Raw genomic sequence first — 56660 nt, 5'->3', positions numbered from 1 at the left:
CATCAGCGAAGGCTCGCGTCGGGCTTGGCCTGCGGCGCGGTTTAATGAAGGACCTGCAAGCGGCGCCGATGGGCGCCTTCGACTTTCTGGAAGTCGCGCCGGAGAACTGGATCGGCATTGGCGGTGCCCATGGCCATGCGCTGCGGGCCCTGGCCGAGCGCTATCCGTTGTCCTGTCACGGCTTGTCCCTGTCCCTGGGCGGGCCGGCGCCGCTGGACGTCAGTTTTCTGCAAGAGGTTCGGGTTTTTCTCGATCACTACAAGGTGCCGCTGTACAGCGAACACCTGAGCTACTGCAGCGATGACGGCCACCTTTACGACCTGCTGCCGTTGCCGTTTACCGAAGAAGCGGTGCATCACCTGGCCGCTCGGATTCGTCAGGCCCAGGACATCCTCGGTCGGCGCCTGGCGGTGGAAAACGTCTCCTACTACGCCGCGCCCCAGCAGGACATGGATGAGGTGACCTTCACCAACGCGGTGCTGCGCGAAGCCGATTGCGACCTGTTGCTGGACGTCAACAATGTGTACGTCAACTCGATCAATCACGATTTCGATCCCCAGGCTTTCCTCGCCTGTATCGACTCTGACCGCGTGGTGGCGATGCATGTGGCCGGGCACTTCGATGAGTCCGACACCTTGAAAATCGACACCCACGGCGCGTCGGTCAAACCGGCGGTCTGGTCGCTGCTGGCCCAGGCTTACAGCCGGTTCGGCGCGCAGCCAACCTTGCTGGAACGGGATTTCAACTTCCCGGCGTTCTCGGAACTGGTAGCCGAGTTGCAGACTATCCGCCGCCTGCAAGCCGTGGAGGTGAACCGTGGCTAAGCATTCGTTGCATCAACAGCAGGCGACGATGGGCCTTTACCTGCGCGATCCCGAGCATTGCCCGCCGCCGGCCGGGATGGACGTGGCGCGGGCCGGAGTTTACCTGGACCTGGTGTTCTCGAACCTGTCATCGTTGCTCGGCGGGACCTTTCCGGTGCTGATCAAGGTGCTTGGGGACGAGCATTGGCGTTTGCTGGTGCGAACCTTCCTGCGGGACTACCGCGCGCGCACGCCGAAATTCGGCGAAATCGCCCAAGAGTTTGTCGAATTCCTCGCCTCTGCGCCTAAAGCCTTGGGCGAAGGGCCGTGGCCGCCGTTCATGGTCGAACTGGCGCATTACGAGTGGATCGAGATGGCGCTGCAACAGTCCGAAGCCGAGCCTTTGCCGGCCAGCGATGCCGGATTGCTGCTGGATCGGTCGCTGCAGGTTTCGCCGCTGGCCTGGCCCTTGGCCTATGCCTGGCCTGTCCAGTTGGTCGGGCCCGATTTTCGACCTGAAGCGCCACCGGTGCAGCCGACGCTGCTGCTGGTGCGGCGGACCGAGGACTGGAGCGTGAAGTTTTCCGAACTGAGCCCGTTGGCGTGGCGGTTGTTGCAGCGGATCGGCGAGTTTCCCGAACTCGATGGCCGTGTGCAGCTGGAAGGGTTGGCGGCGGAGGCGGGGGCTACCGGGTCGCCTGCGTTCATCGACAGCGGGCTGGCATTGTTGCGACAGATGCATGGGGAAGGGGTGGTGGGCGTCGTCGCTTAAGGGCACATTTGCCGAAACCCCACCAATCAACTGTAGGAGCTAGCTTGCTAGCGATGGTCGTCAACGATAACGCTGTAGGCCTGACACCCCGTGGTGTTCTCGGGTTCATCGCGAGCAAGCTCGCTCCTACATTAGGATTTTTCAACGCCCCGTTTTACTACCCGGCAACCTGAGCTCCGCGCACAACCCCCCGCCTTCACGATGACTCAGCGTCAACGCCCCCCCGAGCGCCAACGCCAATTGCTGGGCAATCGCCAAGCCCAACCCGGTGCCGCCGGTGCTGCGGTTGCGTGAGTTTTCAACGCGGTAGAACGGCTCCATCACGTGGGCCAGCTCCTCTTCGGCAATCCCGGGGCCACGGTCCATCACCTTGACCGACAAACTGCCGTCTGCCTTCGACTCCACCCACAACTCGGCGGCGCCGGCGAACTTCAGGGCGTTATCCGTCAGGTTCACCAGCACCCGGCGCAGGGCATGGGGGCGGGTGTCGATCACCGCGTCGCTTTTGCCGCTCAGCTGCACATCCTTGCCCATGTCCTGATAGTCGAACACCAGGCTGTCGAGGAACGAATCCAGATCGGTGCGGCGACTCTCCTCGGTGGAGCCGTGCACGCTGCGAGCGTATGCCACGCCTTCGCGCACCAGATGTTCCATCTCGCCGAGGTCGTTCCACAGTTTGTCTTTTTCGCTGGAATCGTCCATGAATTCAGCGCGTAATTTCATCCGGGTGATCGGGGTTTGCAGGTCGTGGGAGATCGCCGCCAGCAGTTGCATGCGCTCCTTGAGGTAGGCGGCGATGCGCGCCTGCATGGCATTGAACGCCTTGGCGGCATGGGCGACTTCGGTCGGACCCTTCTCGTCCAGGTGCACCGCGTGGGTGTTGGGGTCCAGGGTCTCCACCGCCTGGGCGAGGCGGGTGAGGGGTCGGATGGCGATTCTCACGGCCAGCCAGGTACAGGCGATCATCAGCGCCAGTTGGCCCAGCAACACCATGGGCAGCCACGGCGACAACGGCAGCATCGCCGGTCGCACATCGATGGTCACCGGGCTGCCGTCAGCCAGCTTCAGGTGGACCTGGAAGTGTTTTATCTGCCCGGGAATGTCGGTAACGGTCATCGGGTAATCCTTGCCGATGGCGTCTTTGATCGAGGTCACCGCGATCGGGGTGTCGCTCATGGGCATGCCCGGTGAGCCTTCGTCCAGCAGATAGCGGTAATTGCGCCGTTCCAGTTGTTTCAGCCAGCTGGCACGTTCTTCGGCCGGCAAGCGGTCGAGGATGGCGATGGAGGTCGATACGTCGGTTTCCAGGTTGCCCAGCATGGTGTTTTTCGCGCTTTCGTAACGTTCGTAATACTGCGCGCCAAAGGACAAGGCCTGCGCCAGGATCAGGCCGATCAGAAAAATCAGCGACAACCGCGAGGCAAGGGTGCGGGGCCAACGTATCGCGAGGTTCATGACGGCGCACCCAGCACTTCCACCGGCAGGGAAAACACATAGCCTTCACTGCGCACGGTCTTGATATAGGCCGGCTCGCGGGCGTCGTCCAGCAAGCGTTGACGCAAGCGGCTGACCAGCAAGTCGATGGAACGGTCGAACAGGTCGGCGTCGCGGCCCTGGGTCAGGTTCAGCAACTGGTCGCGATTGAGCACCCGCTGCGGATGATCGAGGAACACCCGCAGCAGCCGGTATTCGGCGCCACTGAGCGCCACCATGGTGCCGTCGTCATCGAGCAGGTGCCGGGCGGATGTATCAAGGCGCCAGCGCCCGAAGCCCAGCAAACGCCCGCTTTCGGTGACCACCAGATTCGGCGGCAGCATCCGCGTGCGACGCAGTACGGCGTTGATGCGTGCGAGCAGTTCACGGGCGGCGAACGGCTTGACCAGGTAATCGTCGGCGCCCATTTCCAGGCCGATGATGCGGTCGGTTTCATCGTTGCGCGCGGTCAGCATCAGGACCGGGGTGGCCTTGTGTTTGCCGGCGCGTAATTCGCGGCAGAGCATCAGGCCATCGTCGCCGGGCATCATGATGTCGAGCACGATCAGGTCCACGGGCGTGGATTCGAGGAAGGCGCGCATTTGCCGACCATCCGCCACGACCGTGGTGCGCAGGCCGTTCTTTTTCAGGTAGTTGCCTACCAGCTCTCGAATCTCGCGGTCATCGTCCACGATGAGGATGTGATCGACGTGTTCCATGGGGCCAGGCGCCTCTATAAACGGGGGATGTCGCGCAGTCTATCGAGCCTTGGCACGCTTGCCCGCAGCCCTTTGTATTGCAGTGTATCTGGTGTAGCGACGGATACATGCAGACGCAAAAACACTGTTTTTCAGCGGTTTTGTATCGCTGTGTATCAGGAGCCGGCTCAGATACGTACCGATTTACCCGCGCCTGTTTTCGACACAGACGAGATACCTCGCGGGCTTCTAATGGATTCCATCGGGGCAAGCCAGGACGCCCCGGCCCAATCAACGATTGACCCATCGAAGCCTTGAGGAAACCACCATGAACACCAAAGCCGTCGTCGCCGCCTGCCTGTTCGCCGCACTGAATATCTGCACCCTGTCGGCCCGCGCCGAAGCGCAGGTCAGCCCTGAAACCTACACCTACGGCACGCACCTGGACATCAAGAAAGTGATCTCGATGAAACAGGACGCCACGCCTTCCTGCGGGATTGTAAATGCCCAGCTGACCTACCTGGACTCCGGGAATAAAACCCAGGTCCTGGACTACCGCAAGTTTGCTGACGGCTGCAACGACGATAACTGAGTCCTTCGCTGGCCGATTGCCGATCCCCTTTGAAACAGGAAGAACATCATGAACAACGTATCGCGCTTTTTGACCGCCGTTGCTTTCTCCCTCGCCGGTGCCGCCGCCCACGCCAATGCCGCTGTGGAGCAAAGCAGCTGTGGCAGCAGCACCTGCTTCCAGCTGACGCCGGTGGCGAAGCAGGGTGCCGATGCCTTGCTGGCACAGGATGGTTCCGGCCGTACGCCGCAAGGTCAGCAGCTGGAAAACCAGACTGCCTGAAGCCACACAGTTCCTCCTTGTAGGAGCTGGCTTGCCAGCGAAGACGGCGGCACATTCAACATAGATGTGACCTGACAGATCGCTTTCGCTGGCAAGCCAGCTCCTACAGGGGGCGGCTTGTGCGGCGAAGACGGCGGCACATTCAACGTGAATGTGACTGACAGAATGCCTTCGCTGGCAAGCCAGCTCCTACAGGGGGATGTGTGAATCGCCACCCTCGTTTATTCAAGGTGATCCCCATGTTACTCATCGCGTTCCTGGGCGGCATATTGACCGTCCTCAGTCCCTGCATCCTGCCGGTCGTGCCGTTCCTGTTCGCCGGGGTCGACCGTACGCGGTCCTCGATCCTGCTCACCCTCGGCGGCATGGTCCTGACTTTCGCCCTGATCTCCAGCCTGGCGGTGGTCAGCAGCGAGTGGGTGGTTCAGGCCAGCAGCACCGGTCGACAGGTCGCCCTGATCGTGATGGTGCTGTTTGCCCTGTCGCTGATTTCCGCCCGTGTCGGCGGCTGGCTGGCGCGTCCGTTCGTGCTGCTCGGCAACCGCATCGACCCTGGTACCCGCAAGATGTCCGGCCCGCTGGGCTCGGTCATGATCGGCGTCGCCACCGGCCTGCTGTGGGCGCCGTGCGCCGGGCCCATCCTCGGTGTCATCCTCACCGGCGCCATGCTGCAAGGCGCCAATGCCCAGACCAGTCTGTTGCTGTTGGCGTACGGCCTGGGCAGCGCGTTATCCCTGGGCACTCTGATCTTCGCCGGTCGCGGCCTGGTCAATCGGTTGAAAGGGTCGATCCCGGTCACCGGCTGGCTGCGTCGTGGTGCCGGAGTTGCGGTGCTGGCTGCTGCAGCGGTCATCTCCACCGGGGCCGACAAGACATTGCTGGCCAGCACTTCGTCTGAAGGCCTCGGCAACCTCGAGAAAGGCGTACTGGAGACCGTGCCGAAAGTGGTCGATTACTTCGTCAGCAAGGTCAAGGCCGACTCGTTGATGGATAACGCCCAAGGTGCCATGCCATCCCTCTCCGGCGCGGTCGAATGGCTCAACTCGCCAGCGCTGACCAACGAATCCCTTAAAGGTAAAGTGGTACTGGTGGATTTCTGGACCTACGACTGCATCAACTGCCAGCACACCCTGCCGTACGTGAAAGACTGGGCCAAGAAGTACGAGAAGGATGGCCTGGTGGTGATCGGCGTCCACACCCCCGAATATGGCTTCGAACGCATCATCGCCAACGTCAAGGATCAGGTGAAGAAGCTCGGCATCACCTACCCGGTGGCGATTGATAACAACTACGCGATCTGGCGCAACTTCGACAACCAGTACTGGCCCGCTCACTACCTGATCGATGCCAAGGGCCAGGTGCGTTTCACCCACTTCGGTGAAGGCCGCTACGAGACCCAGGAGAAGATGATCCAGCAGTTGCTGGAAGAGGCCAAGGCCGACGCCAAAGCCCCGGCGGCAGCGTAAATCCAAAAGCGTGACGCAGAGCGTCACTGGAGGCGTTACCACGCAGAGCGTGGGAACGATCATGGAGGAGGGTGCTGATCATTCCCACGCTCTGCGTGGGAATGCAGCTCGGGACGCTCCGTGTCCCTTGGATCAATGGCCCACAGGCTGCGCGCCGTGGGCCATTGGTTTTTTCTCCTGACTGCGTCGCCACGCCGCCGGGGGCGCCCCGAACTCACGACGAAACGCCCGACTGAACGCCGTATCGGTCTGGTAACCCACTTCCTCGGCAATCCGCATCAATGAGCTGTTACTGCTGCGTAACAGGTTGGCCGCCAGCAACATCCGCCACTGCGTCAGGTACTGCATCGGCGAAACCCCGACCAATAGTTGAAAGCGTTCCGCCAACACCGATCTTGAGCTGCCGGCGGTGCGCGCCAGTTCTTCCAGCGTCCAGGCGTGACAGGGCTTATTGTGCAGCGCGTTCAGCGCGGCGCCGACGATCCGGTCGTTGACGCCCGCCAGCCAACCGGTGCGGCCTTCGCCCTGTTCGTGCATGTACAGGCGCAACACCTCGATGAATAACACCTCAGCCAACTTGGCCAGGACACCTTCGCCGCCAGCGCGCGGCGAGCGAGCTTCAGCCAGCGCATAACGCACCGAAGACTCCAGCCAGATCCCGGCATTCGAACCGCGTACGTTGACCCTCACTATCGGCGGCAACCCCGTCAGCAACATGCCTGCCAGTCGTGTGTCGCACGCCAGATAGCCGCACACCAGACGTGTGACCGCGCCACCGCCGCCATAACTCAGCTGCCGGGGGCGGCGCGCCAGCACCACATCCAGTCGGGAGCCGGTGGCGGGCGCAAGTCCCGGCCTGGAACTCATGCGATGGGCGTCTCCCTGGGGGAACACCACCACGTCGCCAGCCGTTAGCAGAAGGGGCGGATCGGCACCCAGCTCGACGTAACATTCGCCTTCGGTGATCAAGTGGAAGATCACCACCCGTTCGGCGCCGGGCTCGAGGAAGGGCGCTGCGGTGTCGGCGCTGGGCGACTGGTAGCACCAGGGTGCAGTGAACCTGGCATTGATGAAGATCGCGCCGACCAGGCGGACGACGCGCAGGGTCTGGGACAGGGCGTCCATGAGGTTTTTCCCCTGTGCTCGAGTGCCGCTTTTCAAGGGTGAGTCTGATTGTGAGCCTGTCGCGGCACAACGTGAATTCTCCGGACGATCGGACAGGGTTGGCCGACGATCGGGCAGGACGCCGACGGTCCCCGGCGCGATAGTTGGCACACAGGGTTAGTCGACCCTGTCACCAATAACAAGAATGAGAGGTTGCCATGCCGAAGTTCGTCATAGAACGCGAAATCCCAGGCGCTGGAGCACTGTCGGAACGGGATCTGAAAGCCATCTCGCAAAAGTCGCGCAAAGTCTTGCGCGATCTGCCAGAAGTGCAATGGCTGCAGAGCTACGTCACCGGCGACAAGATCTACTGCGTGTACATCGCGCCGAATGAAGAGCTCATCCGGGAGCATGCCAGACAGGGCGGTTTCCCCGCCAACAGCGTATCCCAGGTCATGAACATCATCGATCCCACGACGGCAGAGTAATCGAACGCCCGTTGCTGGTCCGTTGTTCCAACCCGCCAGAGACAGACTTCATGAGTACACCCATTGATCTTACTGCCCTGAAAAACCGTCAGATGGCCTCCTGGGCCAGCGGCGACTATGCCGTGATCGGCACCACGTTGCAGATCGTCGGCGAGGAACTGGCCGAAGCCTGCGACCTGCTCTGCGACGAACGCGTGCTCGACGTGGCCGCCGGCAATGGCAATGCGACGCTGGCCGCCGCACGCCGTGGTTGCCATGTCACCTCCACCGACTACGTGGCTGCGCTGCTCGAGCGCGGCGAAGACCGGTCAAGGGCAGAGCGCCTGGATGTGACGTTCCAGGTGGCCGATGCCGAGGCATTGCCTTTCGAGGACGCCAGCTTTGATGTCGTATTGTCGACCTTCGGTGTGATGTTTACGCCGGACCAGCCCAAGGCCGCCGCGGAACTGGCACGGGTCTGTCGACCTGGCGGCCGGATCGGCCTGGCCAACTGGACGCCGGAAGGCTTCGTCGGCCAGATGTTCAAGACCCTGGGCCGGCATATGCCACCACCGCCAGGGGCGCAACCGCCTTCGAACTGGGGCACCGAGGCCTGGCTGCACTCGCACTTCGATGAGCGCGACTTTTTGCTGCAGGTAACGCGCAAACACTTTAACTTCCGTTACCGCTCGGCCGCGCATTTCATCGACACGTTCCGCACCTGGTACGGCCCGGTCCACAAGGCGTTCGCGGCACTGCCCCCCGAAGGCGCCCAAGCCTTTGAAAAAGACCTGACTGAGCTGATCAACGGTTTGAACCGGGCGGGGGACAAGTCGATGGTGGTGCCGAGCGAGTATCTCGAGGTGGTGATCACCCGGCGTTGAACCCGGTTAACACGGACAAATGTAGGAGCTGGCTTGTCGGGACGCCGCACCGCAGCGAAGACGGCGGCACATCCAACATTGATGTGACTGACATATCGCCTTCGCTGGCAAGCCAGCTCCTACACGGGGCCGTGTGCATCGCAGCTATTCATCCAGCCGCTCGGTGTACACCACCCAAACACTGCACGGCATTTTGTACAGCAGGTGCTCCACCGTGCTGCCGATCAGCCGGCCCAGCCCGCGATGGCCGACCCGCCCCATGACTATCACATCGGTGTCATAAGCCTCGGCATAGCGGATCAGGACCTTGCCCGGACTGCCCATGATCATATGCCGCTGTTCCGGCGCGATACCGTTGCGCTCGGCCAGTTCGTGGAAGGCGTCTTCCTGGTAGTCATACAGGGTCTTGGCCTTGCCCGAGGAGAAAAACGCCGACCCGTTGTCAAAGCCGAACTCGTCCGCGCTGATCGAGGACAGATCGTAGGCATACACCACGTCGAGCTCGGCGTTGCAGGCGCTGGCCAGTTTCGCCGCTTCATGCAGGATCCGGTCGTTGAAGGTCTTGTAGTGATCGTCGCGATGGAACGGATCGACCGCGGCGACGATCTTGCGGGGCAAGGCGTGCACCGCGTGGCTGACGAAGTGTAAAGGCACCGGACACTCACGCAGCAAATGCACATCGAGCGGGGTGAACATCAGCCGCGACCACAGCGATTCATGCTCCAGCGCCTTGATCAGCACGTCCATCGGCTGCTCCTTGAGGTGCAGCAGGATTTCCTCCAGCGGGCGTTCGACCCAGGCCACCTCGGTGGTGACCTGCACCCCGATCTTGCGCAAGGGGCGGGCCTGTTCTTCCAGCCACTGCCGATGGCGATCGACGTAGCCCAGGCGCATCTGCTCCAAAGCCTTTTCGTTGACCAGACTGGCCGTCGCCAGCCCCTCCAGATAATCGAAAGCGACGATGTGCAACGCCGCATCTTCGGCCTTGGCCAGCGCCGCCGCCCGGTCGAAGGCGGGGCTGTGTTCCATCAGGGGCGAGGCGACCAGCATGAATCGTGATTGCTCAGACATGACAAACCTCCCGTGGGTTGACGAGCAGGTGGCGGCACCGCTGTAACGACCAGGGGGTGCGACCTTGGCGCCCGATGTGCAGTCATTTCATAGCCATTCAATCCCCCTAAGTATTGACCATGATCAACCTTCCGTCCGTCAACCCGGCGCAGGCTGCGGTTCGTGCTGAACTCAGGCGCACGCGCAAAGAGGTAGACGATGAAGGTGGCAATGACATCCGAAGCCGTCAAATACAACGCAACCCCTTGTAGGAGCTGGCTTGCCAGCGAATGCGGTGTGACAGCCGACATCGATGCTAGGATGGACTGGCCTCTTCGCTGGCAAGCCAGCTCCTACATGGGGGACGTGCTTGTTATGCAAGCTTGGCACCGCGGGCTTTCAGCAGCTCGCGCAACACGGAGCGATGGCAATGCGCCTCCTCCTCGCAATAACACCCGACAGCCAGCGAAGTCTGATGGGAGAGGGCGGCCAACAGATCCAGCAATTGGCTCGGCGCCGGATGGTTCATTTCAGCCTTGAACTTGCGCCGAAACGCCTCCCACGCCTTTTCATCCTCGGCGGCCTTGGCTTGCGCAACCAATTCGGCGCTGGGCGACAGCAGCGGCTGCCACACATCATAGAAATCCCGGCTGGCAAACTCGGCCTTCGGCACGCCCCGGGGCGGGCGGCGTACCGTGCCGATGCGCAGGCCTTCATCGGGTTGGCGCGGGGAGCCGAGCCGGACGATATGAATGGGCATGGCGACCTACTTGTGCCGCGACGTTTCAAACCACTCCATCGCCGTGCGCCAGATGCAGATCCCCAGGAAGTAAGCCGACATCAGCAGCCAGAGCCCCATCACCAGCGGGTTGATCACCGGGTGATTGACCACCAGCGACAAGCTGCACAACAGCCAGATGGCCGTCACCGCGATATTGATCGGCATGAACTTGCGCACGCGGAACGGGTGCAGGAATTTCATCCGGGTCACGGTCAGCAGGGCCAGGCCGACGACAGCGAGCAGGGTGATCCACGGTGATGGCGCGATGATGTACAGGCACAGAGCTACCACGTTCCAGGCGGCGGGGAAGCCCTGGAAGTAGTTGTCCTTGCTTTTCATGTTGACGTTGCAGAAGCAGAACAGCGAAGAGACCAGAATCAGCGACACGGTCAACAGCAGCGTGTAGTCAGGCAACGGGATGTAGCGATAGATGAACAGCGCCGGGATAAACACATACGTCAGGTAGTCGATCACCAGGTCGAGGACCGAGCCGTCGAAGCTCGGCAGTACCGACTGGACATTGACCTTGCGCGCCAGCGCGCCGTCCAGCCCGTCGACGATCAGCGCGACGCCCAGCCACAGCAGGCAGTTGGTGGGCTGGTTTTCCAGCAGGGCGAGGGTCGCGAGGAAGGCAGTGACCACGCCAGTGGCGGTGAAACCATGGGCGCCCCAAGCTTTGAGCCTGGCGATGTGTAGAGTCGAAATCACGGGGGCGTTCTCCAGAAAGTGAAGCAAGCCGGTCATCACCCTCACTATCGGGGGTGGCGGCAAACCTGGTCGGGTTGCAAGTATCGACCGGGAATCCGGGAATAAGGTTCACCACTCATGAATCTTAGCTGCGCCACACTAAAATACCCCGGATAAATCGGCCGGCCTGTGGACCCGCACGTCAGGTCGCTCTGCCAGGGTAGGCAGCGTGCACGGCAGGGGGGTCACGTCAGCCAAACGGTGGTGGCGCATTTGACTGCGAGGACTATCGTTGCCTGACTGGATCACTCCGACCAAAGAGGATGCCGTCATGAACACCAGCGATCTGCTCGAACAACTTCTGCGCGGCGCCGGCCAGGGCGCCATGCCGCAACAGGGCGGCCGTGGTGCTTCGGCCCAGGGCGGGCTTGGCGACCTCGGCGGGTTGCTCGGCGGCCTGTTGGGCGGTGGCGCCGGTTCCAGCGCCGGCGGCGGTGGGCTGGGTGGCTTGCTCGGTGGCTTGCTGGGCGGCGGCTCAGCCTTGGGCGGTTCGACCCGGAGCCGGTCAGGCGGTGGCACCAACTACGCCGCATTGGCGTCGCTGGGGATGATGGCATTTCAAGCGTATCAAGCCTGGCAACGCAGCCAGGCTGCGGCACCGCAACAGGCTCCGCGCACTGTAGACCTGCTGTCTGGCCCGGAAGTAGAAGACCACAGTAACGCGATCCTTCGGGCAATGATTGCGGCGGCCAAGGCCGATGGCCGTATCGATGAATCGGAAAAGCAGATGATCAGCACCGAGATCGGTCGTCACACCGATGATCCGCAGTTGCAGCAATGGCTGGATGATGAAGTCGCCCGGCCGCTGGACGCCGCCGATGTGGCGCAGTCGGCCACCGATCCCGGCATGGCGGCGGAAATGTACCTGGCCAGTGTGATGCTGGTGGATGATCAGAAGGACGCCGAGCGCAGTTATCTGGATGAACTGGCTGCGGCGCTGGGTATTGATCCGGATTTGCAGGTGCATCTGGAGCAGCAGGCGAAGGGTGGCGGTGCCTGAGTGCACTCTTGAAAACCAGACCGCGTTATCGTTCTTCGCGAGCAGGCTCGCTCCCACAGTTGACTGCGTTAGCCGATACGACTCGGTCAACCGTGGGAGCGAGCCCGCTCGCGAAGAACGATGACGCGGTCTCACTGCTGCCCCCCTACAGAGCTGCGGAGGGTTTAGGCACCAGAAACGTAACCCCATAACGCTCGGCCACTTCAAAAATCCGCGCCAGATCCTCCGGCACCTTGAGCTGATCCATCGCCGCGAAAAACTGCCCGCCCCGCGGGTCGGACACTACGCCGATGATTTTCGCCGTGCTGCTGAGGTTCCTGTACGCATGGACGGTTCCGGCAGGGATATGCACATAGCCACCGCTCGACACCGTGTTGGATTGGCCATCGACCGTCACTTCCACTTGCCCGTCGATGACGTAGAAAGCTTCATCCCAGGGGTGAAAGTGCGGCGGCGGCCCTCCGCCTCGCACGCCTTGCTGGATATGCACCTCGAAAGGTTTGGAAAGATCCCCGCCGGCGAGGATGGTGATCGCCTCACCCACGACGTTCACTGGCCTGGGGGTTTTATCCGATTCAATGACATGAACCGTGCGCATGATTGCTCTCCGGGGAGTGTCCCCACACCGGTTCATTATATTCACTTCGGTGCAAGCCAAGTGCCGTATCGGCGGCCGTCTGTCCGGGCTCTTTGAACGCCAATGGAATTTTTCCGCGCTGCGGTCGCTCTGCTGATGTAGAGACGTATTGATCCAGCGTCCTGCCACTGGCCTCAGACCGAGAGATGCATCCATGACTGCCCTGACACGACTTGAATCCAGGCCTGCCCACGAACACTCGATTTCCGGCGCCGACAGCATTAAACAGATCTACCAGCAGCTGCTGCTGAGCGACGATGCGCACCATAGGCATGCACTCGCGCACACATTTCTGCAGACCCAGCTGCAGCGCGCGGCGGACTTGCCGGACGAGCTGCCGCAGGACCTGTCGGCACTGCAAGACTATGTCGAACAACACAGTATCGCAGTCGCTCGGCAATACGCCGACTACCTGCAACAGCGCAAGGAAGGCGGGCCCCGGCAGTACTTCAGCAACAAGGCGCACGCGCTGTTTTTCCTGCAGGCCGTTGCCCCGACCAAACTGGTGGACGGCGCCTGGCTGTACGGCCTGCTGCGGCATTGGCGCGACCCCCGTTTCGAGGGTCTGATCTGCACGTATCTGGAGGAACTGGGCGAGGGCAATCCCGCACAGAATCATGTGGTGATCTACCGCAAACTGCTGGCAGAGCATGGCTTGCAGGACTGCGCAGCGATTCCCGATGAGCGTTATCTGCAAGGTGCCGTGCAACTGGCGCTGGGTGAGAGCGGCGACGAGTGCCTGCCGGAAGTCATCGGCTACAACCTGGGGTACGAACAACTGCCCCTGCATTTGCTGATCAGTGCCTACGAACTCAGCGAGCTGGGCATCGATCCGTATTATTTCACCCTGCACGTGACCATCGACAACGCCAGCACCGGCCACGCGCAAAAGGCCGTGCAGTCGGTGTTGCAGCTATTGCCGTTGGAGGCTGATCGCGAGGCGTTCCTGCGCAGGGTTGCGCTGGGTTATCGGCTCAATGATCTGGGGCAGGGCAGTCGCGCGATCATCGAGTCGTTCGACCTGTACGCTGAAGTGCTGGACATGCTCGAGCGCAAGCGTCCGTTCGGCCAACACATGCATTCCGACTACTGCCGCTTCGAAGGCAAGACCGTCAATCAATGGTTGTCGACACCCGAGCAGTTGCCAGGCTTCCTCGCTGCCATGGAAAACAAGGGCTGGATCAAGCGCCACCAGGATCCGCAAGCCAGCCGGTTCTGGCAATTGATCGATGGCGACGGTGCGGCGATGTTCGGGGTGTTCAGCCCTTATGAAAAGCAATTGCTGCATGACTGGATCGCCGGCGACTGGGTGCCTGAACGTGCAACCGCGACGAGCCGGGGTAGCGCCAGCGGCGCGGTCGAAACTACGGTGCCGGCCAACGACCCGGATATCCAGGGCCTGCAAAACGCGTTGGCTGGCGTTGGCGTACACGATCAGATGCAGGTGCTGATCCCGTGGCTGTCGGCCCACCGACATTCTCATCCTGCCGGTCTGTTCGCCACCCGACGCTTCATCGAACTCAAATCCAGCCTTCGATAGGGAGCCTGTGATGAATCAGGAAGAACGACTGGGCACTGCCGATCTGGCATTGCTGCAGCTGGGTCGCCGCTTGCAGGCGGACGGCTATCGCTTCATCACGCCGACGCCGCTGACCCATCAGCGGGTCAATGACCGCGCATTCGGACAAAGCGCCCGGACCCTGCGCGAGGTGTTCGGCTGGTCGCGGTCGTTCGAACCCGGCCTGTTGTCGACGGACGAGCAGCGGCAGTTGCAACAGGCGGGCGTGCTCGAGGAGAGCAACGGCCGGCTGAAAAGCCACGTGCGCTGGTCGAGCCTGGATGATCTGCTGTTCGTGCATTCGGGGTTCCCCACCGATGCCGCCGACGCGGTGTTCTTCGGCCCCGACACCTACCGTTTCGCCCAGTTGATACATGCCCATCTGCAACAGAACTTCGCCCCGATCAGGCGCGCCGTGGACATCGGCTGCGGCGCGGGGGTCGGGGCGATCGTGATTGCCCGCGCGCGACGCGAAGCCGAAGTGCTGGCGGTCGACATCAACCCGGCGGCGCTGCGTCTGACGGCGGTCAACGCCGCACTCGCCGAAGTGGCCAACGTCAGCATTGAAGCCAGCGACGTGCTGCAGGATGTCGACGGCAACTTCGACTTGATCGTCGCCAATCCGCCCTACATGGCCGATCCCGCCGAGCGTGCCTACCGCCACGGCGGGGGGGCGCTTGGTGAACAGTTGTCGCTGCGAATCGTCGAGCAGGCCCTGTATCGACTGGCCCCCGGCGGCTCGCTGGTGCTGTACACCGGCGTGGCGATGATCGATGGTTGCGACCCGTTCCTGGACGCACTGACCCCGCGCCTGGAGTCGCCGCTGCTCGCCTGGACCTACCGCGAACTCGACCCCGATGTGTTCGGCGAAGAGTTGTTGAACCCCGGCTATCAGCGCGTGGAGCGGATTGCCGTGGTGGCGTTGGTCGTCACGCGCATCGGCCCCGGCATCGGGGGAATCGTTAGCTCGCCTGCAGGTGCGCCATGAACAAGAACCTCGACGATTACAACCGCATGCGCGACTTCTCGGCCACTTCTGAACCGGCCGCCAAACCCTCGCGCAAAAAAAAAGTGCGGGACCATGCGCTACAGTTCTGCATCCAGAAGCATGACGCCTCGCGCCTGCATTACGACTTTCGCCTGGAACTCGACGGCGCCCTGAAAAGCTGGGCGGTGCCCAAGGGGCCGTCACTGGATCCCAAGGTCAAGCGCCTGGCCGTCCACGTCGAAGACCACCCGCTGGACTACGCCACGTTCGAGGGCAGCATCCCGCAAGGGCATTACGGCGCCGGTGACGTGATCGTCTGGGACCGTGGCGTATGGATTCCCCAGGAGGATCCGGCCAAGGCCTACGCCAAGGGCAAGCTCAAGTTCGAACTGCAAGGGGAGAAGCTCGGTGGTCTGTGGAACCTGGTGCGCACGCACATGCCGGGCAAGCAGGAACAGTGGTTTCTGATCAAGCACCAGGACGGCGCGGCGAAACCCGAGAGTGAATACGACGTGGTCGTCGCCGAGCCCGATAGCGTGCTCAGTGATCGGACCATCCTGCCTAAAAAGTCAAAGGCTGCGGCCAAACCCAAGCCGGTGAAAAAACCGGCCGCGGCGGCGCCCAAGGCAAAGGCGACGCCTTTGACCGGCGCCCGCAAAGCCGAGCTGCCGGAGCAGCTCAAGCCGGAACTGGCCACCCTGGTCGAGAAGGCCCCGGGCGGCGAGTGGAGCTACGAAATCAAGTTCGACGGCTATCGGATCATGGCCCGCATCGACCACGGCGAGGTCCAACTGTTTACGCGCAATGGCCATGACTGGACCCACAAGCTGCCAAAACAAGCCGAAGCGCTGGCAGCGCTGGGTCTCGAGTCAGCCTGGCTCGACGGCGAAATGGTGGTGGCCGACGACCAGGGCGTGCCGGACTTCCAGGCGTTGCAGAATGCGTTCGATTCGGGCCGCAGCGGCGCCATCCTGTATTACCTGTTCGATATCCCCTACCTCAACGGCGTGGACCTGCGCGAAGTGCCTGTCGAGGAACGGCGGGCGGCGCTGTCGACGGTACTCAAAGCCAACGAAGACCCGCTGCTGAGGTTCTCCGACGCGTTTGGAGAAGAGCCGGAAGCCTTGCTCAACAGCGCCTGCCAAATGCGCATGGAAGGGCTGATCGGCAAGCGCCTGGGGTCGCCCTATGTGTCCCGCCGCAGCAGCGACTGGATCAAGCTCAAGTGCAAGCATCGCCAGGAGTTCGTGGTGGTTGGCTTCACCGATCCCAAAGGTTCGCGCAATGCGTTCGGTGCCTTGCTGTTGGGGCTGCATGACCGGGACAGCGGCGAATTGCGCTACGCAGGCAAGGTCGGCACCGGGTTTAACGAGACCACGCTCAAACATATCCACGAGCAACTCAAACCCTTGCAGACGAAGAAACCGTCGGTGGTCAATCCGCCGAGCGGCTTCGATGCCAAAGGCGTGCATTGGCTCAAGCCGACGCTGCTGGCGGAAGTGGCCTTCGCCGAAATGACCAAGGAAGGCTCGGTGCGCCATGCGGTGTTCCATGGCCTGCGCGATGACAAACCTGCCGAAGACATTACCGAGGAGCGTGCGAAAGCCGTGAAGACTTCAACCTCGAAACCCGCTGCTGCGAAAGCTGCTCCTGCAAAAAATGCGGCTGCAAAAACCACTGCCGACACAGCTGCTGCGGAAAAACCCACTCCTGAAAAAGCTGCCTCTGCAAAACCTGCCGCAGCGAAAACTGCCTCTGCGAAAACTGCCGCAGAAAAAAAAAGCACCGCTGAAAAGCCAGCCACCAAACAGAAAACCGCCGAACCTGCCCCTTCACAAATCGGCCTGGGCAAGGGCAAGGTGCGCATCACCCATCCGGATCGGGTGATTGACGCCAGAAGCGGCACCACCAAAGTGCAACTGGCCGAGTATTACGCCAGCGTCGCCGAATGGATTTTGCCTGAACTCAAGGACCGGCCGGTGGCCCTGGTGCGCGCCCCCGACGGCATCGCCGGCGAACTGTTTTTCCAGAAGAACGCCGAGCGCCTGGCCATTCCGGGGATCACCACCCTGGACAAGGCGCTCACCGGGCAACCGGTGATGATCATCAACAATGCCGAAGCCCTGATCGGCGCGGTGCAGATGAGCACGGTGGAGCTGCACACCTGGAACGCCACGTCCGACAACCTCGATAAACCCGACCGCTTCGTCCTCGACCTCGACCCGGACCCGGCGCTGCCCTGGAAAAGCATGGTCGAGGCGACTCAACTGACCCTTTCGGTGCTCGATGAACTGGGGCTCAAGGCTTTCCTCAAGACCAGCGGCGGCAAGGGCATTCACTTGGTGGTGCCGCTCACCCGCAAGCTCGGCTGGGACGAGGTCAAGGACTTCAGCCATGCCATCGTCAGCCACATGGCCAAACTGCTGCCGGATCGTTTCTCCGCGGTCTCCGGCCCGAAAAACCGGGTCGGGCGGATCTTCATCGATTACCTGCGCAACGGGCTCGGCGCCACCACCATCTGCGCCTACGCCGCGCGGACTCGGGAAGGGTTGCCGGTGTCGGTGCCGGTCTTTCGCGAGGAGGTGGCTGAACTCAAGGGGGGCAATCAATGGAATGTACAAAATGTCCATGAGCGGCTGGCCGAAGTGGGTGACGAACCTTGGGCGGACCTGAAGAAAACCCGGCAGACCATCACCGCCGAGATGCGGCGGCGGGTGGGGATGAAGAAGTAGCGAGCCATGTACCGATCAATTATGGTCAACGCCACACCCTGTAGGTGCCGGCCTGGCGAAGGCGTCTCCAAGGGCACTGCAAGGCTCAAGGCCGCCTTCGCCGGCAAGCCAGCTCCTACATGATCCCCGGTGTACCGATGAATGTGATCAACGCCAATCCCTGTAGGAGCCGGCCTGGCGAAGGCGTCTTCATGGGCGCTGCAAGGCTCTAGACAGTACTTGCGAGGAGGGCGGCGAGCAGGGCTCGCCGCCCCGATCATTACCTGGCTACAACCGCCGCCAACAACGGCGCCGCCTGCTCATCGGTCAACGCCGCATGGACTTCCATGTTCATGAGGTCATTCCATTGCAGCACCCACTTCTGAATCTGCACCACATCGTCGGTTTCCGCGATGCCAAACCCGCTGGAGCCACCGACGGCGTGCCAGCGTCCCAGCATCTTCACGCCTTCGGGCGGGGCTCCTTTGGTCTCGATAAAGCGCTGGATCACGCTGTTGCGGTTCTGCGGGCTGATTGTCCAACTGACCATGAATAACATACGCCACCTCCTGTCACGGATTGGCACCTGTCGATCGTCGCGCACCTGGCTGGCGCCGGGACCACGGTCACGCCTGTCTTGCCGGCATCATCCTGACCGGCCTGAAACGATTGCTCCCATCAGAAGGCATAGCAGCGGGCCAGAATCCGCGCATGACCGCTGATCCTGTTTCATGGCATCTGGAACGAACGGTGGAGCAGGTGGGCTCAAGCGATCAGGCATCCCGCAACAGGTCGTTGGCATTGAGCAGCTCGTAGGCAACCTCGGGACGTTTCTCCAGACCGCGGCGAATGGCCGCCGGAATCGACTGCCGGGTCTTGCGGCACAGTCCCGGCAGTTCACCGATGGAAATGGCGATGCCGCGCATGGTCCGTACTTCGTTGAAACCGGGGGCGATCTCCACCCGAATACCCAGTTGCTCATACATCCGCTGCTGCAAACGCTCGAGGTCGCTCAGGCTTTGCAGGTTTTCCAGGCGTTCGACCAGGCGCTTTTCCTCCGAGCGGGTCAGAAACAGAATGCGCACGTCCGCGCCCGGGGTATCCAGCAGCGGGTCACGCCCGCAGTCGCAGGCGCCGGGCGGGCAGGGTTGGCGGATGGGAGGCGTGGTCGTCATGGGGATCAATCATAGAGCGCTCCGGGCGGGTTTGCCCATAGACTTGCATTGCCACCGATTCATCCAGGCCGTCTCTCATCCACTGCGAACCGGAGTTGGCGATACGCGCCTACCAATTGATCAAGCGTAAACCCGCGATTGCGCCCGCTGGGATTGGGCAGAACCCACACCTGGGCATTACCGAAGGTCCTTGCCTGCAGCCCCCACGCGAGGTCCCGTCGACCGGACAACGCGCCATAGGCGGCTTTACCGAGAAAGGCCACGAAGCGGGGCGCATAGCGAATGATCTTCTGTTCAAAATCCGCAGCGGCCGCGGTGAATTCAGCGGCAGACAACTGATCCGCCCGCGCCGTGGGCCGCTCGACGACCGCCGTCAATCCGCAGTGATAGTGCAAGATCGTCCGGTCGTTTTCCGGGCACACTTCTTTCGGCGTGAAACCGGCGAGATGAAGCGTGCGCCAGAAGCGATTGCCCCTGCCCGCAAAATGATGCCCCTGTGCGGCCGCCATCACGCCGGGGTTGATCCCGCAAAAGATCACTGCAAGATCCTCGGCCAGTATGTCTTCGAGTCTTTCGCCCACGTTGAACCTCACACTGCGCAAATCACCTTGACCGCACCGCGCACCAGCGCCGTCAACTCGGCTCGGGATTTGCCCGCCCGCGCACGTATCGAAATGCTGTGCAGCAGCGATGACGCGAGCACGGCAAGCGCCGCCGGGTCGACATCGGCTTTGAGCTCGCCGCAATCGACGGCCACCTGCAGACGGGTTTCAAGATCGGCATCCAGCCTGCTGAGTCGCTGCGACAGCACCTCGCGTATTTCCTGATCTTCGACCGCTTCGGTCGTCGCCGTGCCAATCGCAAAGCAGCCACGGGGTTGGCCGTCTCCAGAGAAATAGATCGACAGCTGCCCCTCGTAGAAGCGCGTCAGCGCCTGCTCCAGGGTCAGGGCGTTGTCCGTCAGCGCCTCCTGCATGGCCGCGGCGGCGAACGCCCAGTACTGCTCAAGTGCCTTGATATAGAGCGCGTGCTTGTCACCGAATGCCGCATAGAGGCTGGGGCGGTTCATGCCGGCCGCCGTGGCGATGCTGTCCAGGGAAGCACCGGAATAGCCGGTGTTCCAGAACACCCCAAGCGCCTGCTGCAGCGCCGTCTGCGGGTCATAGGCACGGGGGCGGCCCCGGCCTTTGCCTTCGGTAACTTTATTTTGTGCCATGTTGTACAAAAACCTTGAGCAAGGGTGGATGAGTCGATATTCTTACATCATCGCACAAAATTAAGGAACCAGAAGTTCCTCGATGGCAGGTTTGTTGTAGCTGAGCTCTAACCGGGTGTTGCGGCGACGAAACAGGTGCGGCGGGGGTGATCCTCCCGACTGCGCACGCTAAGGCTGTTTTTTGGTGTTTGCCCCATTTCCCGGTTAAAGGTGGATTCGATCATGACCAAGCAGTTCGATATCTCGGCGACGCAAGCCTTCGAACATCCAGGGCCGACCCTGGCAGACACGCCGCTCAAAAAACCGTTGAAAGAGAGACTGCGGCCACTGTTGATGGTGGGTGTGCCCGCGCTCTTCGCTGCGGTCGGTTACGCCTGCTATCTGGTGGGCGAGCCCTTCGTTTCCACCGATAACGCCTACGCCCGGGTGGCGAAGGCTTCGATCAACGCGCGCATTTCCGGTCAGGTCGTCGACATCGCCGTCGAGGACAATCAGCCGGTTCGCAAGGGCCAGGTGCTGTTCCGGATCAATCCGGAGCCGTTCCAGATCGCTGTCAACCGTGCGCAGGCACAGCTAAGCGTCGCGCGGCTGCGCATCGACGGGCTCAAGGCCGGCTACCGGCAGCAGCAGGCGGAATTGCAATCGGCCAAGGCGTCGGCCGGCTTCGATCAAAAGGAGTTCGCCCGCAAGAAGGCGCTGGTCGCCAGTGAGTTCGTTTCCCGTGCCATCTATGAGCGTGCGGACACCGACCTGCAGGTTGCCCGGCAACGCATCGCGTCTATCGAACAACAGATCGCCAGTACGATCGTGGCCTTGAACGGTCACCCCGATATTGAAGTCGATCACCATCCGGCGGTGCGTGAGGCCCAGGCCCAGCTCGACGAGGCGCAGCTGTACCTGTCGTACGCGACGGTTTATGCACCTGACGATGGTGTTGTGGCCAAGGTCGATGACCTGCAGGTGGGCAACTATGTCACCAGCGGTGCCCCGGCATTTGCGTTGCTGTCCGATCGCCAGGTCTGGGTGGAGGCCAACTTCCGCGAAACCCAGGTAACCCATATGCGTCCCGGCCAGGAAGCCAGCATCCGTATCGATACCTATCCTGATCACGTCTTCAAGGCGCATGTGACCAGCATCAGCCCTGGCACCGGATCGGACTTCGCCCTGTTACCGCCGGAAAATGCGTCTGGCAACTGGGTCAAGGTGGTCCAGCGGGTACCGGTTCGGCTCGAACTGGATGAGATGGATCCTGCGTTGCCCCTGTTCTCGGGGACCAGCGCCACGGTCGAGGTCGATACCGGGTATCGCGCGCCCTGGTGGCATCCGCTCAAAGGTCTGTTAAGCGCAGGTAACTTCTGATGAACGCCAATCCTGTTGCAATACCGCCCGGAGAAGGTGCGGGCTCGCTGAGGTTCGCCGCATTGCTCGCGACCTATATGCAGTCAGCGAACCTGCCGTTGCCGAACTCGGCGCTCAGGTTCATTCAGGGCAGCTTGTCGATGACCGACGACCAGGCCGGCTGGATATTCACCGCCTACCTCGCGGCCAGCGCGATCACGTTGCCGATCGCCCAATGGCTCGCGGGTCGATACGGCTTGAAGCGCATTTATCAAGCCGCACTGGCCTTCTTCGTTCTTGGCTTGCTGCTTGCCACCCAGGCCACGACGCCGCTGGAGTTCGTCGGTGCGCGCATCATCCAAGGCGCTGCGAGTGGCGTGCTGGCACCGCTGTCGATGGCGATTGCCGTGGAGACGTTAGCCCCGGCACGGCGCGGGAAATTCGGCACGGTGTGGACGGCCATCGTGCTGTTTGGAATCGCCAGCGGCCCAAGCATCGGTGGATGGATCAGCGAACATTTCGGATGGCGCCCGATGTTCTACATCAGCGTGCCGTTATCGGTGTTCATCTTCCTGGTGATGGCGCTGTTGCTCGAAGAAAAGAAAGCAGGGAAAAGTCCGTCTTTCGACTTTTTTGGCTTTGGCACTTTCACCCTGGGTTTGATCAGCCTGCAAATGCTGCTCGACCGCGGTGAGCGCCTTGAATGGTTTGCCTCGACCGAGATCTGGTTGGAAGCGATGGGCTGTGCGCTGGGGCTTTACCTGTTCGTGGTCCACGTGCTGACCGCGAAGGTGCATTTCCTCAACAAGAGTTTGTTCAGGGACCGCAACTTCGTGCTGTCGACGATCATCTTTTTTGCCCTTGGATTCGTGTTGTTGTCGACCATGGCATTGACGGCGCCGATGCTCGATGAGCTGCTCGGATTTCCACCCGACACCACAGGTTTTCTGACGATCCCGCGAGGCGTCGGGCTGGTGGGCGCGTTTGTGCTGATGGGGCGTCTGTCCGATCGCATAGACCACCGGCCGTTCGTGGCGACAGGCATCGCCCTGGTGATTTATGCCAACTGGCTGATGCTGGGTTATTCGCCCTTGATGGACGGCTGGCCGGTGGCGGGTGCCGGGGCACTCCAGGGTGTTGGTCTCGGTGTGTTGATGCCGGCGATCAGCAAGGTGGCGTTCAGCACGCTCGACCCCAAGCTCCGTCCTGAAGGTACGGGCTTGTTCAATCTGGTTCGTGTTTATGGAAGCACGATCGGCGTTGCGATCGTGCAAATCTTCTTCTTCAACAACACCCAGGCGATGCACATGGCGCTGGCCAGCAATCTGACGCCTTTTCACGGCGCTGCGCATTTAGCGTCCGTGCAAACACTGGAGGGACTCAACGAAACGGTCACCCACCAGGCCGCTTTCATCGCCGTAATCGGCCAGTTCAAGATCCTGATGCTGGCGATGGTGGTGGTGTGCCCGCTGGTTGTGTTTCTTCGCAAACCCGTTCCGGCCAACTAGTTTTCGTGGAGTCTGCCAAATGAAAAGCTCAATCAACAGACAGCTGTTCCAGACGATGGTCGGGGCGCTGTCGGCTCTCATGCTGCTGTGTGCCTGTACCGTCGGCCCGGACTTCCAGATGCCGCCGCCGAGCCAGTCGCAGCACTACGACCAACAGGCCGAGCAGCGTCTCGGAGAGGGTGGCGACAAGGCTGGTGAACAGCAGATTGCCCTTGGCCATAAGGTCCGTGGGGACTGGTGGTCGGCCTTTCAGTCACCCAAGCTCGACAAGGTCGTACGTCGCGCCATCGACGGCAATCTCGAGCTGGTGGCGGCGGACGCAACCATTCGCCAAGCGGCGTCCTCCATCGCGGCAGCCGAGGGCACGCTGTATCCGCAGGTCGATTTTGCCGCCCAGGCGGGCCGTCAGCGGGTCCACAACGCGCCCGAGCCGGCCGTCTCCAATTTCTATGCGATCGGGCCACGGGTCGGCTTCGACCTTGATGTATTCGGCGGGAACAAACGGCGGGTCGAACACCAGCAAGCGTTTACCGAGCGGCAAAAGCATCGGTACGAAGCGGCGTACCTGACCCTGACGGGCGATGTCGCCAGCCAGGCCTTGTTGATGGCTTCGGCCAACGCGCAAATGCAAGCCGTCGAAAAGCTGCTGGCCAATGACGCGAAGAATCTCGAGCTGGTGCGCATGGCCCACCTTAACGGCGCCACCACCCGGATCGATGTATCGCTGGCCGAGACCCGGCTCGCCCAGGACCGCACGCTGCTGCCGCCCCTCGCGCAGCAGCGGGATTCGGCGCGCCACGCACTGGCGATCCTGACGGGTAACGGTCCTGCCGACTGGAGCGCGCCGGACTTCGATCTTGCCGAATTTGTCTTGCCGTCGAACGTGCCCGTCAGTTTGCCTTCGGCCATGGCTCACGATCGGCCGGATATACGCCAGGCAGAAGCCGAGCTGCACATAGCCAGCGCGGCGGTTGGCGTCGCGACGGCGAACCTGTATCCCCACGTCGAGCTTTCCGCCTTTGTGGCGCAGTCGGCTTCGGGCAATGGTGGCGCTGCACTGTGGGGGTTCGCGGCGGGGCTGGCAGGTCCGATCTTCGATGGCGGCACGCTCAAGGCCGAACGGCAGGCCGCCGTCGACGGCTATAAGGCAACGCTCGCCAGCTACCAGCAGACCGTCATTCAATCCTTCGGACAGGTCGCGGACACGCTGCAAGCCATCAATCATGACGCCGAACAGAACCTGGCGCAGGAAGATGCATTACGCGCGGCCGAAAGCAGTTTTCGCTTGAACCAGCAAGCCTACGCGCAAGGGGAGAACAGCATTCTCCAGGTACTCGAGGCAGAGCGTGCCTATGAGCAGGCGTTGCTGGGCCACATCAGAGTGAAGACCGCGCAGTACCTCGACACGGTGCGGCTGTACGTAGCACTGGGCGGCAATTCCATCGGCGTATTCGAGCAACGGGTTGCCGCCCGCGAAACACCGAACCGTTCGTATCAATAGCCACTGCGCCCCTGAGACTGGAGTACAGACATGTCATATGAAGCTTTTCACGATGCACTGCGCGACACCCGATTACCTCTGGTGCACGGATCAGGCGAGATGCCGGCCGTTGGATTTGGCACCTTGTTCCGCGATCTCTCGCTCACCACCCAAGCGGTCAAGGACGCTCTGGAAACAGGCTTTCGCCATTTCGATTGTGCGGAACGCTATCGCAATGAGGACCAGGTCGGCATTGCCATAAAGGAAATGATAGAAGCGGGGAAGGTCCGCCGGGAGGAGGTGTTCATTACTACGAAACTGTGGAATACCAACCATCGTCCCGAGCGAGTCGAGCCTGCTTTTGCAGCCAGTTGCCGACGGCTTCAAGTGGACTACATCGACTGCTATCTGATCCATACGCCCTTTGCTTTTCAACCCGGCGAGAACCAGGACCCAAGAGACGAACATGGGAACGTCATCTACGACCGAGGGGTGACGTTAATCGAAACCTGGTGGGCGCTTGAGCGCCTGGTGGATCAAGGCCGCTGCAAGTCCATCGGCCTGTCCGATATCACCCTGGAGGCTTTAAAGGTCATTGTGGCGGCGGCCCGGATCAAGCCGGCCGTGGTGCAGGTTGAAGCCCACCCTTATCTGCCTGAATGGGAGCTGTTGGAGTATTGCCAACAGCATGGAATCATCGTCCTCGCGTTTGCGCCACTCGGGCATGGCATGGCGCCGAACGTGCTGGAAGATGGGGTGATCACAGAGATCGCCCGGCGCTTGCGCAAAACCCCGGCGCAAGTTGCATTGGCCTGGTCGGTGCAGCGTGGAGTCGCGTTTCTGACCACCTCTGCAACACTGAGCCATATCCAGGAAAACTTTGATATTTCTACACTGCCTCACCGGGCAATGCACGAAATCAAGACGGATATTTCAACTCGGGTACGCTTCAACTCGGTAGTGGAAACCGGTGTGCCTGGATTCATTGCGCGAAAAAAGTGATGCAGAGTACAAGGGCGGTCTGATGCAGGACCGCTTGTTTTTTTCATCGGAAAGCTTGGGTTGAGGTAGGGCGATGGACGTTTTCCAAACCATGCGATTTTTTGTGGCGGTCGCCCAGAGCGGCAGTTTCACGGCGGCGGCCGAGCTGCTGGACACCAACACCACCAACGTTTCCAAAGCCGTTACCAGCCTGGAAGCCAGGTTGCAGACCCGCCTGATCAACCGCACGACCCGGCGCCTGGCATTGACCGAAGCCGGCATGCGTTATCTGCAACGCTGCGAGAGCATTCTTGACGAGGTACGGGAAGCCGATGAGGAAGCGGGCACTGCGCAGACCCTGCCCGTCGGCAGGCTGAAAATTCATGCGATGTCCGCCATTGGCAATCACTACGTGATCGATGCCATTGCCAAATACAGAGAGCTTTATCCCTCGGTCATGTTTGACCTGACACTGACTAATCGGCTGCCGGATTTGCTGGAGGAGGGGTATGACATGTCGATTGTGCTGGCGCGGGATTTACCCGACTCGGGATTTGTCGCTCAGCGACTCGGCATCACCTACAGCATTCTTTGCGCTTCGCCCGGGTACCTGAAGAAACGCGGAATACCTGATGCACCAAGTGCTCTCGGCGCACATGATTGCTTGAGGATCGTCAATACGGTGATGCCCGTCGAAAACTGGGCATTCCAGGGGCCGCAAGGGGTTGAAACAGTCAACGTGGCAGTGTCGCCCTTTCACATCAATACCGCCGATGGGATGACGGTGGCGATAGAACATGGAATGGGGATAGGCATTCAGCCTATTGCGTCTGCGGTCGATGGCCTCAGGGCGGGTAGCTTGGTTCGCGTGCTGCCGGACTATCATCTGGAAGAGTTGAATCTGTTTGCCATCTACCCGTCACGCAAATTCGTCGATGCAAAAATAAAGACGTGGGTGGAGTTTCTCAAGCGTTCCATTCCAGGCCTGTTGGCAGCCGATGACAAAATCGCAGGCTCGCCAAAAAAACGATAATAAATGTGCGGTTCATGATCTGGCAGACATGGAGTGTCGACCCTCCACCTTCCGCACCGTCCTCAACCGTTGGAGCAGCCAGTGCCCATCACTTGATATTCAAGTACATGGCGTTGACCGTGTGAGTCTTCATAGGTCATCTGCGCCGGAACCGGCCCGCACTGATCCGCAATCTCGGTCACCGTGATCACTTTGTCGATGTCGAGTGTTGTCCCGTAGGCGTAATGTTCGATCGGCGCCGTGCTGGCGCTGTCCGTTGAAGGGCTCTCATCTGCATGGGCCTGTACGCCGACCGTACCAAGAACGAGAAGAAGCGCAATTCTGGGGATTTTCATGATGGTCACCGTGTTGTTAAGGATTACTCGGCGATCGGGATGATTGAAATCACCTCGAAGATCGGAGTTTTCACCTTGCGAGCCAGTTGAGGCATGGTGTATTGGCTCACTCGGTAGACACGATGCTAAGTGTTCCCCCTGCGCTCAAATAGCGGCCTACGGGACAAACACTGTTGCCGGATTCCCCATGAATGGCGACTTCGACGTGTTGATGCCTGAACAGCGGGAGGGTTGGCCCTCCCGCTGCGGATCAGTCGCGGTAGACCGGGAAGTCACTGCACAACGCTGCGGCCTGTCGAGCGACATTGGCCTCGACATCGGCATCGCCGAGGTGATTGAGGATGTCGCAGATCCAGCCCGCCAGTTCGATACTCTGGGCTTCCTTGAAACCACGGCTGGTGATGGCCGGGGTGCCGATGCGCAAGCCGGAAGTCACGAACGGCGACTGCGGATCGTTCGGCACCGCGTTCTTGTTCACGGTGATCCCGGCGCGGCCGAGGGCGGCGTCGGCGTCTTTGCCGGTCAGTCCCTGGCGGACCAGGCTGACCAGGAACAGGTGGTTGTCGGTGCCACCGGACACCACGTCGTAGCTGCGGTCGATAAAGACTTTCGCCATCGCCTGGGCGTTGCGGATCACCTGCGCCTGATAGGTCTTGAAAGCGGGCTCCAATGCTTCCTTGAAGCACACGGCCTTGGCGGCGATCACGTGCATCAGCGGTCCGCCCTGGCCACCGGGGAATACCGCGGCGTTGAGTTTTTTCTCCAGTTCCGGGTTCGACCTGGCCAGGATCAAACCACCACGAGGGCCGCGCAGGGTCTTGTGGGTCGTGGTGGTGACCACGTCCGCGTACGGCAGCGGGTTCGGGTACAGCCCGGTCGCGACCAGCCCGGCGACGTGGGCCATGTCGACGAACAGGTAGGCACCGACTTTATCGGCGATCTGCCGGAAGCGCGGGAAGTCCAGGGTCTTCGAATAGGCCGAGAATCCGGCGATGAGCATCTTCGGTTTATGCTCGACGGCCAGGCGCTCGACTTCGTCGTAATCGATCAGCCCGGTCTTGGTGTCGATACCGTACTGCACCGCGTTGTAGAGCTTGCCGGAAAAGCTGACCTTGGCGCCGTGGGTCAGGTGGCCGCCATGGGCCAGGCTCATGCCCAGCACGGTGTCACCGGCCTGCAACAACGCCAGGTACACCGCGGCGTTGGCCTGGCTGCCGGAGTGCGGCTGGACGTTGGCGTAATCGGCGCCGAACAGCTGTTTGGCGCGATCAATGGCCAACTGCTCGACCACGTCGACATGCTCGCAGCCACCGTAATAACGCTTGCCCGGATAGCCTTCGGCGTACTTGTTGGTCAGACCGCTGCCTTGCGCCTCCATCACCCGTTGGCTGGTGTAGTTCTCCGAGGCAATCAATTCGATGTGATGCTCTTGCCGAGCGTCCTCGGCATTGATCGCCGCCAGCAGTTCGTCGTCGTAGCCTTTGATCTGGTCGTGCTTGCTGAACATGGTGGAGTCCTGTTTTCAGGGTGATGTAGACCCCTGTAGGAGCTGGCTTGCCAGCGAAGACGGCCTCAAGCTTCGCAGCGACCATGATGCCGCCTTCGCCAGCAAGCCGGCTCCTACAAGGGAGATGCGATTCCACGCAGATAATTTTTGTCGTTCTGATCAGCATGGCTTGAGGTTCATTAGCAAAGGTGGTGCCAATAAGATTTACTATATTTAAATCAAATAGATAGAGTGTTTATGTGAGGCATAACATATCTTTCTGTATTCAAATCAATACAGATGATTCGATAGCAAGAAGAGGGGCAGGAACCAAACGTAAAAAATACGGGGTCTAGAAGTAGGTGTATCGATTTAGATACGCTGTATCGATTTACAGACAGATCATTCGGCAACACAAATCTTGTGAGAGCGGGCTTTTAATTTGTCGATTCTACGGCTTGGTGGGAATCCCATACTTACGCAGTCGAATAGCAATCGCACTGTGCGAAGTCTGCAAACGCGCAGCCAATAGCCGGCTGGAGGGATAGCTGCGGTAAAGCTGTTCCAGCAGGTTCTTTTCAAAATCCCCGACGGCCGCCTCCAGGCTGCCGACCTCGCCGGCGTTCTGCCGCTCCATGGTCGTGCGGGCGATATCGAGGTCGTCGATGTCCACCAGCGGGTTTTCGCAAATGGCGGCGGCGCGGAAGATCACGTTCTGCAATTGCCGGACGTTGCCCGGCCAGCGGTTGCCGAGCAGCGCCGGGTAAGTCGCGGGCGCCAGGCGGCAGACCGGGCGCTGGATCTGTGCGCAGGCCTGTTGCATGAAGTGATTGGCCATCAGCAGGATGTCGTGGCCGCGTTCGCGTAACGCTGGCACTTGCAGGTTGAGTACATTCAGGCGGTAGAACAGGTCTTCGCGGAAGCTGCCTTCGCCGACCATTTTTTCCAGGTCGCGGTGGGTGGCGCTGAGGATGCGCACGTTGACCTTGACCTCGCGATCGCCACCCACCCGACGGAAGCAGCCATCGCTCAGAAAGCGCAGCAGCTTGGCTTGCAGGTAGGGCGACATTTCGCCAACTTCGTCGAGGAACACCGTGCCCTGGTCGGCCAGTTCCAGCAGGCCGAGTTTGCCTCCCCGTTGCGCGCCGGTGAAGGCGCCGGCGGCGTAGCCGAACAGCTCGCTTTCGGCGAGGCTCTCCGGCAGTGCCGCGCAGTTCAGGGCCAGGAAGGGCGCGTCACGCCGGGTACTGATGGCATGGCAAGCGCGGGCTACCAGTTCTTTGCCAGTGCCGGTTTCGCCCTGGATCAGCAGCGGCGCATCGAGGGTGGCCACCCGCTGGGCGCGGGCCTTGAGGGTACGGATCGCCGGGGATTCGCCCAGCAGCGCATCGAACCCCTCGGCATGGTCATGGTGCAGCGCCGAGAGGCGTTCGCCGATGCGGTTCGGTTGATACAGGGTCAGCAGGGCGCCGGCATCGCTGATCGGCATGGCGTCGAGCAGCAAGGTCTGGCCAGCGAGGCTGACCTCGTGCATGGGCAGGCGATAGGCGTGATCGATCAGCGTGCGTTGCAAGTCGGGATCATCGAACAGCGCCGTCAGCGGTTCGCCAGCCGGTTCACGGCCACACAAGGCGATCAGCGCTGGATTGGCCAGCAGCACATGGCCGCGGTCGTCCACCGCCAGCACCGGGTCGATGCTGGCCGCGAGCAACGCATCCAGTTGCAGGCGGCGACGTTGTCCCGGGAGGATGTCGACCAGGGTCACTGCCTGTACACCCTTCACGCCGAGCAACGCCTCGCGCAGTTCCTCCATCACGTCGGAACCGAGGGTCGGCGCATCGATGTACACGTTTGGCGGCACCATCTCGACGGCGTCCAGATTGAAACTGCGCCCGCCGAGCAGGGCCAGTACTTCCTGAGTGATGCCGACGCGGTCGATGAAGGTGACGTGGATGCGCATGACGAGCCTGCAAGGTGGTGGACGGGATAACTGCACCGATCAGTATGCCGGGCACTGTTCGATTGTGGCGAGCAGTGTCTGTCAGTTAACGGCTGCCTTGCGCGAACAGGCGGCCAGGTCCTCGAGAAAAGCTTGAAGGATCGGCGGCGGGGCAGTGCCGCGTCGGGTGATCACATCGAACGGCGACATCAGTTGCAGGCTGGTGGGCGCCAGCTGGTGCATTTCACCGGTCTTGACCCACTGGGTGGCGAAGTGCACCGGCAAGAACCCCAGGTAGGCACCGGAGATCAACAGGATGGCCAGCGCTTCGATGTTGTCCACGGTGGCCGCGGCCTTGCTCACGCCCAGGTGCTCCAGGTCGTATTGCTGCATGTAGCCCCTGACCACAATCCGGCTCGCGCCGAGCTCTTCGAGCAGTTCGTCACCTTCGGCCTGGCTGCCGTACAGCGGATGCCGCCGCCCGCAATACAGCCCCAGGGCTTCCTGATACAGCGGCGAATGCAACAACCCGGGAACGTGGATCGGGAAGTGTCCGATGGCCAGGTGCAGGCGACCGTCGAGCACCCGTTCTTCCAACTCCGCCGGGGTGCCGACGTATACGTTGAGGTGCACGTCGTGGCCCCGGGACACGAAGCGCTGGGTGGTGCGCGGCAGCGGCGAGTCCGGGTCGGTAATGGTGGTGTCAATGATGCCCAGGTTGAGCTTGCCGCTGATGTGCTGCTTGAGTACGTCGGCGTCCATGCAGAAATTTTCCACCGCCGAGAGCAGGCGCTGGGTCGCCTCATGGATCGCCACGCCTTGCTCGGTCAGGCGAAAGCCGCTGCGCCCCCGTTGGCAGAGCTTGACCCCGAGCCGGGTTTCCAGATGAGTCATCTGTTCGCTGATGGTCGACTGGCCGGCGTTCAACGCCGCCTGCGCGGCGGAAAATCCGCCGCACCTGACAATCGTGGCAAACACCCTGAGCAGTTTCAGATCGACATCGTGCAGCTGGATCACCTTGGACCTCCCGCAAATGGATGCATCGCTAACGCCGATATGAGTATCTGATGTTTAGCATTTTTTCCACGAAAACCTGCGCCCATAGTCACTCCAACGGCGGTCGCCTCCCAAGACCGCACCGCCAAAAACAACAATTGGAGATGCCCGACATGTCGAACAACGGTTATGAATCCGGCCGCCTGAACCTGCCATTCGTGGGGCACTGCACCTTTGGCAAATCCCCGGTGTGCACCGATTGGGATGCCCTCGAGGCCGACGTGGCAGTCCTTGGCGTCCCCAACGACATGGGCACCCAGTGGCGCTCCGGCGCCCGTTTCGGGCCTCGGGGGATTCGCGAGGCATCGACGCTGTTTTCCTTCGGCCATGCCGGTGCCTACGACCACGAAGATGACGTGATGTACCTGACCGCCGCCGACGTGCGCATGGTCGACGTCGGTGACGCCGACATCGTGCACACGGACATGGTCACCAGCAACCAGAACACCGAATACGCGGTGCGCAAGATCCTCGATGCCGGCGTCATGCCGGTTGTGCTCGGTGGCGATCACTCGGTGCACGCCCCGGTGATCAAGGCTTTCGAGGGGCGCGGTCCGATTCACATCATCCATTTCGATGCCCACCTGGACTTTGTCGACGAACGCCACGGCGTGCGCTACGGACATGGCAACCCGCTGCGCCGTGCTTCGGAAATGAACCACATCGTCGGCATGACCCAGATGGGCATCCGCAACGTGTCTTCCTCCAATCGCGACGACTACGAAGCGGCCCATGCGGCGGGCTCGAAGATCCTCTCGGTGCGCGACGTGCGGCGCCTGGGCGTCGACGGTGTGCTGGCGTTGATCCCGCAGAACATCAACTACTACATCACCATCGACATAGACGGTTTCGACCCTTCCATCGCCCCCGGCACGGGCACCCCCAGCCATGGCGGTTTTCTCTATTACGAAGTGCTGGAAATCATCCAGGCCCTGGCCAAGCGCAGCCAGGGCAACATCGTCGGCATGGACCTGGTCGAGGTGGCACCCGTCTATGACCCGACCGGCATGACCTCGATCCTGGCGGCGCAGCTGCTGCTCAACAGCATCGGCTTCATCTTCCACGAGCGGGCTCAGGCGCGTCACGTCATGAGCGCAACCACCACGGCTTCGGCGTGATCTGACCGCCGCATAGAGGGACTGAAAATGGACACGATCGTCAAAAATTACCTGCAGAAATTCGGCGTCTCCGAAGCCACCCAGACTTTCCTCGGCAAGGCGCAGAAAATGTTCATCGGCGGCGAATTTGTCGGCGCCAGCGACGGGCAGACCAGCGATGTTATCGAACCGTCGACCGCAGGCCTGATCACCCGGATTCCCATGGGCACCACCCACGACCTGGATCGCGCGGTGCAAGCCGCCCGCGCGCAATTCGACGGTGGCGCCTGGCGTCAGGCCAAACCGGCAGAACGCGAGCGCATGATGCAGCGCCTGGCCGACCTGATTGAAAGCAACGCCGCCGAGCTGGCCGAAATCGAATCGATCGACATGGGCAAGTCGGCGGCCTTTGCCCGGGATGTCGATATCCAGGGCACGGTCGATACCCTGCGCTATTTCGCCGGCTGGGCCACCAAGCTTCACGGCCGCACTGTCGAGCCCTCGCTGCCGGGCAACTACCTGGCGTACACCCGCAAGGAAGCGGTGGGCGTGGTCGGCGCCATCGTGCCGTGGAATTTCCCTCTGCAGACCATGGCCTGGAAGCTTGGCGCCGCGTTGGCAACCGGTTGCACCGTGGTGGTCAAACCGGCCGAACTGACCTCGCTGTCGGCCTTGCGATTCGCTGAACTGGTGCAGGAAGCCGGCATCCCGGACGGGGTAATCAACATCGTCACCGGTCGCGGCAGTGTGGTCGGCGCGGCCATGGCCACCCATCCGGGCATCGACAAGCTGACCTTCACCGGGTCGACCCCGGTCGGTCGCACCGTCGGCCGCGCGGCGCTGGACGAAATGAAGCGACTTACCCTGGAACTCGGAGGAAAATCACCGGTAATCGTCCTGGCTGACGCGGACGTGAAAGCCGCCGCCCAGGCCATCGCCAACGGCGTGTTCTTCAACTCGGGCCAGGTGTGCGATGCCGGCACGCGGGCTTATATTCATCGCAGCGTCTACGACGAATTCCTGCGCGAACTGATCGCCTGCACAAGGACCTTGAAGATGGCGCCGGGCCTGGATCCGGATTGCTTCATCAGCCCGCTGGTCTCGGCGTTGCAGCAGCAGCGAGTGACCGACTACATCGAAATCGGCAAGCAGGAAGGCGCCGAACTGGTCTATGGCGGGCAGCCTGTGGAGGGCCCCGGTTTCTTCGTCGAGCCGACCATTTTTGCCCATTGCCGCAACGACATGCGCATTGTCCAGGAAGAGATCTTTGGCCCGGTGCTGGTCACCGCACCGTTCGACGATGAGGAAGAGGCTCTGGCCCTGGCCAATGACTCGCCTTATGGCCTGGCGGCGGCACTGTACTCCAATGACCTTGGAAAGGTGCACAGCCTGATCCCGCGGTTGAAAGCGGGGTCGGTCTACGTCAACGCCCACGGCACCCTCGATCCGTCGATGCCGTTTGGAGGCTACAAGCAGTCCGGTTTCGGCAAGGACCTGGGCGCGGAGCAGCTCGATTATCTGCTCGAAACCAAGGCGGTCTGGATCACGCTGCCCTGAGTCGCGGCGGATGCTTTGAAGGAACGCAATTCCTGTAGGAGCAAGCTTGCTCGCGATAGCGTAGGGACAGGCGCAGATGCAGTGACGGATAAGGCCTCATCGCGAGCAAGCTTGCTCCTACAGGGGGGCGTCGTTCACCGAAAAGAATGCAGTTATCTCGTCATGATCTTCCAAAAACAAGAGCCCATCATGAACATTGACGCCAAAGCCACCCCCAGCCTGTCCATCCTCGACGACAAACCCATAGTCGAAGGCCATTCGATCGATTTCATCCCGGAGGCCGAGCGCACCGACAAATTGTCGAGCCAGGGCCCGTTCTGGTTCCTCGGCAACTTCACCTTCTTCACCATGACCATCGGCTTCGTGGGCCCGAGCGTCGGTCTGACCGCTTTGTGGACCACCCTCGCCGGGACGCTGGGCATCATGTTCGGCACGCTGTTCATGGCCTTTCACGGTTCCCAGGGCCCGCACCTGGGGCTGCCGCAGATGATCCAGTCCCGTGCGCAATTCGGCTATCGCGGAGTGATTCTGGTGCTGCTGGCGACGCTGTTCGTGTTCGCCGGGTTCAACATCGTCAACCTGGTGTTGATGATGCAGGGCCTGCACACGCTGTTCGGCTTCAACCCCATTGTAGTGGCGGTGGCCGTGACGGTGCCGGCCGCCGTCCTGGCGATTCTCGGTCACGACTGGATGCACCGCAGTTTCAAATGGGCGTTGTTCCTGTCGCTGCCGCTGTACGGCCTGGTGACCCTGGCGGTGCTGATGGGTTGGGTGCCCGACGCGCCGATGCCGGTACTGGCCGCCGGCGAAGTGGCCCCGGCACCCTTGGGTTTCAACTGGACCGGTTTCATCGCCCAGTTCGCCGCCGCAGCGAGCTACAACATCGCCTACGCGCCTTATGTGTCCGACTATTCGCGCTACCTGCCGAAGAACACCTCCAGCGGTAAATTGATCGCGGTGGTGTTTCTCGGTGCCTCGTTGTCCGGTGCCTGGATGATTTCCGTGGGGGGCTGGCTGGCCGATCACCTGCATTCCACCGACGTGCTGGTCGCCCTTGGCCAAGTGGGCAACACCGTGTCGCCGTTCATGGGCACGGCCGTGGTGGTGGTCACGATCCTGGCGTTCCTGCCGGTGATCGCGATGAACATCTACAGTGCCAAGCTGACCACCTTGACCTGCGTCGACTCGATCAAACACATCGAGCCGACCCGCAAGGCACGGATCCTGGCGATCGCTTTCGTGATCCTGTTGCAACTGGGCGTGGCCCTGAGCATCCAGAGTTCGGGCAAAGGCCTGTCGGTGCTGGGGATCTACCTGGTGGTGATGCTGTACTTCCTGGTGCCCTGGACCTCGGTCAACCTCACCGACTATTTCTTCGTGCGCAAGGGCCGCTACGCCATACCGCACTTCTTCATGCCCCACGGCAACATCTACGGCAGCTGGGGCCTGCGCGGCATCGCCGCCTATGCCATCGGCTTCATCTCGATGATCCCGTTCTTCTACATCTACGACGGCGTCGAGCAGCGCGAGGTCTATGTCGGCCCGCTGGCCAGGGCGCTCGGCAGCATCGACATCGCCTGGCTGGTCGGGCTGATCGTTTCGGGGCTGGCGTACTACTGGCTGAGCCGCTCGATCGACCTCAAGCGCGAAGAAACCGTCATCCAGCACATCGAAAGAACATCCCCGCAATACACCACCGGTGACCGGCTGACCAAGCCTTCGTTGCCGGTATTCAACGAATCGACGGCCGGGAGATAATCATGGCTACGCAAAAATACGACTACATCATCATCGGTGCAGGCTCGGCCGGTTGTGTGTTGGCCAACCGCCTGAGCGAAGACCCGGCCACTTCCGTGCTGGTATTGGAATTCGGTGGCAGCGATCGCAGCGTGGTGATCCAGATGCCGAGTGCGTTTTCGATTCCGATGAACACCAAGAAGTACAACTGGCGCTATGAAACCGAGCCGGAACCTTACCTCAACGGCCGGCGCATTCACTGCCCCCGCGGCAAGGTGCTGGGTGGCTCGTCGTCGATCAATGGCCTGGTGTACATCCGCGGCCATGCGTATGACTTCGACGAATGGGAATCCCTCGGCGCACAGGGTTGGGGCTACCGCAATTGCCTGCCTTACTTCAAGCGGGCCGAGCATTACGAGGAGGGCGGTGACGGCTATCGCGGCAGCACCGGCCCGTTGCACACCACCAACGGCAATCACATGAAAAACCCGCTGTATGGCGCCTGGGTCGACGCCGGTGCCGAAGCGGGCTACATCAAGACCGAGGACTGCAACGGCTTCATGCAGGAAGGTTTCGGCGCCATGCACATGACGGTGAAGAATGGCGTGCGTTGCTCCACCGCCAACGCCTATCTGCGCCCGGCCATGGGCCGTCCGAACCTGACCGTGATCACCCACGCGATGACCCGCCAGATCATCCTTGAAGGCAAACGTGCCGTCGGCGTCGTGTACGATCACGAAGGCCAGACTCACCAGGTTCATTGCAACCGTGAGGTGCTGATTTCCTCGGGGCCGATCGGCTCACCGCACCTGCTGCAACGTTCCGGCATCGGCCCGGCCGAGGTCCTGCGCAAAGCCGGGATCGGCGTGCGCCATGACCTGCCGGGGGTAGGGGAGAATCTGCAGGACCACGCCGAGGTCTACATCCAGTTCGGCTGCAAGGAACCGGTGACGCTCAACAGCAAAATGGACCCGCTGAGCAAGCTGATGATCGGTCTGCGCTGGCTGTTGTTCAAGGACGGGCTTGGCGCCACCAACCATTTCGAGGCCGGTGGTTTCATCCGCTCGGACAAGGGGCTGCGCTGGCCGGACATTCAGTTCCATTTCCTGCCGGCGGCCATGCGCTACGACGGCAACAAACCGATCAAGGGCCACGGTTTCATGGTGCTCACCGGGCCGAACAAACCCAAGAGTCGCGGTTATGTACGGGTGCGGTCGGCGGACCCCTACGAGCATCCGGAAATTCAGTTCAACTACCTGCAACGGGAAGAGGATCGCAAAGGGTTCCGCCGCTGCATTCGCCTGACCCGGGAGATCATCGGCCAGCCGGCGATGGACCGCTTCCGCGACGGGGAGATCGCACCGGGGCCGCAGGTCAATACCGATGAAGAGATCGACGCCTTCGTCCGCGAGAATCTGGAGAGCACTTACCATCCGTGCGGTTCTTGCCGGATGGGCGAAGACGACATGGCGGTGGTGGATTCCGAGTTGCGGGTGCGGGGTATCGCGGGTCTGCGGGTGATCGATTCGTCGGTGTTCCCGACCGAACCGAACGGCAACCTCAATGCACCGACCATCATGTTGGCCGAGCGCGCCTCGGATCTGGTTCGCGGGCGGAGCATGCTGCCGGCGTCCGATGCACCGGTGGGCCTGGTGGCGGATTGGGAAAACAGTCAGCGATCGACCTTGCCGGGCCGCAATGTGAGGGTTTGATTCAGGCCTTCGCAATGCGATTGCCATGGCTGAAGGAGATCCCCTGTAGGAGCTGGCTTGCCAGCGAAGGCGGTGGGTCAGCTACATTGACGTTGCTTGACACTCCGCTTTCGCTGGCAAGCCAGCTCCCACAGGGGTTTGTGTAAGTTAACGATAACGCGTGTTTGCTGGTTAAACGCGGCGCTCTTTAGTCCATCGCGAGCAAGCTCGCTCCCACAGGGGTTTGTGTAAGTTAACGATAACGCGTGTTTGCTGTTAAACGCGGCGCTCTTTAGTCCATCGCGAGCAAGCTCGCTCCCACAGGGGTTTGTGTAAGTTAACGATAACGCGTGTTTGCTGTTAAACGCGGCGCTCTTTAGTCCATCGCGAGCAAGCTCGCTCCTACAGGGTTTGTGTAAGCCGAGGATTCGGCTTACATCACTTCAACACCAACAACCGATAAACCCCGCCCTCGCATTCGATCCCATGGGTGTCATGGGTGAAGCCGGGAAAGGATTTGTCGAAGCTTTCCAGCGCCCTGAGATAGGCCAGCAACGGCCCGTCCGCCGGCCCTGCGTTCTCACCCGGCATCAACAACGGAATGCCCGGTGGATAGGGCACGATCCCGGTCGCGACGATGCGCCCGGCGGCTTCTTCCAGGGTCACCAGCTCGACCTGATTCTTCACCAGCTTCTCGTACGCCTCCACCGGACTGAATTCCGCCTGCGGCAGCATGCCGAACGCCTGGGCCATGGTTGCCGTGGTCCTGTGTTGCTTCATGGCGGTAAAAATGTCCGTGGCGAGGTCCTTGAGGCCCATGCCGGCATAGCGTTGCTGGTTGGCGCTCAGCAGGTCCGGCAAGCACAGCTCGAGTTCGAGGTTGTCGTCATAGTCGCGCTTGAAGTCGAGCAGGGCGTTGACCAGAGTGCCCCATTTGCCTTTGGTGATGCCGATGGAGAACAGAAACAGGATGGTGAAGTCGGTGGTTTTCTCTACGACGATGCCCTGGCGTCCGAGGTAGGCGGTGAGGACGCAGGCGGGGATGCCGACGTCCAGCAGGTGGCCGTCGTCGCCCATGCCGGGGCTCAGCACCGAGACCTTGATCGGGTCGAGCATGCAGTAGCCTTCCTCGATGTCGCCGAAACCGTGCCACACCTCGTTCGGGTGCAGCACCCAGCAGTCCGGCTCGGTTTTCAACAGCACCGGATCGACTTCATGGAAGGGTATCGCCGCGCCACCCACCTGCACTGACGGCGGCTGCCAGCAGCTGAAAAACCACTCATCCTTGCCCCGCATCTCGTGATTCATGCGCGAGATCACCTGGCGGAAGGCGATGGCTTCCTCGATGGATTCGGTGGTCAGGATCTGCCCGCTTGGCGCTTCCATCATCGCCGAGCTGACGTCGCAGGAGGCCATGATCGCGTAGTTGGGCGAGGTCGAGGCGTGCATCATGAACGACTCGTTGAAGCGCCCGTGCGGGATAGGGTTGCGGCCGTTGCGCACATGGATCATCGAAGCCTGGGACAGCGCGGCCAGCAGCTTGTGAGTCGATTGGGTGGCGAACACGGTCGGGCGCGACTCATCGTGATCGTCCGGGCTGCCGTGCATGGCGAAGCGGTCACGGTACAGTGGGTTGAACCGCGCATAACCGTACCAGGCTTCATCGAAATGCAGGCGGTCGACACTCTGGCCCAGCAGCTCTTCGACCCGGGTAACGTTGTAGGTCAGGCCGTCGTAGGTCGAATTGGTAATGATGGCGTGGATCGGCGTCGGGTCGATACCGTCCTTGACCAGCAGGTTCTCGGCAATGGCGGCTTTCACGCTGGCGGCGCTCAGGGTCTGCGGCAGGATCGGGCCGATGATGCCGTAGCGATTACGGGTCGGCACCAGGTACGTCGGAATGGCCCCGGACAAGGTCATCGCGTGCTCGGCGGATTTGTGGCAATTACGGTCGCACAGCGCGATCTGGTTGCGAGTGACGCTGGCCATGAGAATGACCCGGTTGGACGTCGATGAACCGTTGGTCACGTAATAAGTGCGGTGCGCGCCAAACACCTTGGCGGCATAACGCTCGCCCTGGCCGATGGGGCCGCTGTGATCGAGCAGCGAGCCCAGTTCGCCGACCGAGATCGACAGGTCCGAACGCAGCAGGTTTTCCCCGAAGAACTCGTAGAACGCGCGGCCCGCCGTGCTCTTGAGAAACGCCGTGCCACCGGCATGTCCAGGAGTGTGCCAGGAGTATTCATAGCTGCGGGAAAACTTCAGCAACGCGCCGAACATTGGCGGCAGCACGGCTTGCCGGTAGCGTTCGATGGCGGCCAGGATGCGCCCGCTGAGGAAGCGGCTGGTGTCCTCGGGCAGCCAGATGAAGTCGTCGGCGTGCTGCATGACCACCAGCGGGATGCTCGACGCGGTGCTGCGGTCGCTGATCAGGAACACCGGCACCCGGGTGTTGCGTTCGCGCAGGTTGGTCAGCAATTTGATGCATTCTTCATGACCTTCGCTGTCGTCCATTTCCCAGCTGAGCAACACGCATTGAATCGCCGGATCCGAATGCAGGATCGAGGTGGCGTCGCTCAGGCTTTCCGAGACCAGCACGCTGATCGAGCGTTCTTCCACGTCGCTGATCAACTGATTCAGGGCGCGGCCAAATACGGTTCTCTTGTCCGGCGGACTGCTCACCAGCAGCGTGAGCATGCCTAGCAAATGTCTATATTCCGTCATGATTGAATCTCCAGAGTGACTGTTTGCAAACGGTTGACCGGCAGCGGCTCGCCCGTGAGGTGTTGAGCGCTGACGGTCTGCGTCGGGACGCTGTTATTGAGCGCTTCGAGGCGGATCAGGCGGTTGTTGACGAAGCCGAACAGCGTGTAACCGAAAATGGTCGCCACGCCGCCAAGCATCAGCGCCTGCTCGCCCGAGCTGTACAGCGCCAGATAGCTATAGGCCGCCGCGATCAAGGCAATGATGTTGGTGGCCAGTGCCTTGTTTGGCGGCACGTTGGAGACCTTTTGCATGGTCACCAATGCCGCCATGGACAGGATGTATGGAATCAGGTTGGTGACTACTGCAAGGTTGACCAGAATGTCGAACTGCTTGCTCAAGTCCGGGCTGATGGTAAGAAACCCGAGCGCCGTCTGGGCCGCCAGCAGAATCAACATGCCGACAATCGGTGTCCCGGCCTTGTTGGCCTTGGCGAAGATCGGCAGGAAGTAACCGGTGTCCGCCGAGCTTTTGAACACCTGGGCGATGGTGAATTGCCAACCCAGCAGCGAACCGACGCAGGCCAGCACCATCGCCGCCATCACGATGTCGCCCACCAAAGGGGTGAACATCTTGGCGAACACCAGCCCGAACGGCGCGGTGGAGGAGGCCAGTTCCGGGTTGTCGACGATGCCGGCGATGACGTTGGTGGAGACGATGTAGATCACCGCCGCGCCGAGGGTTCCACCGAGTACGGCGATCGGCACGTTCTTCTCCGGATTTTCCACTGCGTCTGTGTTGGCGCACGCCGACTCCAGCCCAAGGAACGCCCACAAGGTAATCGCCACGGATGCGCCCGCGGCTTCCAGCCAGCCCATGTTGTGCGGGTTCCAGCCGGCCACGTAGACGCTGCTGTCGAACCAGAACCAGCCGATGGTGGAGACCAGCACCACCGGCGCGATCACACCCCAGACCGTGATCGCGCCGATCCGCCCGGTAATCCGCGCGCCACCGAAGTTGGCAAAGGTGGTGAGCCATAACAACGCGATGGTCGCCAGGCCCACTTGCAGCGATCCCAACTGCACGTCGAACAGCACCTGGATATAACCGACCGCAGTAATACTGATGGCCACGTTGGCGATCAACAGCGAGAGGCCATAGGTGTAGTTGGTCAGGTAGTTACCGGCCTTGCCGAAGGTGTACTCGGCGTAACCGCCCATGCCCCCGGTCTTGCGACTGAGCATGCCGCAGCGCGCAAAGGCATAGGCCAGCGCCAGGGAACCGGTGGCCGTGATCAGCCAGGACAGGATGGAAATACCGCCGACTTCGGCCAGTTTGGTCGGCAACAACACAATGCCTGAGCCCAACATATTGACGGCTGTCAGCATCGTCAGCTGCCCCACGGTCATTTTCTTCGCGACTGACATTCCGTTGCCTCTGTGGATTGCGGTTGGAAACGTTAGCTATAGCCAAGGTTTGAAATCCCGCAAGAAACGTCCGCAGGACATAGAGAAAACAGGCTATCGCCCACTCAAGGCATTTTGCTGGCCCCGACGTCTCGAAATTTTGACCAAAATCAATTTATTTTCAGATAGTTAGGATCGATTGCAAATGCGGAATGTGTTGATCGTGCTCATGTCGTGCGGGCTGGCGAGTACTGCTGCCTACGTCCAGGCCAGGGAGCTGGTGGAGAATGATCGGTATATGTGCAGTTGGGGCGCGGGAACGGCGGCCAAAGCCCAGGAACTCAAACTGTCGGGCGTCTCGCTGTATGCCGCGCGGCAGAAGTTACAGACGTACCGGTTCAGCAAGCCATGGATGCGCATGATGGCCATGGGCATCACCGAGCAGACTTACGACAGCCAATCGCGGCTCAAGCCGGCGGCGATCCGGCAGGGTTTTTACGATGACTGCGTCCGTTACAAGGTGGCGCGTAAATAGCGCGATGACGTCGGCCACGAAAGCCCCTGGACCCTGTGCCTGGCCTTTTGCGGCAGCAAATGCCCCTCGCCACAGCGCAGGGCGAAGTGTTCAACGTCTCCTATACTGGAACGCCTGAGAGTTTCCCTACCCACACCACGAGGAGAACGAACATGGCAATCCGCATTGGCGACGAAGCACCGGACTTTTCCGTCGAGAGCACCGAAGGCACGCTCAACTTCCACGAGTGGATTGGCGACAAATGGGCCATCCTGTTCTCGCATCCGAAGGACTTCACCCCGGTCTGCACCACCGAACTCGGCTACATGGCCGGCCTCAAGCCCGAGTTCGACAAGCGCAACACCAAAATCGTCGGACTCAGCGTCGACCCTGTCAGTAACCATAAAACCTGGGCCAAGGACATCGAAGAAACCCAGGGCCATGCGGTCAATTACCCGATGATCGGCGACGAGAACCTGGTGGTGGCCAAGCTCTACGACATGATTCATCCCAACGCCAGTGGCGGCGCACGGACCGCCGTGGACAACGCCACGGTGCGTTCGGTGTTCATCATCGGCCCGGACAAGAAGGTCAAGGCGATGCTGATCTACCCGATGAGTGCCGGGCGCAACTTCGATGAAGTGCTGCGACTGCTCGATTCCCTGCAGTTGAACGCCAAGCACACCGTCGCTACTCCGGTGAACTGGCGGCCGGGGGATGACGTGATCATTCCCACCTCGGTCTCCGACGAGGATGCACGCAAGAAATATCCGGAAGGTTTCAAGACCGTGAAACCTTACCTGCGCACGGTGGCGCAACCGAAGTAACCGTCCCCGATGCCGGGCACCCGCTCACACCGCGGGTGCCGGTTTGGCCAGTTCGATCCCGGCGGCACCCAGGCGCTTGAGGATCTCGAACAGCAGGTCGCTTTTGGTGGTGCTGACAATTCTCGGGCTGCCGACATAACCGGTGACGGTCAGCGTGATGCCTTCGGGGGTCAGTTTGCTGAACCGGACCACCGGCGCCGGTTTGTCGAGAATGGTCTCGTGCTCGCAATAGGTATCGTACAGCAGGTTTTTCACCTGCTCGGGGTCGATGTCCAATGGGAAGGTGAGCTCGAGTGTCGCTACCCCCTGGGCACTGCCGCCCAAGGTCACGTTGCGCAGGTTCTGCGAGATCAGCTGCGAGTTCGGGACGATGACGATCGAGCGGTCGCTGAGCTGGATTTCGGTGGCCCGCACGTTGATTCGGCGGATGTCACCTTCGACCCCGCTGATACTGATCAGGTCGCCCACCTTCACCGGCCGCTCGGTCAGCAGGATCAGGCCTGAAACGAAGTTTTTGACGATCTCCTGCAAGCCAAAGCCGATACCCACTGACAAGGCGCTGACGATCCAGGCCAGATTGGTCCACTGCACGCCCAGTGATGACAGCGTCAGCAGTATGACCAGGGCATAGCCGATGTTGGCGAACAGCGTGCTGAGCGAGGCCCGCATGCCCGGGTCCATGTCGGTTTTGGGTAGAAATTCGTTATCCAGCCAGCGGCGCAATGATCGGATCAGGTAAACGCCAATCATCAGTGCCAGCACTGCGTTGAGCAGGTGGCCCGGGATAATGTTGAGTTTGCGCAGCCCACCGCCACCGACCATGGAAAAGACGTTGGTGATCAGTTGTCCGAGCGTCGTTCCTATGCCCCCGACAAGCAGTGTGACCGCCGCTAACAGCAATAACCCTGCCCGACTGACCCCCGATAGAATGACCTCGATCTGCTCCAGTCGGCGATCATCGATGCCCAGCATCTGTTTCAGCGCCTTGCCACTCGGGCTTTTGGGCGCAAACAGATACTCGCAGGCGTCCTTCGCCAGCTGCATCAGCATATAAAACCCGCAGATGATGAGGAATGACCAGACCAGTTCGTAAGTGATGAACCTCGCCAGAGAAATGTAGCCGCTGAGCAGTGATAACAGGGCAATCAACAACGCCAGACCGGTGAGGGCATAGAGCAAGCTGGCGAAGGTCGTTCCGGCTTCGGTTGCCTCGCCGCTCGCCACCACTTGTCTTCGGACTTTACCGGTACGCACCATTAGAAAAATGATAATCAAGGTGACCGTCAGCGCGATGACGCCTCGGCCCGCGATCACCAGATCACTGCCCATGCCGGTGGCATTGGCCACCTGGATAATCGTCATCAGCACCAACAGGGTTGCGGCGAACAGCCGGGGAAAGGGTTCGAGCGCCAGCGCCACTGGATCGGAAATTGCCGGCAGCCGCCAGGAGGGGTGTTGCGTGGACAACAAGGCGCGGCTCAAGGCGGTAATCAGGACACAGGCATACACCACTTTTTCGAATTCCTGGGAGAAGGTGGTCAGCATCGGTGTCAGTGGACTTTGCCGCGTACAGACAAAAAACAGCAATTGCAGGGAGAAGCCGACGGTCAATACCGTGGCCAGCACCGAGGCCAGTGCGAGGGAGCTTCGGCGCAGGCGGCCTTCCGGCATCCGGTGAATGCACAGCCAGGTCAACCCCCGTTCGGCGAGCCTGCGGCCCAGCGTCCAGATGACCAGGGCCAGCAACAATAGTGCGGTAGTGAACAGGCGCTGGCCGGGTTGCCAGGCGGACTTGAGGACATCCCCCGCCTGGTCGATGAAGAATCCCAAGCGCTGCCGGTCGTCCGCTGAGGGGGTAAATATCGGTGACCAGAATCCCGGGCTGAGGATGCTTCGGGTGCGCAGGGTCAATTCGCTTTCGAGCAGGTTGCGTCGAATGCCGGCGATCTGGGTGAGGAGGTCGGCGGCACTTTGTTTGAGTGCTGCCAGGGTTTTGAGGGTGGAATCGATTTTGTTTTTTTGCTCGGCGAGCGATTTCCTTTGCGCGGCGATGTCGGATTGCTCGCTGGCAACGTCGTCGAGCGGTGCGGGCCCCAGCACTCCGAGTTGGGCATTGAGTTGAGTCTGCACGGGCAGCAGCGAAGCCGTCAGGCGATCGACATCAAGGATGAACCCATGAACCTGGTCCTGAGGGCCTTCCAGCTGGTTGTAGTTGTGAACCAGCGAGATCTGCTGTTTGAGGCTGTCCAGGCGAAGTTGCAACGCCTGAAGATCGCTCTGGGAAACCGCAAGGGTTGCGATCCCCGGCCTGGGCGCCGGAACGTCCGGCAGGTCGGCCGCCATTAGCGTTCCGGGACTCGACCCGAAAAGCGTGAAAGCGACGAAGATCATGGCTTTCAATGCAGGGCGCATAAGCGTGATCGACTCTGTTATTAGTCATTCAGCCTATGAGGTTAGGTCATCGCGCCCATGTTCGATGGATAGTTTGTCGGGTGCATTGACCCTGCCCCCGTCGGACGGGGGCAGGAGCGTCGATCGACGCCGGCCTGTTCAGACGCGTTCGAACAACACGGCAATGCCCTGGCCGCCGCCAATGCACATGGTCGCCAGGGCATAACGACCCTGAACACGGTGCAGTTCATGAAGGGCCTTGGTGGCGATAATCGCACCGGTGGCGCCCACCGGATGCCCCAGGGAGATCCCCGAACCGTTGGGGTTGACCTTCTCCGGATCGAAGCCCAATTCTTGCGCCACGGCACAGGCCTGGGCGGCGAAGGCCTCGTTCGACTCGATGACATCCAGGTCGGCAACGGTCAGGCCGGCGCGTTTGAGCAGCAGCCGGGTGGCGGGAATCGGGCCCAGTCCCATCAGTTCCGGCTCGACACCGGCATGGGCATACCCGACCAGTCGGGCCATGGGCTTGAGGCCTTGGGCACGGACCATTTCACCGGTGGCCAGGATCAGCGCACCAGCGCCGTCATTGAGGCCGGAGGCGTTGCCGGCGGTGACGCTACCGTCTTTCTTGAAGGCCGGTTTCATCTTGCCCAGTTGTTCGGCGTTGACCTCGGCGCGCACGTGTTCGTCGGTGGAGAAGGTCACCGTACCTTTGCGGCTCGCCACTTCGATCGGCACGATCTGCCCGACAAACCGGCCTTCGGCAATCGCCCGGGCCGCACGCTGCTGACTCAGCAGCGCCAGCTCATCCTGGGCCTGACGGCTGATGCCATAACGTTCGGCGATGTTTTCCGCGGTGATGCCCATGTGGAAACCGGCAAAGGGGTCTTGCAGCACACCGAGCATGAAGTCGATGGCCTGCACGTCACCCATGCGTGCGCCCCAGCGTGCCTGCGGCAACAGATAGGCACCGCGGCTCATGGACTCGACGCCACCGGCCAGCGCCGCTCCGGCATCCCCCAGCATCAGACTTTGTGCGGCACTGACAATCGCCTGCAAACCGGAACCGCAGAGACGGTTGACGTTGAACGCCGGCGTTTCCTTGGGCAGGCCGGCGTTCATTGCCACGGCCCGGGAGATATAGGCATCCCGTGCTTCGGTCGGGATCACATGCCCCATTACGGCATGACCGATGTGCTCAGGCGCCAGGCCGGAACGCTCGATGGCGGCGCGGCAAACGTCGGTCGCCAGCTGGATGGGTGACACATCCTTGAGCGAGCCGCCAAAGCTGCCGATGGCCGAGCGCACGGCGCTGATAACGAAAATGTCGGATGGGGTCATGGTGGTTCTCCTGGATCAGCACCGGATTTTATTAGCTTGGATGCCTTTAGGAGGGCAAGTCTAGATTCGGCAAAGTGTTGCGCCTATGCCGAAACTGCTCAAAGGCGCTGGTGTTTTTTGCCATTTTACTTGATGTGCTCGCGGTCAACTGTAGGAGCTGGCTTGCCAGCGAATGCGGTCTCCCAGCCAACACTTCTGTTGAATGTGCCGCCGTCTTCGCCAGCAAGCCGGCTCCTACATAACGCGGTGTTCTTGCATCTCGGTGACAACCTGAGCGTTACCATCTGGCGTCTTTGTCAATGATCACTGATGCACCATACCCCCTGGGCCTGGTAATCCAGCACATGCTCGCGCCCCAAAAGCGCTTCCATGACCCGGGATCAATTGCTGATGATTGAACGCCGTACGTCGGAATCGAGGAACGGCCATTCGTGAAAAAACTTCCAACAACCGTCACAGCCGGGAGTTTGACCATGAATGATGATCCGAAAGCGCAGGCCCTGGAAGCGTGGTATCAGCTCCTGAAAGAGCCCCAGATCCGTATGGATGCTGAAGAGCAATACGACGAGTTGCTCAAGGCCGCCGATGAGATGGAGCGCAAAGGGCTGATCAACAGCGTTGAATGGCGTGTACTGGTTCGGCAGGCCGGCAGTGCTTTTGCTAATGCGATTGAAGGGTTGGGGCGTGGCACCTAGGCGTCGGGCTTGGTGCGACGATTGTTGGTGTTCGCGCTGGCGCCATCGCGAGCAAGCTCACTCCCACAGGAGTTACCAGCGTGAACTGGCCAGGTTCATTGTGGGGGCGAGGCTGCTGGCGAAGGCCGTTCGGCCTGTTGGGCAAACCATTGCATGATCAGCCCGCATGCCGGATGCGAGGCTGCTGAAGGTTGCAGGTTCAGTGCGTAGACGCCACGAGTTTTCAGGGGCGGACCGAAGGGTATGACCAACACGCCCCGTTCGATGGATTCGACCGCCAGGGTCAGGTCGGTCATGGCCACCCCCAATCCTCGCGCCGCGGCATCGAGCGCCAGCTCGTCAAGGTTGAAGGGGATGTGTCGGTAATCCTCCAGGGACTTGCCGTCATTGGCTGTCAGCCATTGGCTCCAATCATGTTTGTCTGCCGAACGATGCAGCAGCGCAAAGCCCACCAGATCTTCCACCGACTGCAACGGCCCGGCCGGGCTGCCCAGCCCCGGGGCGCACACCGGCACCAGGGCTTCCTCGAACAGGGTCAGGCTATCCGCATCAGTGGATGGCTGCGGCAGATAGAGGATGTAGGCATCGCTATCGATCGCCGGCTCTACCATCTCAGTCGCCACGGTTTCGATCGCCAGCGAAACGTCCGGATGACTGCGATAGAACTCGCTCAACTTCGGCAGCAACCATCGCACCGCCAGCGACACATGCATGCGGATGCGGAAAGGGCGTTTCTGCGGTGCAAGTCGATCTTCCAGTGATGTCAGTTGCGCCAGGATATTGCGCGCAGTTGCCAGCACCTGTTCGCCTTCCGGCGTCAGTCGAACATGGCGGCTATTCCTCACAAACATCGGTAAGCCGAAGTGACTCTCCAGTTGCTGGATTTTCCTGCTTACCGCGCTTTGGGTCAGGCACAGCGTCTGCGCAGCCTGGGTGAAGCTACCGGTGTCGGCGACTTCGACCAATGCCTGCAAAGCGTGAAGCGAAGGAACGTGGCGAATTGTATCCATGCGTTTTCTGAATGGCTCGATGATTTTATAACGTTGGTCGTATTGCCTAAGGCCCTTTAGATTCTAGCTCTAGCTACCGCCAACTCAAACCACTGATGCGATTCTCGCATGAGATTGTACTTTGGGCAGAGACGGCTCGCGCAATGACAGTCGAACGAGGTGACGCATGGAAAATAGATGTGGCTGGATCGCACAAGCGGGAGATTCTCCGGCTCGCGCTCACCTGAGCGGCACGCAAAAGGCTGACTGGCTGATTATTGGTGCCGGCATCACCGGCCTGTGTGCCGCGCATTCCCTGGCAGGCATGCACCCTCAGGCACGCATCGTGATCGTCGACCGGCAGCGTGCGGCGCAGGGGGCTTCGGCGCGCAACTCAGGCTTCGTGGTGGGGCATGAACACCCCACCGATGACGAACTGATCGGCCGTCGGGGTTTCGCTGATTTTGCAGTGGATACCGAAATTTCCCTGGTCGCCAGCGAGGAAGTACGCCAGCGCATCGTCCGGCATGGCATCGAGTGTGATTTTCGCGATTCGGGTTATTACTTCGCCGTCAGCGATCCGGGCAAACTGACCCAGGTCGAGGCCAAGCTGCAAACCCTGCGTGCCGTCGGCGCATCTGCGCAGTTCCTGCAAGGCGAAGCGCTGAGCAAGAAGCTGGGAACCAGTCATTACCAGGCCGCGATCTGGTGTGGCAATGGCAACGCACTACTACAACCGGCGAAGTATGTGAAGGGGCTCCTGGACACGCTACCGGACAGTGTCAGCCTCTACGAAAACACCGACATTACCGGCCTGGAGCGTTTGAGTAACGCAAGCCTGCGCGCCAACGCTGTCAACGCGAGCATCGAAGCCAGGCAGGTGCTCGTCTGCCTGAACGCGTTCATCCCGCGGGCCGGAATCGCGGACAGCGGCACCTTCGCGATGGAACTCAGCGCCAGCCTCACGCGCCCGCTCAGTGACGAAGAGTTCAATGCCATGGGCGCTGTCGAACCCTGGGGCGTGCTCTCTACCCGGCCACTTGGCGCCACGGTGCGCCTGACGCCGGACCGTCGGGTGATGATCCGCAACACCGCGGAATACCGTTCCCGGGACTTGTCCGGCAGTGAACTCAAGCAACGTCGAAAACACCATGTGCTCGGCTTGCAACGACGTTTTCCATGGCTCAACGAGCAGGACATCCAACACACCTGGACCGGCCACCTGAGCGCCTCACGCTCCGGCCAGCCTTACTTTGCCAAGGTCGAAGAGGGCGTTTTCGCCGTGGCCGGCTGCAACGGTTCGGGCGTCGCGCGCGGCACCCTGTGGGGACGCCTGCTCGCCGAACTGGCCTCGGGCGCCTGCTCGCCGATCCTGGCATCCGTCATGCACCGGGCCCGGCCGGGCTGGCTGCCGCCGCGACCCTTGCTCGATATCGGTGCCATGCTGCGCATGCGCGTGGAGGCAGTCAGGGCCCGGACAGAAGTCTAGAAAACCCGGTAATCGCAAAACAACAAAAGCTCATCAACAACCAGGTGATTGAACATGCGCGTCAACAATATTCCGCTGATGGTCGTGCTGACGACGTTGTCGGCAGCCTGCTACGCCGACGAAGTCGTCAACATCTCGAACTGGAACGGCTACATAGCCGACGACAGCCTGACCACGTTCACCAGGGAAACCGGGATCAAGGCCACTTACGACATTCACGACAGCAATGAAGTGCTGGAATCGAAGCTGATGACCGGCAACACCGGCTACGACGTGGTGAGCCCTTCGAACCATTTCCTGTCCCGATTGATCAAGGCCGGGGCGGTGCAAAAGCTTGATAAAAACCAGCTGCCCAACTGGAAAAACCTCGACCCGGCACTGATGAAAAAACTCGAGGTCAATGATCCGGGCAACCAGTACGGCTATCCCTACATGTGGGGCACCGCGGGTATCGGCTACAACGTCGAGAAGATCAAGGCGATCTTCGGCAACACCGATGTCACGCGCTCCTGGAATCTGTTTTTCGATGAAAACAACATCAAGAAGTTGAGCCAGTGCGGCGTGGCGATTATCGACAACCCCACGCAGGTTCTGCCGATCACCCTCAACTACCTGGGCCTGCCGCCCCACAGTCACGATCCCGCGGACTACAAAAAAGCCGAGCAGGCACTGCTGAAAATCAGACCCTATGTACAGTATTTCCATGCGTCCAAGTACATCAGCGACCTGGCAAACGGCAATGTCTGCGCGGTGATCGGTTTCAATGGGGACGTGGTTCAGGCGGCGGCCAGCGCCAAGGAAGCCAACAACGGCATCGACATCGCCTATTCGATCCCTGACGAAGGATCGACCCTGTGGTTCGACATGGTGGTGATGCCCAAGAGCGCACCGCACGAGAAGAATGGCTACGCCTACATGAATTATCTGCTGACACCGCAAGTCATTGCCAACATCAGCAACAGCGTGCACTACGCCAATCCCAACCTGGCGGCGGATCAGTATGTAGTCCCAGCCGTGAAACAGGACCTGGCGATCTACCCGCCGGGCAGTGTGCTGGACAAGTTGTTTACCGTGGAGGAACTGCCTGCGGCCATCGCACGGTTGAGTACCCGCTTGTGGACCAGGCTGAAGACTGATACCTGACTGAGCGGCCCGGAAAAAAAGCCCGCCAGAAAAAAACAATGGCGGGCGTTTGGGAAGTGCCGGCTCAGCAAGCAGAGAGCACTGGCCGGGGAAAGAGCGCGGGGGACGTACAATGCCGGCTAACTGTGGGATTACCCGGATGTGGCTCGGTCAACCCAGGCAGGGGCGCGCTGTGCGAGCCAGGTTCATGCCACTGGAATCAGCGGATCGGCCGCCGCCAGGGCCGTCGCCCGATCGGCTGCCGGCGGATAGATCCAAAGGGTGTTGATCTGGGTCTTGAGTTCCTTGGCTTCCTGTTTCACCAGTTTCAATTGACGATCCCAGCCTTCAGTGAACACCGCGCCCCAGGCGCCGAGGTCCAGGCAGGTCACGTACTTGGGCTGGCTGTAGGTCATCGGCGCCACGCCGAGCAGGTCGGCCGCCACGTTGTTGCCGGCGTAACGACCCAGGCAAATGGCATGCTGGCAGGACATCGCCGCGAAATTCCCCAGGGAGTCGGTGGCGGCATACGCCACATCGCCCGTGGCGAAAATGTCGGACTGTCCCAGCACCTTCAAGTGACCATCGACGTGCAAGCGACCTTTAGGGTCCCGGGTCCCGGCGATTTGCTCGGTCAGTGGACTGGCGCGAAACCCGACCGTCCAGATCACGGTACTCGACTCGATACGCTGCCCGTCGGCGAGCGTGACGCCACTGGCATCTACCGAGGCGACTGTCGCGTTGAGTACCCATTCGATGCCCAGGTGCTCGGAAGCTTCGATGATGGCGGGACGAATACCGTCACCCATCGACGCGGCGATTTGCGGTCCGCGGTCCACGACAATGATCCGGATGTCCGCGTCGTCACCCAGCGCAGCACGCAAGCGGGCCGGCATTTCGGTGGCGGTTTCAATACCGGTGAAGCCGCCACCGGCGACCACCACGGTGTTGCGGGCGGCGCTGGCAGGCCGGTTCTTCAGCGACTTGATATGGACTTCCAGCAGCGTGGCCGTTTCAATCTGGTCGACGTCGAATGCGTGCTCGATCATACCTTCAAGGGGAGGACGAATGAGGCGACTGCCGGCGGCCAGGACCAGTCGGTCAAACTTCAACCGGCCTTGCGTACCGTGCACGTCGCTGTAGGTCACCTGTTTGGCCTGCACATCGATCCCGTCGGCCGAGCCTTGTACGAATTTCACGCCCACCGCATCGAACAGCTCGCCCAGCGGCGCCATCATCCTGTGCACATCCGGCTCATAGAACCGGGGTCGGATTCTCAGTTCCGCCTGTGGGGCCAGGACGGTGATCCGGACGTCATTGCGATCATGCTGGTCCAACAGACGGGCCGCGCTCAAGGCGCTCCAAACGCCACCGAATCCTGCACCAACAATCAGAATGTGCTGTGTCATGGTTTTTTCCAGAAGACGAAGTCGCAACGATGAGTGATGACCCATCGGACGCGTTCAAGGGTTTTTTCCGAGCCAGCTACGACAGCGCGGCTGGGTAACGGTGACAAATCCTAAGAGCAATGTTTGTCATCCGACAGGACAAAAAACCCTGAATTAACGCCACAACCTGGACAAAGTAATGAAGCGCGCGGCGTCGCAGGCAAATTGGCTCAGGTGTACGCCAACAGTCGACCGCAAAGGATCACGGAGACCCAGAGCGCAATCGAAATCAGCGCCTGGACCTTTGCAATGCCAGGTGCCGCAACGGCGGTATTCCATCGGTCGACGGAGCGATATACACCGACGTGGAACAGGGCAGCATTGACGCCTGCCGTGGCGATCAGGCAAAGCTTGAGGATAAACACGCCGTTGGAGGCGAAATCATGGGGATGGGCTGAAAACATCATCAGCCCCGCAGGCACGATCAACAGCAGGGCCGCAATCGACCAGGTCAGGAGGTGGCGCGCCAGGGCCGTGACCGCAATGTCTTTCGACAGCCCGAGCACCCGCAGATCGAACATCAGGACCGAGCCGACCAGCACCGTGAAACCGATGATGTGAACCACCTCGATTATCGGATACAGCCACAAGTCGCCGCGCATGACCACGCCGACTGGCGAGTCATTCAACCAGTCCAGCCAGCCATCCGACCCGGTTCCAGCGCTGCTGTCGACAACCTGCATCAGCGTAGCTCTGTGGTCTTGTCGCCGATGGTGATGCGTTCGGCGCGCAGTTCTTCAGGCTTGTTGCGGTTCTGGTAGCCGACGACGGCCGCTTTGTTTCCCACACTCAGCATGTCCCGGGTAAGGCCGCGATTCTCCATGCGCGAAGGCGGTGCGAGGACGACGGTCCAGGTCTTGTCCGCTGTCTTGAGACGCACGAAACCGTGGGGATGGGAGTAGCCGGATTCTTCAATCGTGCCATTGAGGTTCAGGGGCGTGCTGGAGTCATATTCACTCCAGCCGTGATGAGCGAAAGCCGCCGTTGCGGCCAATAAGAGTGACAATCCAATGCTGCCGAGCATGCCTTTCATGACAAGTCTCCTGTTGCAGGTCATTGATCTATTCGTTGCCTGACGCACGGGGCAGGATGCCACCGAAGATGGTTTCTAGAATAGCTCGGCATTGCTCCCAGCGGCACGCCGGTGATCCTGTAGAAGCCGGCGTGTCGGATCGCCGCACCGCAGCGAAGGCGACCTCAAGTCTTGCCCCGCCCCTGCAGACGCCTTCGCCGGCAAGCCGGCTCCTACAACAGCCATCCTGCGACCCCGCAGCCGATAACCACCAGCCAGGGCGGGAGTTTCCAGTACATCAGCGTCACCAGCGCGACCAATGCCAGGGCGAAGTCTTGCGCCTGGACAATGGCGCTGGTCCAGACCGGCTGATACAGCGCGGCCAGCAGCAGACCGACCACCGCCGCATTCACCCCGGCCAGGGCGGCCTGGGTGCGTAAACTGCGGCGCAAGCGCTCCCAGAAAGGCAACACGCCCATGATCAACAGAAAGGCTGGCGCGAAGATCGCCAGCAGGCAGATCACGCCGCCGATCCAGCCAGAAGGGGTGAGGTTCATCGACGCGCCAAGGAACGCGGCGAACGTAAACAAAGGTCCGGGCACCGCCTGGGCGGCACCATACCCGGCGAGGAAGGCATCATTGCCGACCCAGCCGCTGGGCACCACCTCGGCTTGCAGCAGGGGCAGAACGACGTGCCCTCCGCCGAATACCAGCGATCCGGCCCGGTAGAAGGCATCCACCATCGCCACGGTTTGATTGGGCAGCACCTGGGTCAGGAGCGGCAGGCCCACCAGCAATGCGAGGAACAGCGCCAGCCAGATTGCCCCGGTCCGGCGTCTGATCGTGATCGGCAGTGGATCGTGGCCGGCACGATGCCCGGGCTTGAACAACAGGAGGCCAGCGACGGCCGCGGCAGCAATCACGCTGACCTGGCCCCAGGCGGACGGTTCGAGCAGGGCGACGCACGCCGCGATCGCCATGAGGGTGACTCGCGGCGCGTCCGTGCACAGGTTCCGCGCCATGCCCCAAACCGCTTGCGCGACCACCGCGACGGCCACCACCTTGAGGCCATGCAGTGCGCCGGGGGAAATGGCCGTGCCAAATCGGGAAATGCCCAGTGCAAACAGGATCATGGCCATCGCCGAAGGCAGCGTAAAGCCGGCCCAGGCCGCCAGCGCGCCGCCGTATCCCGCCCGGGACAACCCCAGCGCGATGCCGACCTGACTGCTCGCCGGCCCCGGCAGGAATTGGCAGAGCGCGACCAGGTCCGCGTAACTGCTTTCGCTCAGCCAGCGTCGACGTGTGACGAACTCATCGCGGAAGTAGCCCAGGTGCGCAATGGGGCCCCCGAAGGAGGTCAGCCCGAGGCGCAGGAAGATCAGAAACACCGACCACGCACTGCTGCGGTCATCGGCACGCGCGTTGGCCATGTATTCGCCTTCCTGATGAATGGGTCCGGTTCAATCATCGAACGACGATAGCAGGATTGGATGACTGTAAAAGGTGCTCCCTTTCGAAGCGACTCATCCTTATATGCCGTCGTCCTGAGCATGGCCTACGCTTATCCGCAGGCCAGGCTTCATTGAACAGCGACTGCGCCCTGATCGATGTTCAGCCGGCAACTATAAAAACAATGCAATCGGGAGACAACTCATGTCCGCTTTGTTCCATCGATTCAATCGTTACCTTGCAGCCGGCATTACTGCTGCGGCCCTTGCAGCGCCGGCTTTCGCGCTGGACACCGTCAAGTTCATGGCCCCAGGCTCCGTGGGTGGCGGTTATGACCAGACCGCCCGGGTGCTGGGCAAAGCCCTGGTCGAGGCCAAAGCGGCGAAATCCACCACCTTCGAGAACAAGGGCGGCGCAGGGGGAACCCTGGGGCTGGCGCAATTTGCCAACAGCACTAAAGGCGATCCGAATGCGCTGCTGGTCGTCGGCGCGATCATGGTGACGGCCATTGAACAGAACAAACCGCAGATCACCCTGAAGGACGTGACACCGATTGCGCGGTTGTTCACCGAGTACAACGTGCTCGCGGTACGCAAGGAATCCGAATTCAAGACCCTGGAAGACTTGCTCAAGGCCTTTAAAGACAAGCCGACCAGCATCTCCTGGGGCGGTGGTTCCAAGGGGTCGATCGATCACATCGGGATTGCCGAGCTGGCGGGCAAAATGGGGGTGCCGGTCAACAAGGTGAATTACGTCGCCTTCGCCGGTGGCGGTGAAGTCGTTGCCCAGGCCTTGGGCGGTCAGATCAAGGTGATTACCGGCGGTTATGCCGAACTTGGCCAGTACATCAGGAACGGCCAGTTCCGGGTGCTGGCCATCGGCGCGCCCGAGCGTGTGGCCGGCATCGATGCACCGACGCTCAAGGAGAGTGGCTACGACGTGACGATCGGCAACTGGCGCGGCGTTTACGGCGCCGCAGGCCTCACGCCCGAGCAGCGCAAAGAAGTGACCGACGCGGTCGTGGCCGCCAGCAACAGCAATGTATGGAAAGAAAATATCGAAACCAACAAATGGTCACCCAACGTCCTGACCGGCGATGAGTTCGGCAAGTTTGTCGACGAAGAGCACGTGCGGCTGCGTGCGATGCTGGTCGAGGTCGGGTTGGTTGCGAAATGACTCAGATACGCAGGATTGGGCCGACGCAACTGGCGATTGGCCTCGGCGTGATTGCCATCAGCGCAGTGCTCGCGTTCGGCGCGTATCGGTTTCCCCCCGAGATGGGGTTCGTCATCCTCGGGGCGCACGTCTATCCCTTTGCCGTCGCGGCATTTCTCGGCGCCGTGGGCCTGTTGCTGAGCTACCAGGCGGTCACGGGCGGCTTTCGCGACCTGGCCGACCACAACGACGAGTCGGCAGGCGTCGTGCCCGGCGGAAAAGCCGGTGCGGCCTGGGTCACGGCGGGGCTTCTGGGGGTGGCCTTGCTCATCAACTTCATCGGGTTCGTGTTGGCGGCCGCCTTGTTGTTTACCTGTTCGGCACGGGGTTTTGGCAGCCGCAGTCCGGTGCGCGATCTCGCCATCGGCATGGCCCTGACGCTGCCGATCTACTGGTTGTTCAATGCCGGCTTGGGGGTTTCCTTGCCGCCCCTGG

The 56660-nt window shown here is 61.2% G+C and carries 51 protein-coding genes (2 of these 51 cut by a window edge); 27 read left to right on the top strand and 24 right to left on the bottom strand.

The features are described 5' to 3' along the window. Together J2W17_RS09835 and J2W17_RS09830 are read left to right on the top strand one after the other, a co-directional pair. On the top strand, positions 1–824 hold the 3' portion of the coding sequence (locus tag J2W17_RS09835; protein WP_307333001.1) for an HvfB family MNIO-type RiPP peptide maturase. It extends 16 nt beyond the left edge of the window; 824 of the gene's 840 nt are visible here — the last part of the coding sequence; its start codon lies beyond the left edge, outside the window; it ends in the stop codon at positions 822–824. A gap of 28 nt (positions 825–852) precedes the next feature. Beyond that, positions 853–1575, top strand: coding sequence for an HvfC family RiPP maturation protein (locus J2W17_RS09830; protein ID WP_373459971.1), 723 nt, complete (start codon positions 853–855; stop codon positions 1573–1575). A 141-nt stretch (positions 1576–1716) separates the two neighbouring features. On the opposite strand, the gene J2W17_RS09820 is transcribed toward J2W17_RS09830, so the two are convergent. Continuing rightward, positions 1717–3030, bottom strand: coding sequence for an ATP-binding protein (locus J2W17_RS09820; protein WP_307332997.1), 1314 nt, complete (start codon positions 3028–3030; stop codon positions 1717–1719). Continuing rightward, positions 3027–3767, bottom strand: a complete 741-nt coding sequence (locus tag J2W17_RS09815) for a response regulator (RefSeq protein WP_307332995.1) — start codon at positions 3765–3767, stop codon at positions 3027–3029. The genes J2W17_RS09820 and J2W17_RS09815 overlap by 4 nt, the downstream gene beginning before the upstream one ends. A gap of 307 nt (positions 3768–4074) precedes the next feature. Between J2W17_RS09815 and J2W17_RS09810 the strand changes: the two genes are divergently transcribed. From J2W17_RS09810 to J2W17_RS09800, 3 genes are all read left to right on the top strand, one after another. Further along, on the top strand, positions 4075–4338 hold the full coding sequence (locus J2W17_RS09810; protein ID WP_307332993.1) for a DUF2790 domain-containing protein: 264 nt from the start codon (positions 4075–4077) through the stop codon (positions 4336–4338). 48 nt (positions 4339–4386) lie between these two features. Then, positions 4387–4599, top strand: a complete 213-nt coding sequence (locus tag J2W17_RS09805) for a hypothetical protein (protein WP_307332991.1) — start codon at positions 4387–4389, stop codon at positions 4597–4599. 239 nt (positions 4600–4838) lie between these two features. Further along, complete coding sequence (locus J2W17_RS09800) at positions 4839–6065, top strand: cytochrome c biogenesis protein DipZ (RefSeq protein WP_307332989.1); 1227 nt, start codon at positions 4839–4841, stop codon at positions 6063–6065. Between the two features lie 132 nt (positions 6066–6197). Here the strand turns inward: J2W17_RS09800 and J2W17_RS09795 are convergent, their stop codons facing one another. After that, positions 6198–7190 carry an AraC family transcriptional regulator gene (locus J2W17_RS09795; RefSeq protein WP_307332987.1) on the bottom strand — a complete coding sequence of 331 codons (993 nt, stop codon included), beginning with the start codon at positions 7188–7190 and terminating at the stop codon, positions 6198–6200. Positions 7191–7387: 197 nt separating this feature from the next. On the opposite strand from J2W17_RS09795, the gene J2W17_RS09790 reads away from it, so the two are divergent. Both J2W17_RS09790 and J2W17_RS09785 read left to right on the top strand, forming a co-directional pair. Next, positions 7388–7657 carry a DUF4242 domain-containing protein gene (locus tag J2W17_RS09790; RefSeq protein WP_307332984.1) on the top strand — a complete coding sequence of 90 codons (270 nt, stop codon included), beginning with the start codon at positions 7388–7390 and terminating at the stop codon, positions 7655–7657. Between the two features lie 50 nt (positions 7658–7707). Beyond that, the gene (locus J2W17_RS09785; protein WP_307332982.1) at positions 7708–8520 is read left to right on the top strand and encodes a class I SAM-dependent methyltransferase; all 813 of its coding nucleotides are present in this window, start codon (positions 7708–7710) and stop codon (positions 8518–8520) included. A gap of 144 nt (positions 8521–8664) precedes the next feature. On the opposite strand, the gene J2W17_RS09780 is transcribed toward J2W17_RS09785, so the two are convergent. The 3 genes from J2W17_RS09780 to pcsA all read right to left on the bottom strand — a co-directional run bounded on the left by J2W17_RS09780 (position 8665) and on the right by pcsA (position 11059). Continuing rightward, entirely contained in the window at positions 8665–9591 is a 927-nt protein-coding gene (locus J2W17_RS09780; protein ID WP_307332980.1) for a universal stress protein, read from the bottom strand. A gap of 352 nt (positions 9592–9943) precedes the next feature. Then, positions 9944–10330 (bottom strand): DUF488 domain-containing protein, encoded by a 387-nt coding sequence (locus J2W17_RS09775; protein WP_307332978.1) that lies wholly within the window; start codon positions 10328–10330, stop codon positions 9944–9946. A gap of 6 nt (positions 10331–10336) precedes the next feature. Continuing rightward, positions 10337–11059 carry a phosphatidylcholine synthase gene (pcsA, locus tag J2W17_RS09770; protein WP_150817936.1) on the bottom strand — a complete coding sequence of 241 codons (723 nt, stop codon included), beginning with the start codon at positions 11057–11059 and terminating at the stop codon, positions 10337–10339. A gap of 310 nt (positions 11060–11369) precedes the next feature. On the opposite strand from pcsA, the gene J2W17_RS09765 reads away from it, so the two are divergent. Next, the gene (locus J2W17_RS09765) at positions 11370–12098 is read left to right on the top strand and encodes a tellurite resistance TerB family protein (protein WP_307332975.1); all 729 of its coding nucleotides are present in this window, start codon (positions 11370–11372) and stop codon (positions 12096–12098) included. Between the two features lie 145 nt (positions 12099–12243). Here J2W17_RS09765 and J2W17_RS09760 read toward each other — a convergent pair whose 3' ends face one another. After that, positions 12244–12696 carry a cupin domain-containing protein gene (locus J2W17_RS09760; protein WP_307332973.1) on the bottom strand — a complete coding sequence of 151 codons (453 nt, stop codon included), beginning with the start codon at positions 12694–12696 and terminating at the stop codon, positions 12244–12246. A gap of 193 nt (positions 12697–12889) precedes the next feature. On the opposite strand from J2W17_RS09760, the gene J2W17_RS09755 reads away from it, so the two are divergent. Genes J2W17_RS09755 through ligD form a run of 3 tightly spaced genes read left to right on the top strand, consistent with a single transcriptional unit; the run spans position 12890 to position 18013 of the window. After that, the gene (locus tag J2W17_RS09755) at positions 12890–14275 is read left to right on the top strand and encodes an iron-containing redox enzyme family protein (protein WP_307332971.1); all 1386 of its coding nucleotides are present in this window, start codon (positions 12890–12892) and stop codon (positions 14273–14275) included. A 10-nt stretch (positions 14276–14285) separates the two neighbouring features. Beyond that, positions 14286–15281, top strand: coding sequence for a class I SAM-dependent methyltransferase (locus tag J2W17_RS09750; protein ID WP_307332969.1), 996 nt, complete (start codon positions 14286–14288; stop codon positions 15279–15281). Next, the gene (ligD, locus tag J2W17_RS09745; protein WP_307332967.1) at positions 15278–18013 is read left to right on the top strand and encodes a DNA ligase D; all 2736 of its coding nucleotides are present in this window, start codon (positions 15278–15280) and stop codon (positions 18011–18013) included. Before J2W17_RS09750 ends, ligD begins: the two co-directional genes overlap by 4 nt. Positions 18014–18272: 259 nt before the next feature. Here the strand turns inward: ligD and J2W17_RS09740 are convergent, their stop codons facing one another. From J2W17_RS09740 to J2W17_RS09725, 4 genes are all read right to left on the bottom strand, one after another. Beyond that, positions 18273–18551: a DUF3303 domain-containing protein gene (locus tag J2W17_RS09740; protein ID WP_307332965.1), complete on the bottom strand. Its 279-nt coding sequence runs from the start codon at positions 18549–18551 to the stop codon at positions 18273–18275. A 214-nt stretch (positions 18552–18765) separates the two neighbouring features. Further along, positions 18766–19167: a hypothetical protein gene (locus J2W17_RS09735; RefSeq protein ID WP_150799410.1), complete on the bottom strand. Its 402-nt coding sequence runs from the start codon at positions 19165–19167 to the stop codon at positions 18766–18768. Between the two features lie 59 nt (positions 19168–19226). Next, positions 19227–19748 carry a G/U mismatch-specific DNA glycosylase gene (gene mug, locus J2W17_RS09730; RefSeq protein ID WP_307332962.1) on the bottom strand — a complete coding sequence of 174 codons (522 nt, stop codon included), beginning with the start codon at positions 19746–19748 and terminating at the stop codon, positions 19227–19229. Between the two features lie 8 nt (positions 19749–19756). Further along, complete coding sequence (locus J2W17_RS09725; protein WP_307332959.1) at positions 19757–20383, bottom strand: TetR/AcrR family transcriptional regulator; 627 nt, start codon at positions 20381–20383, stop codon at positions 19757–19759. A 222-nt stretch (positions 20384–20605) separates the two neighbouring features. Here J2W17_RS09725 and J2W17_RS09720 point away from each other — a divergent pair, with 222 nt between their 5' ends. From J2W17_RS09720 to J2W17_RS09700, 5 genes are all read left to right on the top strand, one after another. Continuing rightward, the gene (locus tag J2W17_RS09720) at positions 20606–21742 is read left to right on the top strand and encodes an HlyD family secretion protein (protein ID WP_307332957.1); all 1137 of its coding nucleotides are present in this window, start codon (positions 20606–20608) and stop codon (positions 21740–21742) included. Continuing rightward, the gene (locus tag J2W17_RS09715; protein WP_307332954.1) at positions 21742–23229 is read left to right on the top strand and encodes an MDR family MFS transporter; all 1488 of its coding nucleotides are present in this window, start codon (positions 21742–21744) and stop codon (positions 23227–23229) included. Before J2W17_RS09720 ends, J2W17_RS09715 begins: the two co-directional genes overlap by 1 nt. Before the next feature lie 19 nt (positions 23230–23248). Continuing rightward, positions 23249–24730 (top strand): efflux transporter outer membrane subunit, encoded by a 1482-nt coding sequence (locus tag J2W17_RS09710; RefSeq protein WP_307332952.1) that lies wholly within the window; start codon positions 23249–23251, stop codon positions 24728–24730. Positions 24731–24760: 30 nt separating this feature from the next. Continuing rightward, positions 24761–25711: an aldo/keto reductase gene (locus tag J2W17_RS09705; protein ID WP_307332951.1), complete on the top strand. Its 951-nt coding sequence runs from the start codon at positions 24761–24763 to the stop codon at positions 25709–25711. A gap of 73 nt (positions 25712–25784) precedes the next feature. Beyond that, positions 25785–26723: a LysR family transcriptional regulator gene (locus J2W17_RS09700; RefSeq protein WP_307332950.1), complete on the top strand. Its 939-nt coding sequence runs from the start codon at positions 25785–25787 to the stop codon at positions 26721–26723. Between the two features lie 62 nt (positions 26724–26785). Here J2W17_RS09700 and J2W17_RS09695 read toward each other — a convergent pair whose 3' ends face one another. The 4 genes from J2W17_RS09695 to J2W17_RS09680 all read right to left on the bottom strand — a co-directional run bounded on the left by J2W17_RS09695 (position 26786) and on the right by J2W17_RS09680 (position 31500). Beyond that, on the bottom strand, positions 26786–27058 hold the full coding sequence (locus J2W17_RS09695; protein WP_307332947.1) for a DUF2790 domain-containing protein: 273 nt from the start codon (positions 27056–27058) through the stop codon (positions 26786–26788). A gap of 250 nt (positions 27059–27308) precedes the next feature. Next, positions 27309–28565: a serine hydroxymethyltransferase gene (gene glyA / locus J2W17_RS09690; protein WP_307332945.1), complete on the bottom strand. Its 1257-nt coding sequence runs from the start codon at positions 28563–28565 to the stop codon at positions 27309–27311. Positions 28566–28995: 430 nt separating this feature from the next. Beyond that, entirely contained in the window at positions 28996–30504 is a 1509-nt protein-coding gene (locus tag J2W17_RS09685; protein WP_307332943.1) for a sigma-54-dependent transcriptional regulator, read from the bottom strand. Between the two features lie 81 nt (positions 30505–30585). Further along, the gene (locus J2W17_RS09680) at positions 30586–31500 is read right to left on the bottom strand and encodes a LysR family transcriptional regulator (protein ID WP_307332939.1); all 915 of its coding nucleotides are present in this window, start codon (positions 31498–31500) and stop codon (positions 30586–30588) included. Between the two features lie 152 nt (positions 31501–31652). Between J2W17_RS09680 and speB the strand changes: the two genes are divergently transcribed. The 4 genes from speB (at position 31653) to betA (ending at position 37642) form a co-directional block, all read left to right on the top strand. Next, positions 31653–32657: an agmatinase gene (speB, locus tag J2W17_RS09675; RefSeq protein WP_307332937.1), complete on the top strand. Its 1005-nt coding sequence runs from the start codon at positions 31653–31655 to the stop codon at positions 32655–32657. 27 nt (positions 32658–32684) lie between these two features. Continuing rightward, the gene (locus J2W17_RS09670) at positions 32685–34193 is read left to right on the top strand and encodes an aldehyde dehydrogenase family protein (RefSeq protein ID WP_307332935.1); all 1509 of its coding nucleotides are present in this window, start codon (positions 32685–32687) and stop codon (positions 34191–34193) included. Between the two features lie 189 nt (positions 34194–34382). After that, complete coding sequence (locus tag J2W17_RS09665) at positions 34383–35951, top strand: purine-cytosine permease family protein (RefSeq protein WP_307332933.1); 1569 nt, start codon at positions 34383–34385, stop codon at positions 35949–35951. Between the two features lie 2 nt (positions 35952–35953). Next, positions 35954–37642, top strand: coding sequence for a choline dehydrogenase (gene betA / locus J2W17_RS09660; protein ID WP_307332931.1), 1689 nt, complete (start codon positions 35954–35956; stop codon positions 37640–37642). Between the two features lie 417 nt (positions 37643–38059). Here the strand turns inward: betA and J2W17_RS09655 are convergent, their stop codons facing one another. Both J2W17_RS09655 and potE read right to left on the bottom strand, forming a co-directional pair. Next, positions 38060–40345: an Orn/Lys/Arg decarboxylase N-terminal domain-containing protein gene (locus J2W17_RS09655; protein WP_307332929.1), complete on the bottom strand. Its 2286-nt coding sequence runs from the start codon at positions 40343–40345 to the stop codon at positions 38060–38062. Then, complete coding sequence (gene potE, locus J2W17_RS09650; RefSeq protein WP_307332926.1) at positions 40342–41751, bottom strand: putrescine-ornithine antiporter; 1410 nt, start codon at positions 41749–41751, stop codon at positions 40342–40344. The genes J2W17_RS09655 and potE overlap by 4 nt, the downstream gene beginning before the upstream one ends. A 184-nt stretch (positions 41752–41935) precedes the next feature. Between potE and J2W17_RS09645 the strand changes: the two genes are divergently transcribed. Together J2W17_RS09645 and J2W17_RS09640 are read left to right on the top strand one after the other, a co-directional pair. Further along, positions 41936–42265, top strand: coding sequence for a hypothetical protein (locus tag J2W17_RS09645; protein WP_307332924.1), 330 nt, complete (start codon positions 41936–41938; stop codon positions 42263–42265). Between the two features lie 152 nt (positions 42266–42417). Next, entirely contained in the window at positions 42418–43071 is a 654-nt protein-coding gene (locus J2W17_RS09640; protein ID WP_307332922.1) for a peroxiredoxin, read from the top strand. A 24-nt stretch (positions 43072–43095) separates the two neighbouring features. On the opposite strand, the gene J2W17_RS09635 is transcribed toward J2W17_RS09640, so the two are convergent. Together J2W17_RS09635 and J2W17_RS09630 are read right to left on the bottom strand one after the other, a co-directional pair. After that, positions 43096–45483 carry a DUF3772 domain-containing protein gene (locus tag J2W17_RS09635; RefSeq protein ID WP_307332919.1) on the bottom strand — a complete coding sequence of 796 codons (2388 nt, stop codon included), beginning with the start codon at positions 45481–45483 and terminating at the stop codon, positions 43096–43098. 138 nt (positions 45484–45621) lie between these two features. Continuing rightward, positions 45622–46806: an acetyl-CoA C-acyltransferase family protein gene (locus J2W17_RS09630; RefSeq protein WP_307332916.1), complete on the bottom strand. Its 1185-nt coding sequence runs from the start codon at positions 46804–46806 to the stop codon at positions 45622–45624. Positions 46807–47279: 473 nt separating this feature from the next. Here J2W17_RS09630 and J2W17_RS09625 point away from each other — a divergent pair, with 473 nt between their 5' ends. Beyond that, positions 47280–47501 (top strand): hypothetical protein, encoded by a 222-nt coding sequence (locus tag J2W17_RS09625; RefSeq protein WP_307333339.1) that lies wholly within the window; start codon positions 47280–47282, stop codon positions 47499–47501. Positions 47502–47596: 95 nt separating this feature from the next. On the opposite strand, the gene J2W17_RS09620 is transcribed toward J2W17_RS09625, so the two are convergent. Beyond that, entirely contained in the window at positions 47597–48511 is a 915-nt protein-coding gene (locus J2W17_RS09620; protein ID WP_307332913.1) for a LysR family transcriptional regulator, read from the bottom strand. A gap of 166 nt (positions 48512–48677) precedes the next feature. On the opposite strand from J2W17_RS09620, the gene J2W17_RS09615 reads away from it, so the two are divergent. Both J2W17_RS09615 and J2W17_RS09610 read left to right on the top strand, forming a co-directional pair. Continuing rightward, on the top strand, positions 48678–49979 hold the full coding sequence (locus tag J2W17_RS09615) for an NAD(P)/FAD-dependent oxidoreductase (RefSeq protein ID WP_307332910.1): 1302 nt from the start codon (positions 48678–48680) through the stop codon (positions 49977–49979). A 54-nt stretch (positions 49980–50033) separates the two neighbouring features. Then, positions 50034–51122: a polyamine ABC transporter substrate-binding protein gene (locus J2W17_RS09610; protein ID WP_307332907.1), complete on the top strand. Its 1089-nt coding sequence runs from the start codon at positions 50034–50036 to the stop codon at positions 51120–51122. A gap of 185 nt (positions 51123–51307) precedes the next feature. Here J2W17_RS09610 and J2W17_RS09605 read toward each other — a convergent pair whose 3' ends face one another. The 4 genes from J2W17_RS09605 to chrA all read right to left on the bottom strand — a co-directional run bounded on the left by J2W17_RS09605 (position 51308) and on the right by chrA (position 54991). Next, positions 51308–52510 carry an NAD(P)/FAD-dependent oxidoreductase gene (locus J2W17_RS09605; protein WP_307332904.1) on the bottom strand — a complete coding sequence of 401 codons (1203 nt, stop codon included), beginning with the start codon at positions 52508–52510 and terminating at the stop codon, positions 51308–51310. A 209-nt stretch (positions 52511–52719) separates the two neighbouring features. After that, on the bottom strand, positions 52720–53232 hold the full coding sequence (locus J2W17_RS09600; RefSeq protein WP_307332902.1) for a DUF6644 family protein: 513 nt from the start codon (positions 53230–53232) through the stop codon (positions 52720–52722). Then, positions 53232–53582 carry a DUF6152 family protein gene (locus J2W17_RS09595; protein ID WP_307332899.1) on the bottom strand — a complete coding sequence of 117 codons (351 nt, stop codon included), beginning with the start codon at positions 53580–53582 and terminating at the stop codon, positions 53232–53234. The genes J2W17_RS09600 and J2W17_RS09595 overlap by 1 nt, the downstream gene beginning before the upstream one ends. 212 nt (positions 53583–53794) lie before the next feature. Beyond that, positions 53795–54991: a chromate efflux transporter gene (chrA, locus tag J2W17_RS09590; protein WP_307332896.1), complete on the bottom strand. Its 1197-nt coding sequence runs from the start codon at positions 54989–54991 to the stop codon at positions 53795–53797. A 223-nt stretch (positions 54992–55214) separates the two neighbouring features. Between chrA and J2W17_RS09585 the strand changes: the two genes are divergently transcribed. Together J2W17_RS09585 and J2W17_RS09580 are read left to right on the top strand one after the other, a co-directional pair. Further along, complete coding sequence (locus tag J2W17_RS09585; RefSeq protein WP_307332892.1) at positions 55215–56186, top strand: tripartite tricarboxylate transporter substrate binding protein; 972 nt, start codon at positions 55215–55217, stop codon at positions 56184–56186. Continuing rightward, positions 56183–56660 carry the 5' portion of a tripartite tricarboxylate transporter TctB family protein gene (locus tag J2W17_RS09580; RefSeq protein WP_307332889.1) on the top strand. The gene runs 17 nt beyond the window's last position, so 478 of the gene's 495 nt are visible here — the first part of the coding sequence; the start codon lies at positions 56183–56185; its stop codon lies off the right edge, out of view. The genes J2W17_RS09585 and J2W17_RS09580 overlap by 4 nt, the downstream gene beginning before the upstream one ends.

It is taken from the genome of Pseudomonas lini, assembly GCF_030812475.1.
GTDB lineage: Bacteria > Pseudomonadota > Gammaproteobacteria > Pseudomonadales > Pseudomonadaceae > Aquipseudomonas > Aquipseudomonas lini_A.
Note: the sequence above shows the minus strand (reverse complement) of the source record. Positions and strands in the feature narration are given on the sequence as shown.

What these genes read in the sequence shown, in the direction of transcription:
- J2W17_RS09800 (WP_307332989.1), top strand. Translation starts at nt 4,839, where the DNA reads ATGTTACTCATCGCGTTCCTGGGCGGCATATTGACCGTCCTCAGTCCC.
- J2W17_RS09740 (WP_307332965.1), bottom strand. Translation starts at nt 18,551, where the DNA reads ATGTTATTCATGGTCAGTTGGACAATCAGCCCGCAGAACCGCAACAGC.
- J2W17_RS09625 (WP_307333339.1), top strand. Translation starts at nt 47,280, where the DNA reads ATGAATGATGATCCGAAAGCGCAGGCCCTGGAAGCGTGGTATCAGCTC.
- J2W17_RS09810 (WP_307332993.1), top strand. Translation starts at nt 4,075, where the DNA reads ATGAACACCAAAGCCGTCGTCGCCGCCTGCCTGTTCGCCGCACTGAAT.
- J2W17_RS09695 (WP_307332947.1), bottom strand. Translation starts at nt 27,058, where the DNA reads ATGAAAATCCCCAGAATTGCGCTTCTTCTCGTTCTTGGTACGGTCGGC.
- J2W17_RS09820 (WP_307332997.1), bottom strand. Translation starts at nt 3,030, where the DNA reads ATGAACCTCGCGATACGTTGGCCCCGCACCCTTGCCTCGCGGTTGTCG.
- J2W17_RS09635 (WP_307332919.1), bottom strand. Translation starts at nt 45,483, where the DNA reads ATGCGCCCTGCATTGAAAGCCATGATCTTCGTCGCTTTCACGCTTTTC.
- J2W17_RS09750 (WP_307332969.1), top strand. Translation starts at nt 14,286, where the DNA reads ATGAATCAGGAAGAACGACTGGGCACTGCCGATCTGGCATTGCTGCAG.
- speB (WP_307332937.1), top strand. Translation starts at nt 31,653, where the DNA reads ATGTCGAACAACGGTTATGAATCCGGCCGCCTGAACCTGCCATTCGTG.
- J2W17_RS09670 (WP_307332935.1), top strand. Translation starts at nt 32,685, where the DNA reads ATGGACACGATCGTCAAAAATTACCTGCAGAAATTCGGCGTCTCCGAA.
- J2W17_RS09630 (WP_307332916.1), bottom strand. Translation starts at nt 46,806, where the DNA reads ATGACCCCATCCGACATTTTCGTTATCAGCGCCGTGCGCTCGGCCATC.
- chrA (WP_307332896.1), bottom strand. Translation starts at nt 54,991, where the DNA reads ATGGCCAACGCGCGTGCCGATGACCGCAGCAGTGCGTGGTCGGTGTTT.
- ligD (WP_307332967.1), top strand. Translation starts at nt 15,278, where the DNA reads ATGAACAAGAACCTCGACGATTACAACCGCATGCGCGACTTCTCGGCC.
- J2W17_RS09655 (WP_307332929.1), bottom strand. Translation starts at nt 40,345, where the DNA reads ATGACGGAATATAGACATTTGCTAGGCATGCTCACGCTGCTGGTGAGC.
- J2W17_RS09685 (WP_307332943.1), bottom strand. Translation starts at nt 30,504, where the DNA reads ATGCGCATCCACGTCACCTTCATCGACCGCGTCGGCATCACTCAGGAA.
- J2W17_RS09645 (WP_307332924.1), top strand. Translation starts at nt 41,936, where the DNA reads ATGCGGAATGTGTTGATCGTGCTCATGTCGTGCGGGCTGGCGAGTACT.
- J2W17_RS09760 (WP_307332973.1), bottom strand. Translation starts at nt 12,696, where the DNA reads ATGCGCACGGTTCATGTCATTGAATCGGATAAAACCCCCAGGCCAGTG.
- glyA (WP_307332945.1), bottom strand. Translation starts at nt 28,565, where the DNA reads ATGTTCAGCAAGCACGACCAGATCAAAGGCTACGACGACGAACTGCTG.
- J2W17_RS09700 (WP_307332950.1), top strand. Translation starts at nt 25,785, where the DNA reads ATGGACGTTTTCCAAACCATGCGATTTTTTGTGGCGGTCGCCCAGAGC.
- J2W17_RS09720 (WP_307332957.1), top strand. Translation starts at nt 20,606, where the DNA reads ATGACCAAGCAGTTCGATATCTCGGCGACGCAAGCCTTCGAACATCCA.
- J2W17_RS09710 (WP_307332952.1), top strand. Translation starts at nt 23,249, where the DNA reads ATGAAAAGCTCAATCAACAGACAGCTGTTCCAGACGATGGTCGGGGCG.
- J2W17_RS09775 (WP_307332978.1), bottom strand. Translation starts at nt 10,330, where the DNA reads ATGCCCATTCATATCGTCCGGCTCGGCTCCCCGCGCCAACCCGATGAA.
- J2W17_RS09725 (WP_307332959.1), bottom strand. Translation starts at nt 20,383, where the DNA reads ATGGCACAAAATAAAGTTACCGAAGGCAAAGGCCGGGGCCGCCCCCGT.
- J2W17_RS09605 (WP_307332904.1), bottom strand. Translation starts at nt 52,510, where the DNA reads ATGACACAGCACATTCTGATTGTTGGTGCAGGATTCGGTGGCGTTTGG.
- J2W17_RS09585 (WP_307332892.1), top strand. Translation starts at nt 55,215, where the DNA reads ATGTCCGCTTTGTTCCATCGATTCAATCGTTACCTTGCAGCCGGCATT.
- J2W17_RS09715 (WP_307332954.1), top strand. Translation starts at nt 21,742, where the DNA reads ATGAACGCCAATCCTGTTGCAATACCGCCCGGAGAAGGTGCGGGCTCG.
- J2W17_RS09755 (WP_307332971.1), top strand. Translation starts at nt 12,890, where the DNA reads ATGACTGCCCTGACACGACTTGAATCCAGGCCTGCCCACGAACACTCG.
- J2W17_RS09705 (WP_307332951.1), top strand. Translation starts at nt 24,761, where the DNA reads ATGTCATATGAAGCTTTTCACGATGCACTGCGCGACACCCGATTACCT.
- J2W17_RS09795 (WP_307332987.1), bottom strand. Translation starts at nt 7,190, where the DNA reads ATGGACGCCCTGTCCCAGACCCTGCGCGTCGTCCGCCTGGTCGGCGCG.
- J2W17_RS09640 (WP_307332922.1), top strand. Translation starts at nt 42,418, where the DNA reads ATGGCAATCCGCATTGGCGACGAAGCACCGGACTTTTCCGTCGAGAGC.
- J2W17_RS09805 (WP_307332991.1), top strand. Translation starts at nt 4,387, where the DNA reads ATGAACAACGTATCGCGCTTTTTGACCGCCGTTGCTTTCTCCCTCGCC.
- betA (WP_307332931.1), top strand. Translation starts at nt 35,954, where the DNA reads ATGGCTACGCAAAAATACGACTACATCATCATCGGTGCAGGCTCGGCC.
- J2W17_RS09610 (WP_307332907.1), top strand. Translation starts at nt 50,034, where the DNA reads ATGCGCGTCAACAATATTCCGCTGATGGTCGTGCTGACGACGTTGTCG.
- J2W17_RS09600 (WP_307332902.1), bottom strand. Translation starts at nt 53,232, where the DNA reads ATGCAGGTTGTCGACAGCAGCGCTGGAACCGGGTCGGATGGCTGGCTG.
- J2W17_RS09780 (WP_307332980.1), bottom strand. Translation starts at nt 9,591, where the DNA reads ATGTCTGAGCAATCACGATTCATGCTGGTCGCCTCGCCCCTGATGGAA.
- J2W17_RS09765 (WP_307332975.1), top strand. Translation starts at nt 11,370, where the DNA reads ATGAACACCAGCGATCTGCTCGAACAACTTCTGCGCGGCGCCGGCCAG.
- potE (WP_307332926.1), bottom strand. Translation starts at nt 41,751, where the DNA reads ATGTCAGTCGCGAAGAAAATGACCGTGGGGCAGCTGACGATGCTGACA.
- J2W17_RS09830 (WP_373459971.1), top strand. Translation starts at nt 853, where the DNA reads ATGGGCCTTTACCTGCGCGATCCCGAGCATTGCCCGCCGCCGGCCGGG.
- J2W17_RS09790 (WP_307332984.1), top strand. Translation starts at nt 7,388, where the DNA reads ATGCCGAAGTTCGTCATAGAACGCGAAATCCCAGGCGCTGGAGCACTG.
- J2W17_RS09735 (WP_150799410.1), bottom strand. Translation starts at nt 19,167, where the DNA reads ATGACGACCACGCCTCCCATCCGCCAACCCTGCCCGCCCGGCGCCTGC.
- J2W17_RS09595 (WP_307332899.1), bottom strand. Translation starts at nt 53,582, where the DNA reads ATGAAAGGCATGCTCGGCAGCATTGGATTGTCACTCTTATTGGCCGCA.
- J2W17_RS09665 (WP_307332933.1), top strand. Translation starts at nt 34,383, where the DNA reads ATGAACATTGACGCCAAAGCCACCCCCAGCCTGTCCATCCTCGACGAC.
- J2W17_RS09785 (WP_307332982.1), top strand. Translation starts at nt 7,708, where the DNA reads ATGAGTACACCCATTGATCTTACTGCCCTGAAAAACCGTCAGATGGCC.
- J2W17_RS09615 (WP_307332910.1), top strand. Translation starts at nt 48,678, where the DNA reads ATGGAAAATAGATGTGGCTGGATCGCACAAGCGGGAGATTCTCCGGCT.
- J2W17_RS09620 (WP_307332913.1), bottom strand. Translation starts at nt 48,511, where the DNA reads ATGGATACAATTCGCCACGTTCCTTCGCTTCACGCTTTGCAGGCATTG.
- J2W17_RS09815 (WP_307332995.1), bottom strand. Translation starts at nt 3,767, where the DNA reads ATGGAACACGTCGATCACATCCTCATCGTGGACGATGACCGCGAGATT.